The following is a 56467-nucleotide window of genomic DNA, read 5'->3' on the forward strand; positions in this document are numbered from 1 at the left end:
ACCGCGATGCGCAAGAAGGGCTGGGAAATCCCGGCCGAACTGGCCCACATCGAGTCCTCCGGCACCACCCGCCAGGAAGCCTCCACCATCCTGGCCACCCAGAGCTAGACTGCTACCCACACGCCTACAAGGACTTCCAGTGCTCCCCACCCGCGTCGAAATCATCCCTTCCGAGGGAATCGTGGACGCTGTCAGCCAAGTGCTGCCAACTTCCACGGCCATCAGCATCACCTGCCTGCCAAAGCATGGCGTGGGGGCAACCCTTCGAGCTGCTGTCCAGCTCAGGGAACTCGGCTACACCGTGGTTCCGCACCTGGCAGCGAAGGCGTTGGAAAGCCGCGCCCAATTGTCTGCCCTCCTTGGCGACTGCAATGCGGCGGGCATTTCGGAAGTCTTCGCCATCGGTGGTGACGGGCAGTCCACCGGTCCCTACGCCACCGGGGGTGAGCTACTGCGGGACATCGCCCGGATCACGTCCGGCGGAATGGCCGTTGGTGTGGCCGGCTACCCGGAAGGGCATCCGGACATCGCCAGCCTGCAGTTGGTAGATGCGCTGCTGGAAAAACAAGAACACGCCACCAAGATCGTCACGCAGATGTGCTTCTCCGCGGACAAGATCCACGAATATGTGGCGATGCTTCGCCGCGAAGGTGTCACCCTGCCGGTCTGGGCCGGGGTCCCGGGTGCTGTGTCCAAGGCGAAGCTGATCCCGCTCGCCACCAAGATCGGCGTGGGGCCGTCCCTAAAGTTCCTTAGCCGCAAGGGTCCGCTGGCGCGCCGGCTCCTGATCGGGGAACGCTACACGCCCGATGCCCTCATGGAAGGACTCGCGGAACGCCCCGGAATCGAAGGAATCCAGCTGTACAGCTTCAACTCGTTGGACTCGATCCCGCTCAACACGGGGTTGCCGCTGTAGCTTCCTGACCTTCTTTGGGGAGCCCGAGGCAGAAATGCACCCATTGGGGGTTGCCTGATGCCCTCTGGGCTTTCAAAGAAGGTCAGGAACGCTCCGAGGACGCTCGAATTCAAGCGCAGTTTTTGCTCAAGATGGGCACAAAGTTCGCGCAGTGCCGCCAACCCACGCGCTGCTGGCTCCCCCTGAACACGCTGCACTACCCGGACCGATCGTTGGCAAAAGTGAGTACTCGCCACCTGAAGCCCGACGGCGGTACTGAAGTGCCGCCGTCGGGCGCTCACTTCCCTGAGTCGGCGCTGAAGAGAGCCGTTCCCGGCACCCCCGGCAAACGTCAACGGGGTGGCTGAGGGCCACAACGAGCTCCGGTCGAACCAAGTAGTCGCACGCGAAAAACTGAGTACCCGCTATGGCCGAACACGTAGTTTCGAGTCTGCTGCCCGGACGAAAAGTTGGGTACAGCCGAGAGTAGCCATCAGTCTCCTGTTGATTGAACCATTGGGGTCATCGCTTCATCCGCTGAACCCAGCGGATTGCCCATGGGGGGTTGCGCTGCGACTCCCACCCAACCTGACCCAAGGAGTCCTGTCATGCGCAAACTTTCCAAGAAGAGCCGGATCACAGCCGCCGTCGCAGGCGTGGCATTGGTAGCTGTGGGCGGCGGTGCGGCCTACGCCTACTGGACCACCACCGGTTCAGGCAACGGCTCGGCCGCCAACTCCTCCGGTGGCGGAACTGTCACACTGCATGCCACGTTCGATGCCGGACTTGCCCCGGGCAACGCGGTATCCGTGGCCTACACGGCGGACAACGCCACCACTACAGGCACGGTAGTGGGAGCTCTCAGCGCCACAGTTACCACCAGCGACGCAGGATGTCTTCCGGCATGGTTCGACGTCACCGCCGTGACCAGCAACACGCTCGTCGCTGCCAACACCACGGGAACGTCCGTGGGCAGCGGAACGCTGACTTTCAACGACAGCGGCACCGTCAACCAGGACGCCTGCAAGTCCGCAACGGTGACCGTCAACGTCTCCAGCCAGTAAGGACTCAGCGTGCCGGGACCCGCCACTCTGGGAGGGCGGGTCCCGGCAGGCTTTCCACGTTCCCACTGAAACGCGTTCCTTTGGAGAGGGTGCTCTGTGCAGGACAAGCAGCAGGCTCGCATCACGAGGCCATTGCGCCGAACGGGAGCTACCTTCCGTGCGGTGTTTTTTGCGCTCGTGGTGGTTCTGGGAGGCATGGCAGCCCTGGCCGCAAGCGGTCAGCAAGGCGTCGCCGCCAAGGTAAGTAGCGGGATCACCGTCGCGCTCTCGCCATCCAGCCGGAGCCTGGACCAGGGGCAAACGACTACCTTCCAAGTGTCCGCCGTATCCACCGGGGGATTCACGGGCACTGTAACTCTCTCCGCGGCCGGCCTTCCGCCGGGGTCCTCGGCCTCCTGGTCGCCGTCGTCGGTGGTGCTCAGCTCCGGTGGAAGCGCCCAGGTGACCCTCACCGTTTCGACGTCCGCCACCACGCCTGCTGCCAAGACGGACTTCACAGTGACCGGTACCAGCGGCGCCATCAGGTCCAACGCCGCGCCGGGTCAACTGCAGGTCCAAGAGGTCAAACGGACTTTCGGCTTGTCCGGAGCACTTGCCGAGCCGCTGGCTCCAGGAGTTTCCAGGACGCTGGATCTGCAGATTTCCAACGCGAGCGGCAAGAGCATCGCGGTGACCAACCTGACCGTTGCGATCAGCCAGGTGGTTCGAACGCCGGCAGCTGTTGCGGCCAACCTGCCCTGTACGGCCGCCGATTACCAGATCACCCAGTACGCGGGGACGTACCCGCTGACGGTGCCAGCCGGTGCGAGTTCGATGTCCGTATTGGACGTGCCCCAGGCGAAATGGCCGAATGTGAGGATGCTGGACACGCTTCAGCTCCAAGATGGCTGCAAGGGCGCCACCGTCCAACTCACGTACTCCGGGACGGGGCAGGCGAACTGACATGACGAAAACAGTCCGCATTTCGCGCACGGGCCGCCTCGCGAGGGCGGCAGCAACCACTGTTGCCCTCTGCATTCTGGGGGGAGTTGGGTCCGCGTACGCCTATTGGGCCACGATCGGCGCCGGCAGCGGATCGGCGAGCAACGGAACCATGCAGACCGTCACCGTAGACGCACTGGTCCCCGGGGACTCTCCGCAGACCAGCCTTGTGCCCGGCGGTACTGCCGACGTCGTCCTCCGGGTCACCAACCCCAATCCGCACGCCGTCACGGTGTTTGCGGTGAACTCCAACGGTACGGTCACCGCTGACGCAGCCCATGCCGGCTGCACCACCACTGGCGTTACGTTCACGCCACCGTCCGCGCTGCCCGCGACTATCCCCGCAAACACCTCCCTCCTGCTGACGCTGCCAGGCGCGGCCAGCATGGACGTGACGTCAGTTTCTGCCTGTCAGGGCGCGCAATTCCACCTTCCCGTCACACTGGAGGTGCGGAAATGAGCCGGTCTGGAGACTCCTCGACCACCATCTGGGGTCACTGGAACCGTCTGGTGGTGATCATTGTGGGTGCGTTACTGGTTTCCTGGGGCGGCCCTGCTGCCAGCGCGTTTTGGAGTTCCGTCAGCAGCAACCAGGCAGCGGCACAAGCCGATGCCGTTGCTGCCGGAGCCAAGCCCGTCACGGCCGTTTCCGGCAGTAGCGTGACGGTCACTTGGGCGGCGAGCACGACGACGGCGGGCCGGCCTGTGAGCGGGTACAGCATCTCCCGCTACGATTCCGCTTCCGGCGGCATCAAGGTCCCCGCCGCCGGCACGTGCAGCGGAACGATCACGGGTCTTGGCTGCACTGACAGCAATGTCCCCACCGGGACCTGGTACTACGCGGTGACTCCTTCGCTCTCCCTGTGGCAAGGTGCCGAAAGTGCGCGAAGCGCCGCCACGCCGGTCGATGCCACGCCACCGCCAGCTCCCGTACTGACCGTGCCGGCCTACGTCAATCTTGCCAACGTGAACAGTGTTCCCGTCAGTGGCACAGCTGAGGCTGGTTCGTCGGTTGCCTTGACGGTCAGTGATGCCGGAGCGGCCCACAGCCTCACCCAGACCGTCACCGCGAACGGGTCCGGTGCCTGGACGGCTGCCCCGGTGAACCTGGCTGGTTTTGCTGCCGGCGCCATCACCTACTCAGCCCGTGCCACCGACGCCGCCGGCAATATCGGTCCCGCGGGCACCGCGAGCTCCACGAAAGACGTTGCCGTGCCGACCGTTGCAGCGGTCCAGCTCAACAATGGTGGAAGCAGTGCAGGCAAGATCGAAAAGGGCGACACGGTAACCATCACGTTCTCCGAGGCACTTAGCGCAAACACGATCTGCAGCACGTGGACCAGCGACACCATCACGCAAACGCAAAACGGCAACAACGCCAATCAAGTTGTGGTCAACGTCAGCTCAACCAACGTCCTGACAGTCACCGGTGCTGGCTGCCCCACCCTCAGGATCGGCAGTGTGGCTTTGGGAAGCGCGTACACCTCGTCATCGCTGACGTACTCCGGAAACGGCGGCAACGCCTCCATCCTGCAATGGAACCCTGCGACCAAGGCGCTGACCATCACCCTGGGCGCAGGCCCCACCAGCCCTGGTTCGGCAATTTCGACGCCGGCCGCCGCCAGCTACACGCCGGCATCAGGCTTGACGGACATCGCCGGGAACGCACTTGCCACGACTCAGGTGGCCGGCACGCCGTCCCGCTTCTGAGGATCCAATCCAGCGGGCGGCGGCAAATCGGGGGCACTCTGGAGGGAAGCACCGACAACCTCCCGGAGGAGACCAGCGTGGAGACCTACGACGTCAAGAAGGACCGCAAGGACCTCTACGCACCGAAGGCCGGCGACTTCAGGATCATCGACGTACCTGAGCTGCAGTTCCTCATGATCGATGGCCACGGTGATCCAAACACGGCAGCCGCCTACAAAGAGGCCGTCGAAGCGTTGTACACGGCGTCCTACGCTGTTCGCGCTGTGGCAAAGGCTCGGTTGGGCAGGGTCCACACCGTGGCGCCGCTTGAAGGATTGTGGTCAGCCGAAGACATGGAAGTCTTCCGCACCCGAGAGAAAAGCGCGTGGGATTGGACCATGATGATCTCCCAGCCGGCCTGGATCACGCCGGAAATGGTGCAGGAAGCCTTGACCTCCGCACAGAAGAAGAAGCAACTGCCGGCGCTGGGCCTTGTCCGTTTTGAGACCTACAAAGAGGGCCGCAGCGTCCAAATCCTGCATGTCGGTTCCTACGACGACGAGGGTCCTACGCTGGAACGCCTGCATGACAGGTTCCTGCCGGCCAACGGGCTCACCCCTACCGGTCGTCACCACGAGATCTACCTCTCGGATGCCCGCAAGACCGAGCCCGCCAAGCTCAAGACCGTCCTCCGCCAACCGGTTGCCGGCTGAACCGGACACGCTGATGCTTACGGGCTGAACCGGATCCGCTGATTCGAACCAGGGTCGCCAAAAATTCGTGATTGACATCACGGCGCACATCGGCGACTCTTTAAGTGTTCCACAAAAAACAACTGCGTTCCAATATTAGCAACAAGGCGGAAAAGATGGCAGATCCCCGAACCCTCTCAACGGTGCAGCGCACCCTTGAGGTTTTGAAGTCCTTTTCGGCGGATCGTCCCGAGTGGGGAGTGACTGAACTTGCCGAGAAGCTGGGCGTTCACAAATCCCAGGTTCACCGTGCGCTGACAACCCTCAGCGCGGAAGGTTTCCTGGTTCCCAACCCCATCAGCCGCAAGTACCGGCTTGGTCCTGCCCTGGTTCGGCTCGGCATCATTGCCGGGGAGTCCGGCGGGGTTCCGCAACTGGTGCAGCCTGTTCTGGAACGCCTCGCGATGCAAACGGGCGAAACGGTCGTCTTCAACCTCGCGGCAGACGCGGAGTACGTGATGCGTGCGGCCGCGGACGGGCCTGGCGCGATCCGCTTCGCCCTGACTTTGAACCGCAGGTTCCCTTGGTACGGGGGCGCTTGCGGGCATGCCATCTTCGCGCATCGAAGTGAAGATGAAATTGCGTCGCTGCTCAACGGCGGGTTCACTCAGTCGACGCAGAGCGGACCCCACACCCGCGAGGACATCCTGCAACGCCACGCGGCTGTCCGGGAGCACGGATTCGCGGTCTCAGTCGGCGAGTACGACGAGAAAATCATGTCCGTAGCGGTCCCCGTACGGCTCGACTCCGACGTCATCGGATCCGTCGGCGTGGTGGGGGTACCGGCGCTTTTGGCAGGCAGGGAAACCCAGTTGGCTGCCGAGCTCATGGCCGCAACGGACATGTTGGCAGAACAGTTGTCGTCAGGAACCCCACTGCCCGTCGCCTGACGGCAGAGCCCCCAGCAACACTCCCTGCAGCAGTTTGCGCAGCACATCGCCTCGAGGATTAACCGCCTCAAGGATGAGGCGTCCACCCACAGTGACACCGCGCGTCCGTCGCGCATCCCATTTTCATTCCCTTCATAGAAATCAGCAGGAAAATGGCACAGCCCCTCAACGTCAAAGAAGACACCCAAGCACGCCATCCACGGGCCTTTGAGCCCCTCACACTTGTAGTCACCGTCATCCTGAGTGTGCTCGGTGCCGTGATCGGTCTCCACCTGATCACTACGCTCGGAATCTCGGCAAACACGTCTGTCATCGGCGCCCTTATCGCCATGATCATCGGCCGTATCTCGTTCTTCGGCCTCAGCAAGATGCGGGACATCAACCGTCAAAACCTGGCCCAAAGCGCAATCTCCGGGGCAACGTTCGCCGCCGGAAACTCGCTGCTCACCCCCATCGCGGTGCCCTTTGCTTTCGGCCGCGCCGATTTGGTGGGTCCTATGTTGATCGGCGCTTCCATGGGCCTCCTGATCGACGCCTGGATCCTGTACAAGAGCTTCGGCTCCAAGTTCCTGCCCGCGGACGCTGCCTGGCCTCCGGGAGTGGCTGCGGCAGAGACCATCATCGCCGGTGACAAGGGCGGCAAGCGAGCATTGCTGCTGGCTGCAGGCGGGGTGGTTGGCTTCGGCGCCTCCTTCTTTGGCCTGCCCATGTCGGCAGCGGGCGTTGCCCTGATCGGCAACGTTTGGGCGCTGGGAATGTTCGGGATTGGCCTGCTCCTGAGCCAGTACGCCCCTGCCATCCTGGGCTTCACGCTCTCCTCCATCTATGTCCCGCATGGAGTGATGATTGGCGCTGGAATCGTGGCACTGATCCAGGCCATCCGGATCCTGCTCGACAAGAAGTCCAAGAAGGACCGGGAAAAGGAACGCCTGCAGGTTGAGGCACGCGCCGCCGCTCCGGCCGACCCGTCCCTCGCTCCCACGGTCACCGCCTCACGACTGCGCCGGACCTTCGCCTCGGGTTACGTCCTGTACGTCATCGGAGCTTTGGTCCTTGCGGTCCTCGGCGGACTGTGGACAGAGATGTCCTGGCCGGCAGTTATCGGCTGGGTCCTCTTTGCCGCCGTCGCCGCGATTGTGCACGAGATCATTGTTGGCCTTGCGGCCATGCATGCCGGATGGTTCCCAGCCTTCGCTGTGACGCTGATCTTCCTGATCGCCGGACTCTTGATGAACATGCCCGCGGTCCCGCTGGCACTGCTGGTTGGCTACTGCGCTGCCACGGGACCGGCCTTCGCAGACATGGGTTACGACCTCAAAGCAGGCTGGATCCTTCGCCGGGACCGGCGCCCGTACACCGTGTACGAAATCGAAGGACGCCGCCAGCAGCTGCTCTCGGCCATGATCGGCTTCACGGTGGCGATCGGACTCGTGGCCCTGCTCTGGAACAGCTACTTCACCGCGGGCAACCTGCCGCCGGCAGCTGTTGTCTATGCCGACACCATCAAGTCCGGTCTCGCCAACCCGGATGTCATTCGGAACCTCATCATCTGGGCCATCCCCGGGGCTCTCATCCAGCTTCTGGGTGGTTCCAAGCGGCAAATGGGCGTGCTCCTGGCCACCGGTCTCCTGATTGGAACCCCCAATGCAGGGTGGTTGGTCCTGGCAGCCCTCGTGTTCCGCTTCCTGTGGACCAAGTACCGGCCAAACGACGGCGAATCTGAAGTCTCACTCATCGGTGCAGGCCTCATCGCCGGAGATTCGATCTACTCGGTTGGCCGGATCTTCAAGGGCTGACGGCCTGCCCGCACAAATTTCGCCTCAAGACTCACAACTAAAAGACTCAAGACTCAAAGGAAAGAACCATGGAAGTAACCAGCAGGATTGAAGCCCGCAGCGAGTACCTGTCCTTCGAAGCCTCACTCGGAGCCCGCAAGCTGATCGAAGAAGTCATGCTTGTGCGCAAGGGCGAAAGCGTGGTCATCACCGCCGACACCTCCTCCGACCAGCGGGTGGTGGAGCTGACCGCGGCAGCCGCCTACGCCGTCGGCGCCTTCCCCACCATCGTCAGGTACGAAACCCGGACCATGTCCGCACTGGAGCCCTCGCCGCCCGTTGCGGCTGCGGTCGCCGCGGCGGACGTCTGGATTGAGTACCAGCTGGGATACATCATGCATTCGGACGCGTTCCGGACCGCACTGGCGAACGGCGCACGCTACATCAACCTCACAGGCATGGACGTCCAGATGCTCGTGGACACCGTGGCCCGCGTGGACTACCAAGGCGTCACGGAGCTCGGCCACGTATTGGTCGGCCTCTTGGAACAGGCGCAGGACATCCGCATCACGTCCGTCGGCGGGACGGACATCAGCGGCCGCCGTGGCGATCGTCCCATCAACCTCCGCGGCCTGCCAGCTACACAGCCAGGCCAATCCGTGATGCTCTCCGGGCAGATCTCGTTCAACCCTTTGGAGGACACCCAGAATGGCGTCATAGTGTTCGACGGCGGTGCGTGGCCGCCTAACGAAATCGGCATCCTGAGGTCTCCGGTCAGGTTTGAGATCAAGAACGGCGTGGTGGTGGACATCAGCGGAGATGGCCCCGACGCGAAAACCTACTCAGACTGGATGGCTTCGCTCAATGATCCCAACATGTACCGGGTTGCGCACTGGTCGTTGGGCTTCAACCCTGGTGTTCGGAAGGTCACCGGCCGCATCGTCGAGGACGAGCGGGTCTTTGGTTGCGTGGAATTCGGCTTCGGAACCAAGGGCTCCTGGATTGGCGGGGAACATTGGGTTGCCGCAGCACATACCGACGCAAGCCTGATTGCGCCCTCCATTTACGCGGACGGGGAGGCGATCGAGGAAAACGGCCGTTACGTGCACCCGAAGGTCGTCGAAATCTGCCGGCAGATGAACATCGAGGGCTACTGATCGGGATGCTGGACACAGTGAAAAGCACCAACCGGGTTGTTCGCGACGGATTGGTCTTCCTGGAGCACACGTTCACGGTCCCGTTGGACCACCGTGCGGCTTCGACCGGTTCGGTGCCTACCACCGGTGATGCCGGTGATCCGGTTGAGCCAGTTGATCCGGGTGATTCCGGCCACGCGCCAGGAACCATCGAGGTCTTCGCCCGGGAAGTAGTGGAGGAATCCGCGGAGAATAGTGACCGACCATACCTTCTGTGGCTTCAGGGTGGCCCTGGCAACGCGGCGGACCGTCCGGGACTACCGGGCGGCTGGCTGAAGCGGGCCTTGGAGGAGTTCCGTGTGGTCCTGCTCGATCAACGCGGAACAGGCAGGTCTTCCGCGATCACTCACAGGACTCTTCCCGAGGGGACCGTTGAAGAACAGTCGGACTACCTGACCCATTTCCGCGCCGACTCGATCATCAAGGACGCCGAAATCATCCGGAAGCAGCTCGCCGGCGGCACAAAGTGGACCGTTCTTGGGCAAAGCTTTGGCGGCTTCTGCGCTTTGACGTATCTTTCCCAAGCTCCGGAGGGCCTTGAAAGTGTGCTGATCACCGGCGGTATTCCGGACATCGACGCGGATATCCGGGATATCTACCGGGCAAATTACCGGCAGACAGCCCGCCGCAATGACGAATTCTTCACCACCTATCCTCTGGACCGGGAACGAGTCCTGGCCATCAAGAACCATCTGCTTCATCAAGCGGAGTACCTTCCCACCGGTGAGCGGCTCACGGCCGAACGCTTCCTCAGCCTGGGAATTCTCCTTGGCACCAAGAGCGGGTTCGACCAACTGCACTATCTCCTCGAGAATGCCTTCACGCAGGACACGAATCCGGCGTTGACGGCGGCATTCCTTACTGATGCCGGCGCCGCACTGTCGTTCGCCAAGAGGCCGCTCTACGCAGTCCTTCATGAAGCCATTTATGCGGATCATTCCGGCACAGGATGGGCAGCGCACACCGTGCGGCAGGAGTTTCCTGATTTTGCCGACGCTGCTGTCCACTCTGAGGGTGAGGCTCTGCTGACGGGGGAAATGATCTTCCCGTGGCAGTTTGAGCAGGATCCCGCACTGCGTCCCTTGCGAGACGTTGCCCACCACTTGGCACAGCGTGCGGATTGGCCCAGCCTGTACAACTCCGAAGCGTTGGCGGCGAACCAGGTCCCGACTGCCGCCGTGATGTACACCGAGGACATGTTCGTCCCCTATGCAGGATCGACCAAAACCGCAGCCCGGATCGGCAACTTCTCAGCGATCCCGACCAACAAATACCAGCACGACGGAATCCGCCAGGACGGCGCGGAACTCCTGGACCAACTGCTGGCGAAAGTGAGGACATGACATGTCTTGGAGTCACGTCATTGCCGCGTACGACGCACTCGACACGCCGGCGGCCAGTGGCGCCGCCGTCGCGGAGTTGTTGGCACGCTATGGAACCGCCGACGTCACCATCACCCCCGTCCAAGGCGACGACGGGGAAACGGACTTCATCAAGGTGATGATCCCGGGAACCGACGGCAAGAGTGCCGGCGGCAACGCCCCCACGCTGGGAATTATCGGGCGGCTTGGCGGTCTCGGAGCTCGGCCGGCCCAGACAGGTTTTGTGTCCGACGGCGACGGCGCGCTGACCGTTGTGGCCGCGGCGGCCAAGCTCATTGATATGGCGAAACGGGGTGACCGGTTGAGCGGCGATGTCCTCATCACCACGCAGATCGACCCGGACGCGCCAACAGCACCGCACCAACCGGTGCCCTTCATGGGTTCGTCGGTGGCAATGTCCGTTGCCAACCAGCATGAAGTCCTTCAGGAAATGGACGCAGTCCTGTCGGTGGACACCACCAAGGGCAATCGAATCTGCAACCACAACGGATTCGCCATCACGCCCACCATCAAGGACGGCTGGATCCTTCGCGTGTCCGAGGACCTCCTGGACGTCGTCGAGCGGACCAGCGGAATGCTCCCGGTGGTCATGCCCATCACCATGCAGGACATCACGCCCTATGGAAACGGCATCTACCACGTGAATTCGCTGGTTCAACCTGCAGTTGCCACCAGTGCGCCAGTGGTAGGCGTGGCCATCACCACCGTCACCGCTGTTGCGGGTTCGGCCACCGGAGCCACCAACCTTCACAGTGTTGAGTCCACGGTTCGTTTCGTCATCGAGGCCGCAAAGGACTTCACTGCCGGGCGCATCGACTTCATGGACGAGGGCGAGTACCTGCGCCTCGTGGGACTCTACGGGTCCATGAGTGTCCTCGCGGAAGCAGTGCCTGTGCCCGGCGCGTAAACTTCGAAACGGACGCCAGCGCCGTCGTCGTACGTTTGATCCCGCGACGAAAGGCGAGCCGCCCCTTGAAGGCTGTAACGGAAATGTTCACGATGGGTCCGGGAAACAAGGACCACCATCCGGCTCTCCGTTGCGCGGTTGGTGTCTTTGTCCCGCTGATTACGCTGACGTTGATCGGCCGGCTGGACTTGGCTGTGTTTGCGTCTTTCGGTGCGTTTACCGGCATTTACGGCCGCAACGAACCGCACAGTGTTCGATTCCGCAGCCAATTGCGCGCGGGCTGCTTCATGCTTTTGATCATTCTGTGCGCCACGTTGATGGCCCGGATGGCGCAAGCGTGGGGGATCGGCGGAGCGGAATATTCGTGGCTCCTGACCGCTGCCACCACCCTTGTTGCCGGCGGTTGCTCGGTAGTGGTCGCGGCCTGGCGGCTGCGACCAGGCGGCTCGCTGTTTCATATCTTTGCGTTCGCTGCGATCGCGTCAATCGCAGCCCAACCGCCCGTGTGGGAGGCGATGGCGGTCGCCGTCCTGACCACCGGGTTCTGCCTGCTGATTGGCATGTCGTCCCGTGTGCTGAAGAGTCACAGGACGCCTTGGAAGCGGCCGCCGCGCATCCGGCACACGGAGCTGGAACGCCGTGCAATGTGGTTCGAAGGCGGTGGCTACCTTGTGGCCGCGGGCCTCGCCGGGACCATTGCCACGTTGGTGGGGGAACGCCTCGGCTTCGGGCACACGTATTGGGCCATGGTGGCAGCGGTGGTCCCGCTGGTGGGCCACTCGACCCGCCACCGCGTCAGCCGCGGCATCCAAAGAATCGCGGGGACCGTGATTGGTCTCGTGGTCCTGGCTGGCATCCTGTGGTTCAATCCGGCGCCGTGGGCCATGGTCTTGGTCATTGCCGTATGCCAATTCGGCGCGGAAATGTTCATTGCCCGGCAATACCTCGTGGCGCAAATCTTCGTGACACCGCTGGCCCTGATTGCCACGCTGCTGGCGGCCCCCGTTGACCCCGGATTGCTTTTGCGCGACCGCATTATCGAGACGGTGATCGGTGCCGCCGTCGGCGTTGCCGTTGTGGTGACGCCTACCGTGTGGCGGCGGCTTCGGGTACGAGGACCCGGGCAGTAGGAGTCGGGCAGTAGGAGTACGACGTCGGGTGGTTGGGTTTGGGGTGGCGCCCGGCCCTGGTGACCCTGGCTCGCCGATTGACAGAGCGTTCGGGAATTTGGGGCGGGATGTGAGAGACGGTTGGGGAATTTGGGGCGGGACGTGAGAGACGGTTTCGGTCACAAATTGCCGGTATCTCCGCGGCTGTGAGCCTCGCAGTGCGCTCGGTTACGCTGCACGATGACACGCCACACCGCACGCTAAGGGCCACCAATGATGCTCTCTTCAGCCGTCAACGGGACGGCCGCGCGGCGGCCAAAACCGGTGAACGCACTCCCCATCGAACGCAGCGCAACCGGCACGGCCTTGGGAGCGTTCGGCGCTGCGGCCGTCATGGGCGGTATCGCCCTGGTCCTGAACCTGATCGCCGAACATTCTCCCCTGCTTGGACCGGTTTTTGCGGGCTGGTCCGGCGCTGTGGCAGAGTCCCCGTTGGCCGGAATCCGCTGGTTCCTCGGCGACATGACCGAGCCCCAGTTTTACAAGTCTGAACTCGCAGCCATCGGCTTGCTGGCCGGCGCCGCACTGGCTTGGTGGGCCGGGCGACGTGGCAGGAAATGGGCGGGGTCGTTGACGTACGGGACCGGCCTGTGGCCGTGGGTGTTCACCTCGGCATCGTTGAGCCTGTTGTTGTCGAATGTCGCTTTTGGGTGGATGCTCGACGCCGGATGGCAGCCCACGTTCGTGCCTTTTGTTTGCGTCGCTTCGGCCGTGGTCCTCGTCTACGGGGGCGGTTGGACGACGTGCCTGACCGGTGCTGCCTTGGGAGCAGCAACCACCACTCCGCTGGCTTTGCTCCTCATTCCGGTAGTTTCAACACCACTTGGCTTGCCGTCGGTGGTGTCGAACGTTCTCGCGATGTCCATCGGTTCGGTTCTGGCATTCCTCGTGGCCCGAAAGCTGCCGTGGCTCGAGGCACGGCAGGCGGGGCGGCAGGCGGGGCGGCGCTTGGAACTGCGGCAGCCGCCGTCGAACGTTCCGGCAGTGCAAGCCGAACTTCGCCACACGGAACCTCGCCACGCGGCGCCGAACCACACACGCCCGGCCATCCTCAAGGACGCCGTCTGGGCAGGCCGCCGCGTCCTGTCCGACTTCACCGAAACCCAGTTCTTCGCGAACGAGCTCGCCAGCGCGGGCGTGATCCTGGGCGTTGCTGTGGCGTTCGTGCTCAACCCCGCGCTGCCTTCGTACGGCTCAAACCTGGTGCCCCACATCCTGTTCGCCCAGGCGCTGACCTCGGCGGTCGGCGTCGTGCTGTGGCGGAGCTGGTACCGGAACGATGGCTGGGCGGCCACCTATGCGTCCCTGGTATCGGTGGCTCCTGCCGCGGTGCTTGCCTTCAATGGTTCGTGGTTCAGCATGATCGGTGGGGCGGTCCTGGGCGCGGTCATGGCTCCGCCCATCGCAAGGGCTGTTTCCGCGAGGTTGCCCCGCGATTTCCACCCGTCCATCGGTAACACGGTGGCAATGGCGGTCTCGACGGCAGTCACACTCCCGATCCTCCGCTTGGTGCACTGAAAAGTCTTGATGGATTCCTGAGGAATTGCAGCGTCGGTTCTTGAGCCGGACGCGGCAGAGTATTCGTTATCAGCCCGCAACGGCTGCCGAAGATCTGGCCGCGCTGGGTGGCCTAAAACGCTTTTCCATTAGGCTCCGACGGGTCTGGCCAGGCTCCCCCCTGCTTGGCCAGGCTCGCCGGTACACCCGACACATACCTGCCCACAGGTACAGCCAGAAAGCCAGGACGATGAGTGCACCGACTCACTCACGGGGACCCGTTCCCGTACTCGAACTCTGCAAGTTGCAGACATTGGCCGACGAGCTTGGAGATTTCAGGCCGGCTCTCCGATTCCTCACCACGTACATCTCGTTGCTTCCAGCCCGACTCCACCGAATAGTCAGCGGTTTCCAGGATCAAGACGCCGAGGCCAGCTTGGATGCTGTCCTGAGCCTGAGGGTGTCGTCGGCGTATGTGGGTGCTCTTGAGACGGAGGCGCAGTGCCTGACTCTCGAATCGCTGATCCGCGAGGACCGGCTCACCTCCGCCGCGGATGCCCTTTCCGCGCTTCAGCAGCATATTGAATTGTGCAGTGCGGCAGGACCGGATTGGTTGGCGTCCGCCCGTAAATGCTTATGCCCCGAGGTGCTGGATCTGGCTGAGGATTAGGCATGGGGGCTGCCGGCTACCGTTCTCCTGCGGTCACCGTGGCTTTGGACGTCTTGACCTCGTGCGGTACCAGGAACAGTGCAGCCACCGCCAGTACGCCCGCGCCTGCGAAGACATAGAAGCCGGCCGGGTAAGCGATGTTGGCAGCCACCAGCGTTCCGGTCACTGCCGGACCAACAATGGCGCCAAGACGGCCGACACCCGCGGCGAACCCGAGTGCGGTTCCGCGGAGCCGGGCGGGAAACAACTGAGTGACCCACGCGTACACGAGCACCTGGGAGCTGAAGACGAAGATTCCCGTAACAAACACGGCCGCATTCAGCAGGAACTCGCTCTGGATCTTGACGCTCAGGATCGCAAGAAACACCGCCGAAAGCCCGAACCAGAGCAGTACGATCTTCTTGGTCCCATGCCGGTCGGCCAGGATTCCGGCCAGCACCAGCCCGGCTACGGCACCAAGGTTGAGGACCAGCAGCAGCGTCAGTCCTGTGCTCACGGTGTAGCCTGCTGCGGCCATCAGCTGCGGCAGCCACGTGTTCAGCCCGTACACCAACAGCAGACCCATGAACGACGCGATACCAATGCCCACTGCCACCAACGGGTAAGGCTTCTGCAGCAGGTCGCGGAACCCGGTCTTGGGGGCTGCTTCTGCGGCGCGTACGACGTCGGCGCTCGACTTTGCGGCGCCACTTGCCTTTGCGGGGGCTGCCTTTCCTGCGGCTGCTTCCGGCAGGGATTCGGGCAACTTGGCCCACAGGAACGGCAAAAGCACCAGGCCGGCGACACCGCCGATGATGAACATGAGCCGCCAGTTGGGGACAACCAGGATGGCCAGGAAAGCTGTAGCCACGGCGCCCACGTGATAACCGGTCATGGTCCGGGTGGTGGATTTACCGGCCGATCCTGCCGGGGCGTAGTCGTTCATGTACGCCAATGCTGCGGGAAGGCAGGCGCCCAAGCCTAGACCGGCCAGGAGCCTGAAGGCAGAGAACACGGCAACGTTCGGCGCGAAGGCAACGGCGATCGTGAAGAGCGAGAAACCCGCAACGCATGCGATGAGGAGTTTGCGGCGACCGAATTTGTCAGATAGCGGCGCGATGAAGAGAGCTCCGAGGCCGACACCTACCAAGGAAATAGTTGCAGCGAAGGTAGCTCCCACAGCATCGAAGCCGAGGTCTCCGGTCTTGATGAGCGTTGGGATGACGGTGCCCAGGACCACCAGGTCAAAGCCGTCCAGGACCATGGCCAGCCAACACAGCCACACAGGCCATTGGGAGCGGCGGGAAGATGACATCGTTGGCATAGCGTCCTCGGTACTTCTTTGTGAGTGGAACCCGGGTAGGTGGAACCCGGGTAGGTGGAATCCGAATGTGTGGAATCCGGCCATCAGAACGGCCGGTCAGTTATGAGAGTTGTATCACCGCCGGGTGTAATCTGAGGCACGTCGTACCATTGAATGGAAGGCGCGCGTGGTTTCGGTTGCCTCTGCGACCAGGGCGATCCCGGTGCCTCAAGTCTTCGGGTGCCGAACGGGCAGCAAAGGAGCGCATCGTGGCCAACTCATCATCCGGCGATTCCGTCGTGGACCGCGTGGTTCGCGTTATTGAGGCCTTCCCGGAGGGTGTCACGTCACTGCAGCTGACCGACCTCGCGGACAGGTCCGGCCTTCCGCTGTCCTCGGCGCACCGGCTGGTCCGGCAACTTTCCGAGCACGGGCTCTTGGAGCTTGGCGTCGGTGGGAGCGTGCGGCTGGGGCTGCGCTTGTGGGAACTCGTCAACCGAAATTCGCCAACGTTGGCGCTGCGCCAAGCGGCCATGCCGTTCATGGAGGACATCCAGCAGGTCCTGAATCAGAACGTGAACCTGGCTGTGCTGGACGGCTGGGAGGCGCTCTTCGTGGAGCGACTCTCGCGGCGTGGTTCCGTGGCTAACCGAGCCCGGATTGCCGGGCGCATGCCGGTCCATATTTCTTCGGCAGGCCTGGCTCTGATGTCACACCAGTCGCGGGAGCTGCAGGCGGAGTACCTCCAACAGTTCGAAGACCCGGCAGGGAACGTGACCACCGACGTCGTGCGCCATTTGCTGGCTGAAGCCGCCCAGCACGGGTATGCCCAGCTTGCGGGCGTCGTTGACCTGGATACGTGGGGAATTGCCGTCCCGGTGATGAACGGTAAGCGACGTACGGTGGCGGCGCTCGGCGTCGTGGTTCCCTTGGCGGAAATGCGCCTACAGGCACTGGTTCCCGCGCTGCAGACAGCGGCGCGGGGGATCGGGCGACAACTGGGCGACTGAGTTTGAATTCCGTTCAACGGAATTCATGTAACGCCTATCACTCACCGCACGCCACACTGTTTCCAGACTCATCCCGCCCCGAACGGGATCGCAACGAAGCGAGGAACACCATGGCACGTACAAGCATCACCACCCAGGTCGCCATCATGGGCGCGGGCCCCGCCGGTCTCATGCTCTCCCACCTGCTGGCCAAACAGGGCGTCGAGTCGGTGGTGGTCGAGATCCGCAGCCGTAAGGAAATCCAGGAAACTGTCCGCGCCGGCATCCTGGAGCACGGCACCGTAAATCTGCTGGTCGACTCCGGCGTGTCCGACCGCGTTCTGCGCGAAGGTGACCGGCACGACGGTATCGAACTGCGCTTCAACGGCGAAAGCCACCGCATCAACTTCAAGGAACTCGTCGGCGAGTCCGTGTGGCTCTACCCGCAGACTGACGTGTTCATGGACCTCGCCGCTCGCCGGGAGGCCGACGGCGGCGACGTCCGGTACAGCGTCACCGACACCACCGTGCACGACCTCGAGGGTAAGCCGAAGGTCTGGTTCACCGACGCAGATGGTCATGAGTTCGAGATCCAGGCCGACTTCCTCGTTGGTGCAGACGGCTCCCGCAGCCACTGCCGCTTCCAGATTCCCGAGGCCAACCGCAAGTGGTACTTCCACGAATACCCGTTCGCCTGGTTCGGGATCCTGGCCGAAGCTCCACGCAGCGCCGACGAACTGATCTACGCCAACTCCGAGAACGGCTTCGCACTCATCAGCCAGCGCACCGAGAACGTCCAGCGCATGTATTTCCAGTGCGACCCCAAGGAAAACGTGGTCGACTGGGACGACGAGCGTATCTGGTCCGAGTTCCGCAAGCGCGTCACCGGAAACGGCTTTGAGCTGAAGGAGGGACCCGTCTTGGAAAAGATGGTGCTGCCGTTCCGCAGCTTCGTTCACACGCCCATGCGCCACGGCAACCTTTTCCTTGCCGGAGACGCCGCGCACACCGTCCCGCCCACCGGCGCCAAGGGCCTTAACCTCGCTATCCACGACGTCAAAGTGCTCTTCGAAGGCCTCGATTCCTTCTACTCCAACGGCTCCACCGCGCTGCTCGACTCCTACAGCGACCGCGCTCTGGACCGCGTCTGGAAGGCCCAGCATTTCTCCTACTGGATGACGTCGATGCTGCACACTGTGCCCGGCGCCGACGACTTCGATCGTGCCCGCCAGCTCGGCGAGCTGCACTCGGTGGTCTCGTCCGAGCACGCCAAAGCGTACTTGGCGGAGTCCTACACGGGCTGGCCGACGTCCCGCTAAGTCTCGGGGCTGCGCTGATCACAAGCCTTCGACTCACAGTTCCCCTGGCGGTGCGAGGTCGCCCGGCGGCGGGAGGGCGCTTTGTGGTGCGAGGTCGCCATGTTGGGGCGGGAGGTTCCGGACGGGGGAAGTCCTGGACGGCGGAAGGTGGCCCTGTGGCGGGAGATCGCTATGCGTTGGCGCTGGCCTTCGGGCGCATGTTTGGTGATGAGGCGCCGATTTGGGTGTGGGCGATCTGCGCTATGACGGCGTTGGTGGTAGATGGGGTGAATACTTGCGCCCGCTGAATGGTTGTGGGTTGTGGGGTGCGGGTTTCGTTGCCGGTGGGTGTCTCCGCATGGGCGCTCTGCCGGTGGGCGGCGCGCCGCAAGTTGGGCTCCGGCTAGCAGAGACGCGCGCTTCCAAGTCATCCGGCTGCAGGTGCACGCTACGTGAGTGCATCTGGTGCTGGCTGCTGGCTGCTGGCTGCTGGGTGATGGTTGACGGTTACTGGTTTCGTTGCCGGTGGGTGGTCTTCGCGTACGCCCTGCGCTAGCGGCTCGGCGCGCCGCAAACTGGGCGCTGGCTAGCGGCTCGGCGGGCTGCAAGTTGGGCGCGGCGAGCAGAGACGCGGACTTCCACGTCAACCCGCTGCAAGTAGATATGTGCCGCTGTAACCCGTCAAGGCACGACTGGATCACGCCAGCCCCTCAGGTCCTGATGGGTGTGTGGTGGTGGTTGCGTCGGGGTTTTTGGGTGGGGTCGATGTGTGGTGGTGGGGTGAACCAGGGCACGCCGGTTTTCATGTTGATGTGCCATTGTTCTTTGTGGATGACGTGGTGGTGGTGGCTGCAGAGCAGGGTGCCGTTCTCGGTTGAGGTGCCGCCGCCGTGGGACCAGTAGGTGATGTGGTGGGCTTCGCACCAGGGTACGGGCATGGTGCAGTCGGGGAAGGCGCAGCCGCCGTCGCGGGCGGCGATGGCTTTGCGGATGTGGGGTGGGAAGATCCTGGTGGTGCGGCCGATGTCCAGGATGCGGGATTCGCTGCCGAGCAGGACGGGGATGATGTCCGCGTCGCAGGCGATCTTGCGGATGGTGTTGGGGTGGATCGGGCCGCCGAAGGTTGCTGTTCCGGAGCTCAGCGGCGGGTTCGCGGGGGAGCCGGAGGATCCGAAGCGACCGGGACCTCCGAGTACTCCCTCGCGTTCGAGGTGTTCGACGTGTTGGAGGTGTTGGAGGAGGTCGCGGTGGTCGATGGTGACGGTGACTTGGGGGCGGAGGCCTCCGTTGGCGGGCAGGTTCCCGGTGGTCAGGGCGATCCGGCAGGCACCGACGAGCCCGTCGAGTAGTTTCTGGGCCCGGGAGCGCCGGTCCAGGTCCGGGCCTTCGGTGCAGTGCGTGCCGCCTGTTGACCTGCCTTCTTCCTGCCCAGCACCGTTGCCGCCGGTTCCGGTGCTGTTCCCGCTGTTTTCCTGGCCGATGGTGGTTGCGGTGCCTCCGCCGGTCCCGCAACCCACGCCGTTGCTGTTGTTGTTGCTGTTGTTGCGGGCGTTGCTGTTGCTGTTGGCTTCGCTGTTGCTGTTGTCTTCGGTGTGGTCGTTTCCGTTGGGGGTGCTGTTCAGGCGGGGGTTGGCGGCGGTGTTCATGATGGTGGAGAGGGTTTCGTATTGTTCGGCGGTGGCGAAGATTTCGAGGTGGTGCAGTCCGTAGCGGGGTTTGCGGAGGAACACGCCTTGGAGTTGGCGCAGGACTTCTTCGGAAGGTTCGGGGCCGTCTTGGTCGATCGCGTCGGTCCAGCGTTTGGCCATTCGCATCACGAAGTCGGGGTCGGATTCGAGGGCTGTGCGGGTTAGTGCGCGTTCGATGTTCGTGATGGTGTTCTCGTCGGTGAGGTGCCGGATCTTCTCCAGGGCGGTGCTGATGATGGTCGCGGACCGGGAAGGTACCTGTGCCGTTTCGACGGCGTGGGCCAGGACTTCGCGCCGGGCTGGGATCTGTTGCCCGGCCATTCCTGTCTGGGGCAGGATTTCCGGGGCGAGGGCGAGCCTGCGCCGGGCTTCCCCGATGCCGATCCGCAACCTGGCGCGCAGGAATTCTGCGGCGTTCCGGTATCCGTCATCGAGCGGATTCGACGCACCCGCACCGGTGCCCGGCCTGCCCGATGCGCCAGCGCCCTCCGCGGTCCTGCCAGAGCCCCCGAACCCAGACCCCTCGGTAGTCCTCGCGGAAACTCCCGGCGCAGATCCAGCAGCTGCAAACCCAGCCGCAGCAAACCCAGCCGCAGCCGCAGACTCCGCAGACTGCGCGGTAGCCCCGAACCCAGACCCCGCCCCGGCTCCAGACCCCACTCCAGACTCCACTCCAGAACCCGCTTCAGATCCCGGTCCGGCCGCGGGCTGCTCTGCAGTGTCGGTCCAGCCTGACTGCCACCCCGGCGCCGACGAGGCCTGCCCGTGTTGGGCCTGGCTGCGGGTGCGTTCGACTGCCTGCGCGGCGACCACCTGCAGGTACTCGACAACACGGGAGATTTCCTCGACCCGGCCCGCGAAATCCGCGGCCTCGACGAAACCAAACAACCGCGCCTCGGCGGCGACTGAGCGCGAGAGGTGTACTGCGCAGATCGCTGCCTCCACGGACCCGGCCAACGATGTAGAAGCGGGAAAGCCGGGATTTGAATCTTCACCGCCGGCAGGGGGCTGATCCCCACGAGACCGGCCAGCCGCGGCCTCGTGCGAGGATGGCTGGGATTTCCCCTGCATCATGATCGATTCAAGACCGCGAAGCAGCTCAGCGGTCCTCGGGTTATCCGAAGGGGCGAGCATCGACGTCGGGCGCTGGTATGCCTCCGCGAGACGGGCAGGTATGGTCTTGGCCCGACGCGACTTCCCGCGTCCGAGCGCAAAACCCACACCCGACGCTACCGTCCGAGGTGCTGCGACCTGCCCAATGCCTTCCATGAATCAACCATGTCACCAGGCTCTGACATTATTAGCGTCGGTTGAAAAGCGCCCACTTAACAGGGACTACGCCCGGTTCCCTATGGTGTTTCAGGAACTCGAAACCATCCACTAACGGAGTTCCAAACCCGGCTTCGAACGCCCATGATCCCGGTGTTTGCTGGGATAAAAACGCACGACGGCGGCAGGTCGCCTTGCAGGGCGGTCAGTACTCGCCCTTGATCACAAAGTAGGAACCGCGGATGACGCCGGCCAGCTTCGACTTCTGGCGGGCGAACTTAAAGCGTGTGCCTAACTCCTCCGGGATTTCCATGCCGTCCGAAAGCTTGAATCCAACAGCTCGCTTCCCACCGTCCTCGATGCTGTACATGACGTTGATGGCTAGTCCCGATTCGTAAAACACATATGTCATCCGCAAACCGTCGACTTCGAACGTTGTCGCTTCGAGCGGGCGGGACTCGATAACGATGTCGCGCTCCTCCTTGAGGATGCGGCTTACGTAGTCCACCACCTCCGGAACTTCGCTCGCAGGACTCACAGTGAAGTCATGGCCGTACTTGTTCGAGTAGTAGCGGCTCTCGTTAGCGCGCAAGCCGGCCAGCGTCTCGGCGACCGGCGAGGATTCCAAACCACCGGTGGAGACGTTCTTGAAGTCAACGGTGTACGGCAATGCGCTCTCCTCGTCAGATGTGTTGGGACCAACCATAACGTGGTCAAGGCTTCTGCGACTCTGCGGCTGACGGCGCCAGGTCGGCCAGCGTGAGCGGATGCGTCGGGGCGTCCGGGAAGGGGAAGGTGGAAGTCACCGCCAAGTCCGGCCCGACGTGCGCCAGTTCCCCGGATGCCATGGGCCGCCAGTCGGGGTTGTGATCCATGGGCTCGGTAGCGATGAGGACGTGCCGGGAGCGGGAAAGTTCCGTGCTGCGGGAGTGGATCCGGCTGCTTCGGGCGTCCAGGGGTGCGGGCGGGTCCGGAGATTTTGCCGGGTCCCGTTCCAGTATGTGGAGCTCGTGGGTTGCCGGGTACCTGAGGCACCAGACATCTTCAGCGGTAGTAAGGATGAAGTTAAGGCTGAGGACGGGCAGCTCCCGGGCGATCCACGTGATGGCCTGCGTGATGCCTTCTCCGACGTCGCCCTCCGCCCTGCGGGTTTCGGCCGTGACAAGTGCGAAGAGTCGCTCGCTGTCGGTCTGACCGTGCACGAGGTCCATCACGCCAAGCTCGGTCAGGCGCTGATCCAGCCGGGACAGTCCTTGAAGTACGCCGTTGTGGGCAAAGAGTCGGCCGTCCTGTTCGAAGGGGTGCGTGTTGACCAGCGTGAGTGCGCCGGTGCTGGCGTACCGCACGTGGGCCAGGAACGTGGTGCTTTTCAGGTCGCGTGCCTCCCGCGCGAACGCGTGGTCTTCCCATGCGGCGATGGGGTGCTTGGCAACCCGAGGATTCCCGTCACCATCAAACGTTCCTATGCCGGCGCCGTCGGGCTCCTTGCGACTCTGCCGGGAGAGGCTGTCCGGCGCGTCCAAAAGCCAGAACGTGGCGCGGACCGGCAAGGGACCAGCGTGCAGTCCGAAGAGTCGGCACATGGCAAAGCCTTTCGTCGCAACCTCCGTGCTGTTTACGGTACCCGTTGCGGGGCCCGTTCTGCGCCCTAAAACCCAGCAAAAGCACGCACTACGGGCCTCGCAACGCGGCTCCAGGTTCCTCATTAGCCCGGAGCGTGCTCGCCAGCTTCCTTGGGCAACTGATCGGTCCCGTGCTCCGGGTGCTTTGGCCGGCGGAGCGGTGTGTCACTGTCATGGGTTGTGCCGTGGTGCAGTTGCAGCGCGCAGTGGATGAGAGGGAAATGGCTGAAGGCTTGAGGTGTGTTGCCGAGCTGCCGCTGCGTTCGTGGATCCCATTCCTCGCTGAGCAGCCCAACATCGTTGCGCAAGGTAAGCAGCCGTTCGAACAGTGCGGTGGCTTGGCCTGCATGGCCAATGCCCAGCAGCGCGTCCACCAACCAGAAGGAGCATGCAAGGAACACGCCTTCATCGCCGGGGAGGCCATCGTGGCCCGACTCGGTCCTGTAACGCATTACCAGGCCGTCGTCTGTGAGCCGCTCCTGAATCGCTTTCACTGTTCCCGCCACGCGTGCGTGCCGGTGGGGCAGGAATCCGACGCGGGGTATCAACAGCAGGCTCGCATCCAGTTCTTTGCTGCCATAGGCCTGCACGAACGTGTTGAGCTCGTCGTTGAACCCGTGGGTCATGACGTCGGAGTGGATCTGGTCGCGCAGCGCCGCCCAACGGTCCCCGGGGCCGGGAAGGCCGAAGGTCCGAACAGCCTTGACCATCCGGTCCGCGGCCACCCATGCCATGACCTTGGAATGCGTGAAGTGCTGGCGGGGTCCGCGGACTTCCCAGAGCCCGTTGTCCGGCTGGTTCCATGCCCCCTCGAGGTACTCCATCAAGGCCACTTGGATGTCCCATGAGTTGTCAACGGTGCCGGGCGGGGACGCCGCACGCGTCAATGAGAGTCCGTCCAGTACTTCGCCCCACACGTCCAACTGCAGTTGTGGAGCGGCGGCGTTGCCGATGCGCACCGGCTTGGATCCTTCGTAGCCGGCAAGCCAGGGGACCTCGTATTCGGGCAGTCTTCGGGCGCCGTCGAGTCCGTAGACGATCTGCAGCTCAGACGGGTCGCCGGCGACGGCCCGGAGCAGCCAGTCCCGCCACGCCGCTGCTTCTTGGGTGTACCCGGCGGCGAGGAGCGATTGCAGGGTCAGCGTGGCGTCCCGCAGCCAGCAGTAGCGATAGTCCCAGTTACGCGTCCCGCCGATCTGTTCGGGCAAGGACGTTGTGGCGGCAGCGACGATGCCGCCGGTGGGAGCGTAGGTCAGCGCCTTGAGCGTTATCAGGGATCTCTCGACGGGTTCCTTGTACTTGCCTTCCATCTCGCTGCGGGCAATCCATTGCAGCCAGAACGATGTGGTGGCTTCAAGGGCACGTTCGGGCTCGATTCGGCGTGGCTCCCGTTGATGGCTTGGCGCCCAGCGCAGCACGAAGGGGATGCGCTCGCCAGCCCGGACTGTGAATTCACTCAGCGTGCGCCGGTCTTCCCCTCTCAGTGGAGCCGGTGTGGTCAGGTAGGCAGAATCCGGACCGGCCACAGCACTGATTCCGTGCCGGGTATGGCGAACCCAGGGCACCACGCGGCCGTAGTCGAAGCGCAGGACCAGTTCCATGGCCATCGCGACCTCGCCCGCGAGTCCTTCGACAATGCGAACCAGATCCACGGCGTCGTCACGTACCGGCATGAAGTCCGTGACCCGCACAGCCCCGCCGTCCACTTCCCATTCCGTTTCAAGGATGAGCGTGTCCGGCCGGTAGCGGCGTCGCGTGCAATTTTCGACGTCGGCAGGTGCCAGGAGCCAGCGTCCGGCTTCGGCGGTGTCCAGCAGGGCGGCGAAGCAAGCGGGCGAGTCGAAACGAGGCAGGCACATCCAATCAATGGAGCCGTTGCGCGCGACCAAGGCCGCTGTGTTCAAGTCCCCGATGATCGCATAGTCCTCAATTCCGGCCATGAACCCACACCCTTCCGGGACGGCGTCGACTATGCCCTGACCGTACGCTCTTGGCCGTCGCGGCTCAACGGATCAAGAGGTACTACCCAGCGCCCCCGCTCGGAATCGACTTTCCCAGTCCGTCAAGGATGAGTTCCAGGCCGAAGTCGAATTCATCGCCAAAGTCATAGCCGGGTTTGAGGACGTGCTCCATCGCGATTTCCACCAGGTGGGGGTACTCGCCGGTGGAGAAGCGCTCAAGGATCGGGTTGGTGATCTCGGCGGCGGTATCGCGGCCTTCAAACGGCAGGGCTGCTTCTTGAAGGGCGAATCCGTAGATATAGCTGTCCAGCAGGGCATAGGCGTGGGCTGTCACCTGGACGGAGAAGCCCGCTGCCCGCAGCGTTCCGAGCGTTGCATCGTGGTGTCGCAAGGTGGCAGGTCCGGGGGACGTGCGGTTTTCCAGGAGCCCTACAGCCCACGGGTGGCGCCTGAGCGATGCACGGACTGAGTGGGCCCGCCGGTGCATTTCCTCGCGCCAGTCACCTGCAGCGGAGGGCAACTCGATTTCGCTGAAGACCAAGTCCACGATTCCGTCCAGGATCTCGTCCTTGTTGGCCACGTAGTAGTACAGGGACATCGGCTTGGTGCCCATGTTCTGCGCGAGGGAACGGATGGTCAGCGCAGCGAGTCCGGACCTGTCGGCTAGATCCAAGGCGCACTCAAGCACCCTTTCCCGGCTGAGCGGAAGTCGCTGCGGCGTGGTGGTGGACACTGATTCTCCTCGGACTATAGCGGTTTAGTACATTGTACGATACCCTCCCTTTAGTACAGCGTACGAAACGTCGCTGAACCCCCGGACAGTTGTGAAAGGAATGGTCATGACCTCTCGTCAGCAAGCCCAGGAGACCCCTGTTTCCAGCGGCTCATCCACGGAGGAAGTTACGATGCGGGCCATCGTGTTCGAGGCCTACGGCCCGGCGGATGTCCTGCACTTGGCGCAGATTCCCCGGCCGCAGATCGCCGAAAACGAGGTCCTGGTGAAAGTCCACGCTGCAGGGTTGGATCGCGGGACGTGGCATATCACTACCGGCCTGCCCTATGTGCTGCGGTTGGCGTATGGATTCAGGTCCCCCAAGTACCCGGTCCCAGGGCTGGATGTGGCGGGCGCCGTAGAGGCCGTCGGAGCAAAAGTGACCCGCTTCGTTGTCGGAGATCCGGTGTTCGGTGTGGCGAAGGGGCCTTTCGCTGAGTACGCCTCAGCGCGCGAGAACCAGCTCGCCCTGAAGCCGACGAACATCAGTTTTGAGCAAGCCTCGGTGGTGCCAGTGTCTGCCTGCACAGCGCTTCAAGCCCTGCGCGCTGCCGGCTTGAACCCGAATCAGTCTGCAGACCCCGGCCAGACCAACGACACGATTCAGACCATAGGCGCAGACCCAAACACCAAAGACACAGACCCAAACGCCAAAGCCCGCAAGGTCCTGATCCTGGGAGCCTCGGGCGGGGTGGGCAGTTACGCGGTGCAGCTTGCCAAGGCCGCCGGGGCAGAGGTGACCGGTGTTTGCAGTACCTCCAAGATGGACATGGTCCGCTCGCTCGGGGCAGACCATGTCATCGATTACACCCACCAGGACTTCGCCGATGGAAGCGAGCATTACGACGTCATCATCGACATCGCAGGGAATCCGAGCATCAAACGCCTGCGCCGAGCCCTCACGCCCGGCGGCACGGCCGTCCTCACCGGCGGAGAGGAGGGCGGACCGCTGACCGGCGGTTTGGACCGGCAGTTGCGCGCGTTGGCGCTGTCGCCGTTCATCGGCCAGAAGCTGACGATGATCTTTGGTACGGAAGGTTCGGATGACCTCGAATATCTCGCCGGGATCTTGGAGGCTGGATCCCTTGTCCCAGCGATCGACCGTGTTTATCCGCTGGAACAGGTTCCTGACGCCATGCGCTACTTCGATGCCGGCAAAGTCCGTGGGAAAGTCGCGATCACGGTGCATGAGGTCCCCGGGGTCCAAGGGTCTGCGTCATGAGCACGAATCCAGGAGAGAGGTTCTCCTACCCGCCCACTGAGCGGATGAGCCCGGGAAGCATGACGGTCCTGATCCTCGGAGATCTGCTGGCGGCCGGCTCCTTTGCGGTCTTTGCCAACTCCGGCATGGTCCTGGTGGGGCTCGCAATGCTGGTGGTCGGATTGACGTTAATCGTGTTCGGAGCCGCGGGACTTGGCCGCAGGATGCTCATTCCACCCCGGTTGGCCACTAACGGAGCGGCATATCCGGCACGGCTTGAGGGGCAGCTGGATCCGAACCTGTCCCGGTGGATGTGGCTCGTCAAATGGTTCCTGGCCATCCCGCACTACATGGTGCTGGCCTTCCTCGGGTTTGCCTTTGTGGTGGTCACCATCGCTGCGGGCTTCGCGATACTCTTCACCGGCCGCTACCCGGCCTCGCTCTTCCAGTTCACGGTTGGCGTGATGCGCTGGAACTGGCGGGTGGCCTTCTACGCGAACGGTGTGATGGGTACGGATCAGTACCCACCCTTCACGCTTGCCCACACCGACTATCCGGCCACGTTTGAGGTGGATTATCCGGAGAAGCTCTCCCATTGGAAGGTGCTGGTAAAGTCCTGGCTCCTTGCCCTGCCTCACCTGGTGATCGTTGGTCTCATCACGGGAAGCATCTGGAGTTCCTCAACCCAGGGCGGCACCAACGGGTTGTCCTTGTTGGGTGTTCTCGTGTTCATCACCGCCGTGATCCTGCTGTTCACGGGTGTCTACCGCGTGGGATTGTTCAACCTGATCATGGGGATCAACCGGTGGATTTACAGGACCATCACCTACGCGGCCCTCATGCGCGACAACTATCCGCCATTCCGGCTGGACCAAGGACCACTCGATCCACCTGGCCGGCCCGGGGCGTTAGGCTAGTCCCCACCGGAAACTTCGTTGGTAGCAACTAGTTCCAGGAGAAACCATGGCTGGAGAGAAACCGGTCCTCGTAGTCGGCGCCACAGGCTATTTGGGCAGTCAAGTGGTGGATGAGCTCCTCAAGCGCGGCAAGAGCGTCAGGGCGCTGGTGCGGCGGTCGTCGAATGCGGACAAACTCCAAGCCAAGGGCGTCGAGATAGCCCGTGGCGACATGCTGGACGTTGCGTCCCTGATCGCCGCGATGACCGGCGTCGCGGCCGTCATTTCGACGGCGGCCGGCTACACGCGGAACGACAAGAACGCGGAAGCGATCGACACCTTCGGCAACAGCAATCTGGCAGTCGCCGCCAACCATGTAGGCGTGAAGCGGTTCGTGCTCATCAGCATCCTCACTAGTGATCAGACGCCCCAAGTTCCACACTTCTGGCACAAGAAGCTCACCGAGGACAAGCTCCAGGAGCTGGGTGTCCCCTTTGTGGCGTTGCGGCCAGGCGCCTTCTTCGACCAGATCGCGGGGATGGGCGGTGACCCGATAGAGAAGGGTCGAATTATGTGGCTGGGCGACAAAAGCAAGCCTCTCACCTTCGTCCTGACCAGCGACCTCGCGGCGTATTTGGCCCAAGCTGTCGATGCGGACATCGTTGACGGCGAACGCATTGATATCGGCTGGTCCCGCCCTGTCAGCATGCTTGAGGCCGCGGATTTGGCGTCCAAGCACGGGGACAAGCCGATCAAGGTCATGGCCGTCCCCACGGGAGTTCTCCGCGTCATGGGCAAGGTCACGGCGAAATTCGTGCCGCTGGTGAGCGACATGGCGAGTATGGCTGCCTGGTTCGATACCGGCAGATACGTCGCCAACACCAGCCGCCAGGAAGAAGTCTTTGGACCGGCGCCGACCCCGGAAGACGCGATCGCCCGCTTCGCCGGCCGCTTCGGTCACTGACCCAAACGGCGCAGGAACCGCACGACGGCGGCAGGTCGCCGTCGTGCGGTTGTTGCGTTGGGTGCCGTTCAGTTGGCCACGGCAGATACCTCGCTGCGATCGCGGCCGGCGTCGGATTCCTCGCTGATCCATGCCGGGGTCTGGAACTGGGCGCCGCCAAACATGGGGAAGGAAAGTATTCCTTGCTGGTCCTGCAATTGGGCCCATGGCCGGTTGATCCCGTGCGTTCCGTAGCGACGGAGCTGGGTGACGCGGTCCAGGTCCAGCACGGCGAACAGGATCTCTTCCCCGCCCCGGGCATGCTGCATGATGGTTCCTTCCGGGTCCACGATCACGCTTTCGCCTACTCCGGAAGGCGCGGCGCCGTTGACGTTCACCACGTAAACCTGATTGGCGAAAGCGTTGGCCTGCGACATGACGATTTCCATGGACCTGTCGCGGGTGGTGGTCAGCGTCGGTTGGATGATGACCTCGGCACCCAGCCAGGCAAGCTGCCGGGCAACCTCCGGGAAGCTGCCGTCGAAGCAGATGGCCAGTCCAATGCGCCCGCAGCCGGGAATATCGAAGGTGACGAACGAGTCTCCGGGAGTGGTGGTTTCGAACGGCCGCCACGGGAAGAGCTTCCTGTAGCGGGCCACGATTTCGCCCGTCGGGGATACCGCAATGGCCGTGTTGTAGGTGTTCCCGTTCTCCGTCTCCAACAGCGAGCCGGGGACGAGCCATACGTTGAGTTTGCGGGCGAGTGCCGAGATGCGGTCCGTGAGGGGGCTGGGAATCGGCGCTGCCGAGCGGGTTTCGCCCTCCGGATCGGGAATCAGGAACTCGCCGGGGGCGGACAACAGCAACTCGGGGACGACGATGACGTCAACCTCGGGCCCAAGTTTCTTGGCTGACTCGGCCTGCGCGGCGAAGCGGGCCCAGGTTGCTTCGAGATCATGCGGGACGGGGTTGGTTTGAATTGCTGCAATGGACAGGACGCGCATTTATGCCTCGGTTTCGTTGCTGAGAATAGACGGAAGTTCTTGACGGGTGGCGACGTTTCCGCGCGGGATCGTCGTTCCGGAAAAGTAGCGGTGGAACCTGGGCCGGATGGTGGCGGTGACCAGCAGGCCCAGGGCAATGGCGCCGATGCCGATCCAGAAGACGGATCCGATACCCAGCCAGGACAGGCCGACGTACTCAGGTGAGAGCATGTCGACGGCGCTGTACACAAAGGCGCCGATCATCAGCAGGGCGCCGAGGCCCGGGAGGATGCCCTTGAGGAGCAGCGCCGATGCAGATGTGCGCATCTGGGGGAGGAAGTACACCACGGAGGCCAACGCCGTTGCTGCGTAATACGCGGCGATCATCAAGCCCACGGAGAGGATGGCGAGTCCGATGAAGTCGGCGCTGATGGCCGTCAGCACCAGCGTGATGGCCATGGTGATCAGCGCCCACCACAGGATGGAGGTGGTAGGTGTTCCCCTGGTGGGATGCATTTTGGTGGTGGCGCGCGGCAGGGCGCCGTAGGTTCCCATACTCAGCCAGGACCGTGGTGTGCTTACGGCTACTGTCATCAGGGCTGCCAGCGCGGAAAGCCCGACGGCGAGGATGATCACTTGGCCGAAGAGGCCGCCTGTTGCTTGCGGGCCGAGCACGGAGAGTACGTCTGAGACGGTTTCGGGGTTGGTGATGCCGGCGGTTCCGGCGAATCCGACGGCGGCAGTCGCCGTTACGACGTAGAACACCAGGAGGATGACGGTGGTGATGACGACAGCCTTTCCCGGGGTGCCTTTACGGTCTGTCGTTTCCTCATTTACTGCAATCAGCGCGTCCCAGCCCCAGTAGATGAACAGGCAGAGGATCACTCCCGAAACCAATCCGGACATGTCGCCCGAAGCGAAGGGATTGAACCACTCCGGGGTGGGTGGTTCAGCTCCATCGGGCGTGGTGCCGGAGGCCATGGCAACAAAAGCTGCGATGCAGAATCCGCCGAGTGCAACCAATTGAAGGGCGATCAGCGCGTATTGGACCCAGGCTGAGAGTTCGATTCCCCTCGCCGCGATCAACGCGCTGAGGGCGATCAGGCCGCAGGCGATGGCTGCCACGGCGATCGGTTCGGCGGCGATCCATGCGAGCCCAAGGAAGTTCAGCAGGTACGTCGTGGCCACCTCGGCCAAGGCGGCGCTCGCTATGAAGGTGGCCATCTGCGGAACCCAGCCGCCGAGGAACCATCCTGCGGACGGCCCAAAGACGCGGGTGATCCAGACAAACACACCGCCGCAGTCGGGCATTTCCTTGTTGAGATCCCGGAAGGCGAGGGCCGTGAACAGGATCGGCACGAAACCCAGCAGGAACGCGGCGGGCGTGCTCGCTCCAACAGCCAGGACAACGAAGCCAAGCGTGACGGCCAGGCTGTACGCCGGTGCAACTGCGGCCAGTCCAAGAGCAACGGTGGGGCCGATGCCGATGGATCCGGACTTGAGGCCTTTGGAGGTTGGGACTTTGGTGAGCATGGGAGGGGGATGTGACACGGAGACTCCTCGTTGAATCAGTTATTTGAATCACATTCAAATTTGAATGCCATTCAATACCCGTCTAGAGTCAATGTCAACAGGAAGCGCAGAATCCACAGGGGGAGCGGCAGTGCCCAAGGCAGACAAGAAGGAAAACCGGCGCCGGGAGATCGTTGCCGCCGCGCAGGCGGTGGCCGCCCGCGACGGCGCCGAAGGGGCGACCCTCCGCGCGATCGCAGGAGAAGCGGGAATGGCTGCCAACGCGGTGCTCTACTATTTCGGCAGCCACGCAGAAATCATCGCCGCGGCGGTTCAGGCGTCGTCCGTCAGGTTCCTGGAGAAGCTCTCAGAAGCTGTCGACGCAGACATGAACCCAACGGCCCGGCTCGCTGCGGTGATCTGCGCGGGCACCACCGCCGGCTTGGACGACGACGTTTCCCGCATCCTGTACGAATATTGGGCCCACTCGCTGCGGGACTCGGAGCAGCGCCGGATCCAGGAGGAACTCACCGCAGCCCAGCAGCGCGTCTACCGTGACATCATCGACGCCGGAACCCGCTCGGGCGAGTTTTCGCCCGTTCTGGACCCGGACAAGATCGCTCGAACTCTTGTTGCCCAAGAGGACGGCTTGGTGATGGACGTCCTGGCCGGGAGCGCCAGCAGCGAGTACGTGCTGGACCTGATGGGGAGCCTGGCTGCGGCTCTGCTGGGGATCAAAAGCGAAGCATTGATGGAATTGATTGGCGGCCGTCACGCAGCAGCGTAGGCGGTATCCTGCCGCAGGCGCTTGGCTTGGATGATGATGCCGACGGCGGCGAACGCCATGAGGGCAGCAGCGTAGGCCAGGACGGTTGGAACCAATCCCAACAGCGGTGCGAGCTGTCCTGCGATGATGACAGGCAGGCTGAAGGCCAGGTAGGCGGCGGTGTAGATTCCTGCGAAGACGCCGGCGCGTTGCTGCGGTGCGATGTGTGGGGCGATCAACCGAAGCTGCCCTCCGAATGAGCCACCAAAGCCAATGCCGCCAAGTACAGCACCGATCCACATCGCTGGTAGCCACCGTTCGCCGACGCCGAGGAAGACCACGATTATCCCGGCGAAAATGAGGGACAAGCCAACCAGGGTACTGTGCCGGGCGGGGTGTCTCGCGAAGAAGAAGCCGGCCACAGCCGCCGCGAATGGACCCAGGAATGCGGTGAAGCCCGCCACGAGACCTCCGTCCAGGCCAAAGTGCAGTCGGAGAACCACCGGTGAGAGGCCAAGGAAGAACGCCGGGAACATCCAGCCTGCGATGTGCACGGGTATGCCCGCGCCAAACTCACTGCGGATGTGAACGGGAAGGCTCAGGCGGGGAGCGAGGGAACGCAGGGCGCCAGGGACCTTCACGACTGTCTCGCCTGTGAGGCTCACGAAAACGACGGCGAGAACCATGGCGGCCGTGAGTATTGCGAAAATGAGCGTATTGGCGTCAGGGGTGAACTGAACCGCCGCCCCAGTCGCCAGTGCGCCCAGTCCGAGGCCGCCGGCGACCGACGCGCCGGCCACGCCTCCGGCGAGCTTCTTGAGATGTGGGGGTGCATGCTCCGCGATGGCCGCGTTGAAGGCGCTGGTAGCCAGGCCGGTTGCGAGACCTTGGAGGGCGCGTGCAACAATCACCCAGCCGATGGACGGCGCAAGCATGAAGACGACCATGGAAACGAGCTCGCCGCAGAGGGCCATGAGCATGACGGGCCGGCGCCCCATGTGGTCGGAAAGTGATCCGCCCACCAGCAGGGTAGCCAAGAGCCCGATGGCGTAGATGGAGAACGCGACGCTCAGCATCACGGCTGAGAAGCCCCATTCTTGCTGTCGGAGTGAGAGCAGTGGCGTTGGCGCGCCGGCTGCGAAAAAGAACGCCGCGAACACTGCGGCCAGCCCGGCGAACGACTGTTTCGGTGACAAGATGCGGGACACTACAACTCCTTGGACAGGTCTGTCTAATAGCATCCAGTTAGACAGGTCTGTTCAATAAAGTCAAGAAAAATTAGACAGGTCTGTCTGATACGCTGGTGGCATGACGTCCACCAGGATTCCTGCTCGTCAGCGCCTTCTTGATGCAGCAGACAGGCTGTTCTACGCCGAGGGTGTCCACGCCGTGGGGATCGACAGGCTCATTGAGGAAGCAGGCGTTGCCAAGGGCTCGCTCTTCTACAACTTTTCCGGCAAAGAGGAACTTGTGGCCTCGTATTTGGCTGGCCGTGATCAGCAGCGCCGGGACCGGATAGCACGGCACCAGCAGGGGCTGGATGATCCCGTCGGGAAGATGCTGGCTATTTTCGACGCCCTGCAGGAAGCGGTCACTGCGCCGGGCTACAAAGGATGCCCCTTCGCCAATGCAACTGCGGAAGCCCTCCCGGGTGGCGTAGAGGCGAACGCCTTGCGGGTATTCCGTGACTGGCTCGCCGACTCAATCCTCGAGCTCAGCAAAGAAGCGGGCTTTGTCGACCCCGCCGACGTCGCCGCCCGCATCCGTGTGCTCTACGACGGAGCAGTCTTCAACGCGCACTTGGACTCTCAACCGGACGCAGTCCGGTGGGCCAAGGAGCTCGCGGCAACGGTTCTGGCCAGTGCGCCACGAGGCGCCTGACGTCGCGCGGAGTCAGGCCTCGACGTCGGCCGTGACGCGCTCGCCGTTGAAGAACTCGAGCTGCCAGCCATCAACGGGATGGTGGTGCACGAGGTTAAGTTCGGCGTTCTGGACGCTGTCCAAGGTACGGCCAATCGCCTGGCCGAGAGTCAGCCGAATCAACGTTCCGTGCGCGACCACCAACACGCGCTGGCCGGCGAATTCCTGCGCCAGTTCCTCCAGCGCAGTCATACCGCGGCTTGCAGCCTCATGGTCGCTTTCGGCACCGCGGAAGCCACCCGGGATGCGAAGTGCTTCGAGTTCCGGGCCGGCCTGCAGCCCTTCTGCCGGGCCGAAGCTGCGTTCGGTGAGTTCCGGAACACGCCGGGCAACGGTGAGGCTCAAACCATCGGCGATCAGGTCCGCGGTTTCAGCGGCTCGGCTCAGTGGTGAGGACACGATAGCGTCCCATTCGTAGTCCGAAAGGACCTCGACGGCGTCGCGCGCTTGGCCGCGGCCGACGTCGTTCAGTGGAATATCCGTGGCTCCCTGCAACCGGCGCTCCGCGTTCCAGTCGGTCTGGCCATGGCGGACGAGGGCGAAAGTTGTGAGGGTCATGCCCTCCATTCTGCCTTGCCAGCCTGCCGGACTGCAGTTCCGTACGTCACGTGAGGAAGCGTTCGACGGCGGCTGCCCGCCGTCGCGCGGTCAGCGCCGAGTGGAGGTTGCGGTCAGCGCGAGTGGAGGTTGTCGAGAAGTTCTTTGACGGAGGAAGGCTGTTCGACGGCAGCGAAGTGGCCGCACCGCGGGATGGTCACCGCGTGGACCTGCGGAAGCAGGCTGAGCAACTGGCTGTGGTCGGACTCCGGCGTGAAGACGTCGTGGTCCCCTCGAATGGCCACCACGGGGCAGAGGATGGAGTGCCACTGGCCGAGATCGTATCGGGCGGCAGCTCGTGCGGCCGCCGAGAAGCTGGCGGGGCGGGCTTCGTCCGCCAGGAGGCGAGGACCAAGCCACGTGGGAAGCGTCGAGCGCTGCAGCGCAGCCACTCCTGATCGGTACGTGTCCCGCTGGACTTCCGTGGTCACCCGCTGCCCTGCCTTCTGAACTGATTACCTCCGACAGTGATTGCCTCTGATACTGATTCGGAGCAGCGGGTGTTCCGGATCGGCTGGCCGTTAGCTGATCTCGTCGCTTTCGTAGACTGTGCGGCCGCCGAGGACAGTCCGCACCACGCTGGCCTGCAGCAACGAGGCGGGACTGGCTGCTGCGAAAACGTCGGTGTCCAACACCAGGAAGTCCGCGAACAGTCCGGCTGACAACCGGCCGATCTCGTGCTCGGCGCCGCACGTCCACGCTGACTCCCGCGTGGCGTGTTCAAAGGAATCTGCCATAGGGAGGGCGAATCCCGGAATGTTTGTCCCAGCGTTCGGATCCAAGGCAGAAGCCCTGGTGGTGGCAACGTACATGTTGGGAAGGGGTGCATGCGGGGACGTGGGCGAATCCGTGCCGAAGGCCAAGTGCGCTCCGGCTTCCGTTATCCATGGCCAAGCGAAACCGCGGTCCACGCGGTCGTCGTCGAGCTTGGCGCGCCAGTTCTCGCTGATCGCGGGGTCTGCGTGCACCGGCTGCATGCTCGCAGTGATCCCCAAAGAAGCGAGTCGATCGACGTCGGCCCGCTCTACCAGCTCAAGGTGCTCAATGCGGTGACGGCGCTCGCGGGGTCCGTTCTGCGCAACGGCGTGTTCCACGGCGCTGATGGCTATTCCCACGGCTTCGTCCCCGATTGCGTGCATGGCCACCTTCAACCCGGCGGCATCGGCCGAAGCGACAACCGGGGCGAGGTCCTCCAGGCTCCAGATCGGATCGGCGTTCGTCCCGTCGGCATAAGGGGACCTGAGGGTGGCGGTGCAGCCGTCGATGGTTCCATCCACCATGACCTTGATCCCCACCACGCGGAGATAAGGGGACGTGTGGTGAGCGGCGAGCTCGGCCGCCCGCTCGACCTGCGCGATGTTGTCCGCCACCGAACCGGTGTTGTTCACGCGCCAGTACGCCATGAGGCGGCTGGTCAGTTTCCCGGACTTTTCGGCGCGCCGGAACGTGTCGAGATCCGTCTCGTTGAAACCCATATCGCATGCCGTGGTCACGCCGGTTTCACGGTAGGCGCGCTGGACTGCAGCCATGCTGGCATCATGGTCGTTCTGGCTGACGTGGGATTCGAGGAAAGGCATCACCATGTCATAGAAGGCGTTCTCGTCGATGTAGCCGGTGGCGCGCCCACGTGAATCGCGTTTGATGGTGCCGCCCGCAGGGTTCTGTGTTTGGTCTGTGATCCCGAGTTCGGTGAGCGCTGCCGTGTTCACCCAGACCGAATGGAAATCGTAGGCAAAGGCATAGACCGGTTTGTCCGGCACCACGGCGTCGAGCATGGCCGCGTCCGGAACTCCACCGGGGATCGCGCCGTGCAACCATCCGGTCGCAAGAATCCTGGCGGTGTTCGGCCGCTCGTTGTCCCACTCCTTGATCCGTTGTTGAATCTGCTGAACCGACCCTGCGCCCCAAAGGTTGACTTGGCCAAGGGCTTCGCCGGTGCCGATCACATGGGCGTGACCGTCCACGAATCCGGGAACCACCAGGTGGCCGGACAGATCAATGTGCTCGGCGTTCGGTCGGAGACGGTGCGCGGTGTCGGCATCGCCGACGTAGAGGATCCGTTCGCCCTCAACGAGCAGGGCTTCGGCCCATCGCCTGGTGTCGGCCGTGAATATTCGGGCGTTGGTGTAGAGCTGCGTGGTCACGCGGTGTGTTCCTTACTTTTGGGTGCGGTTTCAGGGTTGTCCAAGGCATTGCTCACGTCGAGCAGTAGGTGGTTTTGCTGCTCGTGGAGTTGGCCACTATCCGGTTCAGGCCACGTAGAGAGCTGGACGATGACGGAGTTGGTCCGGGGATCGAGCCACAGGTACTGGCCGTGAATGCCAATTCCCGTGACGTTGCCGCGGCTATTTCCCGTGCACCACCACTGCCGGGTGTAGGAGCCGTGGGGATGGAGGGTGGCGAACGACGAGCCAGCCATGGCTTGCTGATCGCCGCCCTCAAAGACCCTGCGAACCCAGGCTTCCGAGACCACGCGCCCGCCTGGCGCGTTGCCGCCGTCGAGCATCAATTGCCCAACCCTCGCGAGATCGCGGGCGGTGCATGAGACTCCACCGTTCGCGAAGCCGAAACCCGTGGAATCCACCGTGATGGTGGCGTCGCGATCGGCGTCGAGTTTGGACCACAAGTATTTCGACAATGCGTCGGAGTACCGGAGCCCGGTCACTCGTTCGATGATCCAGGCGAGGACGTCGGTGTTCGCCGAGCAGTACTGGAACGTGCCCACTGTGCCGTTGCCGCCGAGCGTAGTGAGGAACGCGTACGTGTCCTCAGGGTCACCCTCTCGACGGACGCGCCAGCCTGCGGCACGATCGTGCCTTTGTACGTCGGCATGCGGGTCGACGTAGTCCTCGCTGTAGTCGATCTGAAGTGTCATATCGAGCACGTGCTGAACCGTTGGGCCGTCATAGACGGAGCCCGCCAGCTCGGGCACATAGTCGGTGACGGGCGCCGCTGGCTGAACGTGGCCGCCGTCGACCAACGCCCCCACCACGAGGCCGCACAAAGACTTGGAAACACTCATGATCAGGTGCCGGTTATCGGGCGCAAAGCCGGGTCGGTAGTACTCGGCGACGGTTTTGCCGTCCCGCAGCACCAGGAACGCGTCTGTGTACGTAGCCTCCAAACGCTGTCTCAGTCCTGGCAACCGGGACGTGAGGATGTCGAGTCGGTCAGTGGCCGCGGACGGGGCCGCCGGGAAGCGGCGTGGGATTGCCGCCGTCGGAACCATCTCACCAAGGTTCGCGAACGCCCATCTGTTGTGGGGAGCATCCTGCCACGTGTCGAGCGTCGGCTCGCCGGCCGGAGCCGAGGCGAAGCGGGCGGGGTGCGTTCCCGTGGTTCCCGGCGTGCCGGGTGCGATGACGCGGCTCATGCGCGGACTCCTTCCTTGATGGTGTCTTCGGTGGCGCGCATTCTCGTCGCAGCCCGGGTCAACGCCGCGTAGATCCCCGAGGCGACGATCATGGAGACCGGAACCGAAAGGTCGATGTTGCCCATGGCTGCTGCGACGGGGCCTGTCCAGACGCTGTTGGTGAGGAACAGCGATGCGGCGGCGCCGCCGAGGATCACGGCGAGCAGTCCGGGGATGTGCCAACCGCCGCTGTACCAGAAGGGGCTGCCGGGTTTTTCGTCGAAGAGGTCGTCCCCGTTGTAGCGGTTGCGGCGGAGAATGACGTCCGTTGCAAAGACCGCCATGGTGGGCCCCGAAATGAGGACCAGCAACTGCAACATGAGGTTGACGGCTTCCAGCAGGCTCGTGGACATGACCAGATAGACGGTGAGCGCGGTGCCGATCGCTCCCACCACCACTGCGGAGGGGATGCGGCGGATGGGGACGCCGACCGATTGGAACGCCATGCTCGCGGTATAGGTGGTCATGCCGTTGAGGGAGATGGTATTGATGATGACACCGATGACCAAGATGGGTCCCAGCCAGGCCGGGAGCAGGCCCAGGAGGGCGGATTCGATGCCTGGATCCATGGCGGCAGCAGTGACGCCCGTGGCCAGGAGCGCGCCTACTGCCGTGAAGAAGAAGCACGGAAGGGCTCCGCCCAGGGCAGTGGCCGCGATGATGTGTGACGGCTTGGTGGACTGCGGGAGGTAGCGGGCCAAGTCCGGGCTGTTGGTGTAGGACAGGGAGTCGAGGCAAGAATCGCGAAGCCGATGGTGACGGCGGCCCACAGTGCGGCACCTTCCAAGGGCTCAGCGGCGGTGTAGCTCCAGTCGACGTGGGGAAGGATGAACGCGCTGACCAGCAGGAAGATTACCAGCAGTACCAAGGCCACGGCCGGGTAGCTCCGGAGGATCAATCCATGGCCGAAGACCGCCACCAGGACGGTGATCGCCGCGACCACGATCGTGACCAGGACCGGGCCTGCGACGGGATCCGTGAAGCCCACCTGGGCGAGCAGTTCCGCGCCCATGAATGAGGACGCGAGCCAATTGAGGGCCAGGAACACGGCAGAAATGAACCAGCCGAAGAAGGCGACAACAACCCTGTTGCCGCGGATTCCATAGATGGCGCGGGTGATGACAGAGCCGGAAGTGCCTGCTGCCGGACCACTGATGGCCACGATCCCCGTGAAGATCCACGGGAGGCTGCCGGCGACGATCACCAGCAGGGCTTGCCAGAGTTCCAGTCCTAGCAGGATCAGGGAGGCGCCCACGGTGAAGTTGAGGACGCTGACGTTCGGTGCCGCCCACACGGGAAAAAGGTCACGGGCTCTGCCGCGTCGTTGGGAGGCCTCGATGAGTTCGATCCCACGGGTTTCGGGGTTGACCAGGGGTTCTGGGTAGCTGACGGTGTCAGGGAGTTGGGGTTGGGACAACGCTGTTCCTCTCGGGCAGGTTCGGTGCACGACGCTGGGAGACCGAACCGTGAGTGCTATTGGTCATTCGACCAATGCGGTATTGGTCACTAATCCAATAGACTGATTGGCATGGTGTCAAGCCCCACTTCGCAACGCGTCCGAAAACTTCCGGACGAACGCCGAGCCGAGATCCTGTCCGAGGCAGCTTCCATTGCGTTAAGTGACGGGCTTGAACGCATCACGCTCCGCGCTGTCGCCGACCGGCTCGGAGTTCGCCCCGGCCTGATCAGCCACTACTACCCGGCCGCGGAAGACCTCGTCATCGCCGCCTTTGTGCGCGCGGTTTCAGAGGAGCGCGAGGAACTGTTTCCGGACGACGGCAACCCTATGGCCCGCATGGCACACCTGATTTCGCGCATCGAAGGAAATGGCGGCTTTGAGCTCACACGACTCTGGCTGAATGCCCGCCACCTGTGCCGATTCACCCCGGCACTGGCCGAGGCGTTGGAGGCACAGGAATACCTGGACCGCACGCGCCTGACGTCACTCATTGAAGACGGGATCGCCTCCGGCGATTTCGTGGTGGACGATCCCTTCGCCGCGTGCATCCGCATCTTTGTCGCGATTGACGGCGTGGGCGCCTACGTGAATAACGTGGGGTCTTTCGAGTACCAGGCTTTCACTCGATTCGTCACGGATGTCGCCGAATGGTCACTTGGCATGCCGGCAGGCGTCTTACGTGCGGCAGTGCATCGGGCGGGCAGCTGAGCCAAGCCTCGACGACGGGTACGGTCGCCTGCCGGGGCCCCAGGCGAGAAACGCACGAATGCGGCAGGCCGCCGTCGTGCGTTATCCCGCGGTGGTCGACGCTAGAGTCCGGCCGGGAAGCTCACCGCAACAGTGGTCCCGCCGCCCGGCGTTTCGGAGAGGCTGAGGTCGCCACCATGTGCCTTGGCGATGCTGCTGCATGTAGCCAGGCCAAGGCCGGTACCCGGACCATCGCCTTGGCGGCGCAGGCGAACCAGTGGTTCCAGCACTTTGGCCCGGTCTTCGGGATCGATGCCCTTGCCGTTGTCTGCCACGTGGATCGTGGCGCCGTGGTAGTTCGAGACTCCGCTGATCCGGATGCGAAGGTCTCGCTCGGGGCTCCGGTAGTTCATGGCGTTGGTGAGGAGATTCTGCAGCAACGTGCGGAGTTGGCCTTTGTCTGCACGGAGCGTCACGTCGAACGTCTCCACGATGTCGTCGTTTTCGATTCCGAGGTCCCTCGCAACCTCCTCGGCGACATCGCGGAGTGACACTTGGGACGGGTTGATGCCGCCCCCAACCCGGGAGTAGCTGAGGACATCCTCCAACATGGCGAGCATGCGGCGGCCACTGGCACCAATCCGGTGCAAGTATTGCGCAGCCGTGCCATCGGACTGTACGTCGGGATCGTCCTCCACCAGTTCCACGTACCCCAGGATGGTGGTCAGCGGGATGCGGAGATCGTGGCTGACCCGGCCGGCGAAGCCAGCGAGCTTGGCGTTGCTGTTCCTGAGCTCTGCGTAGGTCCGGTCAAGCTGGACCGTGCGGTGCTGCAACTCCAGCAGTTCCACCACCTGCTTGGCCAGGACCTCCAGCATGCCCACTTGCTCCGGAGACAGCTCCCTGGCACTGTCCGAAAACACGCACAAGGTTCCGGGTACGAATCCTGTTTCTGTTTGCAACGGAACCGAGGCATAAAAGCGGACTTTGCCGATTTCGCCCGTGACGAAGGGGTTATCGGCAAAACGGGGATCCCGTGAAGCGTCGGGGACCACTGTTTTCTCGCGGGAAAGGAAGACTTTGGCGCACATGGAGTCTTCGCGCGAGCACACACCCGGCTCAACACCCCACGCTCCGATCTGGTGCTGATACTCCGCGCTGATGATGTTGACCACGCCAAACGGAGCTCCGCATAGCTCCGTGGCCAGACGCACCAGGTTCTGCAGCGCGTTCAACACCGCGGCGTTGGGCAACAGGGCGGAATCCGTGCCGGGGTCGAGCCCGTATTCCCGCAGTTCAACGTCTCGGCCAGCATCGTCAGTGAAGGCCAGCTGCCCCTGAGCTCGCGTCATTAAGTCATTCCCCCAAGCTTCTTTAGGATTCCCTGCAGATACTACCGGGAGGGTGCGCGGCGGGCTTGTCACAGGGGCCGGGTCCTACGCCGTGAACGCCAGGTCCTCCACTCGCACCCGGAATTGCAGCGCCTCCCCACGCGCAATGCGCAGCGCCTCACCCACCGCGCTGGCCGCCATCCGCTCGAGTTCGTTGCCCAAAGATCCCGCAACATGCGGCGTCAGCAGGACGTTCGGATGCGAATAGAACCGGGACTCGGCAGGGAGCACCCACGGGGTGGTCACGTCCAGGACTGCATACAGGTCTCCCCGTTCGACCCGCGCCAGGAGTGCGTCCTGGTCCACCAGCTCACCGCGCGCGGTGTTGATGAAGGTGGCGCCGGGCTGGAGCCGCTCGATCAGCCCTTCGTGGACCATGTTGCGGGTCGATGGTAGCGACGGCGCGTGGAGGGACACTACATCGCTGCTCGCCACCAGCTCCTCCAGGGTGACACGTTCGACGCCGAGCACAGCCGCCTCATCAGCGGACAAGTACGGGTCCGAGACCACGACGTCGAGATCGTAGGGAGCGAGCAGCCGGATAACGTGCCTGCCGATTTTCGAGGCCCCGATAATGCCAACACGCTTACGGTAGTTGCCCATGTCCGGGAACAGCTGCTCTGCCAAGACGTCCGTGCGGGTGCTGTGCAGGGCGCGGGCGATCTGGAGGATCCGCTTATTGGCAAGGACGATCATGGCCACGGTGTATTCGGCCACGGGGATGGCGTTGGCGTCCGCGGCTGAGCTGATCTGGATGTCCCGTTCCCAGCAGGCATCTCCGATGTGGTGTTTCACGCTTCCGGCGGCGTGCAGGACGTGGCGCAGGCGGGGTGCTGCATCAAGGATGGCTTCGTCGATGAGTGGGCAGCCCCAGCCCGTGATGAGGATGTCCGCCTGTTCAAGGAGCGCACGGCCCTCGGGAGAGTGGAAGTCCTGGATGGGCTCGCGGCTGAGCAGGTTCAGCGCAGGTTCCAGCGGATCGAGGCTTCGGGCCGGGAACACTGCCCGCGCGGTGTGTGCCGGCATGGCCAGCGCGACGTTCAGTTTGGTGTGGCTCATTTGACGCTCCCTGCGGTCAGGCCGGACTTCCAGAACCGCTGAAGCATCACGAATGCGAGCAGCAACGGGATGATCGACAGGAGTGATCCGGTGATGACCATCGGCGTGAACTCAGGCTGTGGAACGGCATAGCCCTGCCAGATGGAGATGCCCACGCTGACGGGCAGCAACTGCTGGTCTTGAAGCATCACCAGCGGCAGCATGAAGTTGTTCCACACTCCGACGAACTGGAAGAGGGCGATGGTGATGTATCCCGGCATCATCATGGGCAAGCCCAGCGAGAAGAACGATCTGATGGGCCCGGCACCGTCAACACGGGCAGCCTCCAGGGTCTCGGCTGGAATGTAGGCTGCCGAGTACACGCGCGCCAAGTACACGCCAAACGGGTTGCAGAGCACCGGGACCAGGATGGCCCAGATGGTGTTGGTGATGCCGAAAACGGAGGCCAGCAGGTACATCGGCAGCACTGTTGCGGTATTGGGGATCAGGACACCCACCAGCACGATTCCGAAGAACGAATCCTTCCCACGGAACTGGAACTTGTCGAAGGCATAGCCGGCCATGACGGAAATGAGCCCGCCCAAGACTGCACCGAACGCGGCGTAGAACATGGAGTTCGCCATCCAACGGAGGAAGACCCCGCCGTCCTGGCCGAGCACAGTGCCGATGTTCTCAAACAGGGAAGGCTGTCCGAACGCATAGGCAGCCGTTCCGTAGAGATCGGCCGTGTTCTTGGTGGCGGCGAAAAACAGCCACACCACGGGAAGGACCATGTAGGCGCAGCCAAGAATCAGCAGTGCGTTCACGGTGAAGGTGCTGGCGAAGCCGCCACTGCGGGCATCACGACGCCGCTTGGGCGTAGGAGCAGGCAAGGCCCGGGGCCGGGACAACGTAGGGGTGCTCATGCTTTGTTCATCCTTGAGCTGAAGCGGGTGACGGCCCAGGACAGCACAGCCGCCATGAGCGCAATGATGATGGAGGCCGCCGCGGCCTGGTTGAGGTTGTGCCGGTTGAACGCAGCATCGTAGGCCCACATGTTCGGAACCCATGTGCTGGTCACCGACGCCGTGGCCTTGGAAATGATGGACGGCTCGGTGAATAGTTGGAGCGTGCCGATCACGGTGAACAGCATGATGACGCTGAGTGCGGGGAGGATCAGGGGCAGCTTGATGCTGATGGCTGCGCGGATTTCGCCGGCACCGTCCACGCGGGCGGCTTCCAGGATTTCCCGCGGAACAGCCTGCAGGGCAGTGAAGAGCACGATCACGTTGTAGCCCGTCCACTCCCACACGGCGATGTTGACGATGGATGGAAGGATCAGGTGGCTGTCCAGGAAGTTCAGCGAGATACCCCCGGATTCCAGGACCGAGACGATGGGGCTGACGCCCGGAGTGTAGAGATAGGCCCAGATCAAGGCGGCGATGACTCCGGGCACTGCGTGGGGCAGGAAGACCAGGAGCTGGAATAGCTTTCGGGCACGCGCGACGGCGGCATCCAGCAGGAGGGCGAACGCCAACGCACCACCCACCATGCAAGGGATGTAGAGCAGGCAGTACACGATGAGCCGGCCGATGCCGCCCACGAAGGACTCCGATTGCAGGACCTGCAGGTAATTCTCAAGACCCACGAACGAGGTCTTTGCCGCGCCGAAACCCAGCCCGGATTTCTGCTGGGCGAACAAGCTCAGCACGATCGAGTAGATGACGGGTGCCACCATCGCAAGGGTGAAGACTGCGAAGAAGGGGGTCAGGAACAGGGCAGCGGTCCGGCCGCCGGTTCCGGACATGGTGCGTACTTTGTGGGATTTCAGGGGGCTGGGATGTCTGGATGTCTGGTTTAGCATGGCTAATCTCCTCGCTGGCGGGGCGGCCCTCGTCCGGGCCACCCCGCCGTGCGGGCCTACTCCTTGACGGAGAGACCGTTCTGCTTGAGTCCGGCCACGGTTGCGGTCTGGGCAGTTTCAACGGCCTCCGGCACCTTGCCGCCCGTGGTCAACTTGCCATAGGCGTCCTTGAGGGCGGTGTTGGTGATGTCCCAGTTGGGGCCCCACTGCCAACCGGGGGTGATCGAGGAATAGGCCTTCTCGAAGACTGAGTAGATGTCGTTGCCGAAGTAGCTGGCATCGAAGGCCTTCTGTGCAACGGGAGTCAGGCCGGGGAACGCCAGGAAAGCGGAGCCGGTGTTGCCTCGGGCCTTGATGGCTTCCTCACTGGTAGCGAGGAATTCAATGAACTTGGCGGCTGCGGCCGGGTTCTTGCTGCTCTTGGTGATGTTGAAGCTGGACCCGCCGTAGAACGCGTCTGCAGGGGTGCCCCAGTTCGGCACCTCAGCCGCGATCCACTGCCCCTTCTGGCCGCTGGCTTCCGTGCGCTTCTGGATCCCGGTTGCGCTCCAGTTCGCACCAAGAACACCCACGACGGCGCCACTCGCCAGATCTGCGGACCATTCGTCGCTGAAGGACTGCTGGACCTTGACGATCTTCTGGTCGATCAGCTTCTGCCAGAACGTGGCCACCTTCTGCGTGGCGGCGTCGTTGACGCCCACCTTCCAGCTGTCGCCCTCGGTGCCGAACCACTTGGCACCAGCCTGCCAGGACAGGGCGGCAGTCAGCGCAGCTTCGTTGGGGTTGAAGCTGGCCAGGTGGGCTTCGGGCGCTACGGCCTTGAGCTTCCTTCCCGCCTCTTCGAACTCCTCCCAGGTCTTGGGTGTCCCGACGCCGGCCTTGTCCAGCATGTCTTTGCGGTACCACATGATCATCGGGGCGGCATCGTAGGGGAGGGCGTAGGTTTGGTCGCCGAACTGGACCAGGGCCTTGGTTTCGTCCGAGAGCTTGTCCACGGTTTCGGCCTTGTTGATCAGGCCATCGAGCGGCTGGAGTTGGCCGTTGCTGACGAATTGGGGGAGCTGCGGGTACTCGATGGTGGCCACGTCCGGGCCGTTGCCTGCCGTGATGGCGGTGGACAGCTTGGCGTAGCCGCCGCTGGCGCCGTTGGGTACGGTCTCGAAGTTGACCTTGATCTTGCCCTGGCTGGCGTTGAAGGCGGCTGCGACCTTGTCCATGCCGGCCATGGATGACCAGAAGGTGATGGTGCCGCTGGGGTCTTCGGTGGCAGTAGGCGTTGGCGTGGCGGCCGGGGTACTGCCACAGCCGGTGATGAGGGCGGTGCTGGCCATGAGGCTGACGGCTCCAAGCAGAAGCTGGCGACGCTTCATTCTGTTCTCCTTTGAAGTTCACGATGCGAAGTCGTGGTGTGCTCTGGGGCACCTTTGACTAGCTCTCATGAAATCCACAAAAGTGAACACGATCAACAAAGTGAACAGAAGTAAACAAGCTCAGGTCGGATTGCTACAGCTGCGTCGAGTCCCTGACCACCAGCGTGGGGGACAGGCTCACCCGTTGCAGCGCTGAATTGCTGCGCCGCGCACCGATCCGGTTCAGGCACATCACCAATGCCTGGTGGCCGACGTCGAACTTGGGCGGTGCCACGGCGGTAAGGGGAGTTGCCCCGAGAGCTGCTATTTCGTCGTCGTACGCAATGATCGCGAAGTCTTCGGGCACCCTGATCCGCCGCTCCTGGCACGCGCTGGCGAACTGCAACGCGTCCTCGTCGGTGTGAACAATCGCGGCTGTCACCCGGGATTCGGTGCACCAGTCCAGGATCCCGTCCACCACCAGGCGGTGAGCCTGTGGATCGTTCTGGGCGCGGGACATACTGCGGACCATGGCGTCGTTGTGCGACTGTCCGGCTCGCTGCATCGCCAAGTGGTAGCCATCGATGAGCTGTGACGCCGTGGGGCTGCTCTCGCGGAGGCACAGTGCGATCTTCCGGTGACCCAGGCCCAGGAGGTGGTTGACTGCGATCTCCGCGCCACGGACATGGTCGCTGCGCACGGATTCGAGTGGACCGTGGTCCAGTGCGTTGTCGATGGATCGCTCCACGACTACCACCGGCACCGCAGCTTCGGCGAGTAATTCAAGGGTCTCGGTTCCGGCCAAGGACGGCTCGCTGGGCGTCACCAGGATTCCGTCCACGCCATGCTCGTACAGGCGCCGGAGCTGGCGCCGCTCCTCGGCGCCCGAGTAGTTCGAAACGCCCAGCACCAAGCGGACGCCGGCCTCTTGGGCGGCCGCCTCGGCCCCGCGGATCACACCGGGGAAGTAGTACGACGCCGACGGCACGATCATGCCGATCGTCGCCAATGGCCGCCTCCCGCCGGGCCGCCACGACGCACCTTCCGGGGCGCCCCTTCCGGCCGGCGCGTTGCCCGATGCGCCCGTGTTGACTGCTGCGGGAACAGCACCGCCGTGAACCCGTTCGATGAGTCCCCGCTTTGCGAGCACCGCGAGATCGCGCCGGACAGTCATCCCCGATGTTCCGAGCTTGGCAGCGAATTCGGCCGCGTTGAGGGACCCGTGGAGGGCCAGTTCCCTCAGGATGAGCTGTTGACGATCCTCGGACAGCATGCAGGTCTCCGCCTATCAAGTTCACTTGTGTTCAGTTTGGTTCATTATGAACTACATCCATCGGACATCCGCACCTTCAAGATGAACTTGCCGGTGTTCAGTTCTGTTCATTACGCACTGTTTCGCCTCGCGACGCACTACGGTGGTGGACGACCCTTCCCCATCCCAGCCGCCAGGAGACCCATGGCCACCGGCTTCACCATGCCTGCCCCGGACTTCGAATTGAGCCCCATCACGGGGTGGACGCGGCAACACTGGGTGGCGTTCGCGGACCACCAGCTTCTCGCGGTGCGTCCGTATGTGTCCCCCCGGAAAGCGCTGATCGCGCTCAGCGGCCGCCCGTCGTCGTCGGGGGTTCTGTCGGACGGCATGGAGGGTTTTGCCCGAACGTTCATGCTCGCCGCATTCCGCGTGGCCGGTGAGAAGGGCGACGACCCGCACGGACACCTGGCGCTGTACCGTGCGGGGCTTCTTGAGGGAACCCGCCCCGGCAGCCCGGAGGCCTGGCTTCCCATCACCGACAGCTCCCAGCCGATAGTGGAGGCAGCTTCGGTGGTCCTCGCTTTGCAGTTGACCAAACCCTGGCTGTGGGACACGCTGTCCGGCGATGAGCAGGCACAGGTTGCCGACTGGCTGCAGGGTTCCTCGCGAAGCACCTGCGGCGACAACAACTGGGTGCTTTTCCAGGTCCTGATTGCCGAGTTCCTGGCTGGAGCCGGCTTTGAGTACAACGCGGGGCAGATCGACCACGGCCTGAGCCGCCTGGAGGACTGGTACGCCGGCGGTGGCTGGTACCGCGATGGCGATAACGGTGGCACCGGGGACTTCTTCGACTATTACTGCGGTTGGGCGCTGCATCTGTACCCGGTTCTGTGGTCAGAGTTCGCCCAGGGCCGTCACCCTCAAGCCCAAGCGAAAGCCGAAGTATTCAGGACACGGCTCGCCGCGTTCCTGGAAGACCATGTGCGGTTCTTCGCAGCAAACGGTGCCCCGGTCTTCCAAGGCCGCTCGCTGATCTATCGTTTTGCAGCGGTCGCGCCGCTCTTCCTGGGCGAGGCCATTTGCGCAACGCACCTCAACCCCGGCCAGACGCGGCGCATCGCCAGCGGCGCGGCCAAATACTTCCTTGACGGCGGCGCGTACGACGGCGGCGTGCCGACACTTGGGTGGTTCGGCGCTTTTGAACCGATGACCCAGGCATACTCCGGCCCTGCATCGCCATACTGGACGTCCAAAGCCTTCGTTGGACTGCTGCTGCCCGCAGATCACCCGGTGTGGACCGCGGTCGAAGAAGCGTCACCAGTGGAAACCGCCGACAGCGTCCGCCACGCTGAAGGTCCCAATTACCTGCTGCACTCCACAGCCGGCGACGGGATTGCCCGCGTGCTCAACCACGGCAGCGACAAATACTACGCACCAGGTCCGGACGATCCCCAATACAGCCGTCTCGCCTACTCCAGCCACACCACCCCGTTGTTCACCGAAGTTCCGGTGGACAACCACTTCGCCGTCCTCAACACCGCAGGAACGCCCAGCCGCCGCTCCAGAATTCACCGGCTGGTAGCAGGCCGCGGGCAAGCTGCCAGCTGGTACGGACCCGTGTGGAACGACTCCGAGGACCCTGCGGACTCGCCGTGGCGTGTGGCAACCGGAACCGCCGCGGCGGGCGGCTACGAACTGCGCGTCCACGTTGTTGATGCCCCGGGGGGAACCGGCTCTGCCGTGCGCGACGCAGGGTATGCGCTCGCGGGTCCTCATCCGGTGGAGGATCATGAAGGCGTACTCCGGGTGGACGGACTTCATACGGCGATCTGGCCGTTGCATGGGTATTCGGGCGGTGCAACCTTCCGGGCAGAAGGCGTCTCGCCCTTGGGTCGGCATGCGGCATGCGCGTATTTGGAAGGTGAGCTGACCGGGGAGCGGAGCTGTTTCGCCTCGCTGGTGTACCTCGGTGGTGAGGCGCCCGGTACGGTGACGTCCGGCGTCGAGCCTTCCGCCGCCGTCGAAATCCACGACGACGGCCACCGGGTCAGTGCGCGCGTTGCCTTGGCTTCCGGTGAGGTGCTGGAAGTGGGCTTCTCTTTCTGAACCGGGTCGCTCTGCGAAAGGCGCCGAGGCCCGAAAAACTTGCGCGAATCTTGAGGAATACCCTGCGTGTTTCTTGAGGGCGCCGTCCGATGGTTGAACCAGTTAGCCGATTGAAGCTGACGGGAACTTCCAGAAAGGACGACCGAAATGCCTGACCAGATCTCTGACCAGTCCTTCAACGCCGGCACTGCCTCCTTGACGTCCGACGCACTTGCGGGCGACGTAGTCCGCCGTGCGGCCGAGGCCCTGAGCCAGACGCGTTCCGTCGTCGCCGTTCGGGAACAGTTCAACCCCATGGCAGTTGGCCTCCGGAGCATTTGGCCGGCATCAGTCGCCGGCTTCTAAGCCGTTTCAACAACTGCGGGTGGGCGCATCAGCGGCTGCCCGCTTTTGACCTTAACTTGTGGTGATTCCAGTGGCACGATGGACAGCAGGCCGTCGATGACCAGGAGGCCAGCATTAAAGACGAAATGAAGAAGGCCGCAGGCGCGGTCGAGGACGTGTCCAACTCAAAGGCCCTGCAGATCGCTGCGCGTGCCGGATATGCAGTAAGCGGCGTCCTGCACGCGCTGATAGGCGTCATTGGGCTTCAGCTCGCATCGGGCCGGGGCGGAGAAGCAGACGTTAGTGGTGCCGTGGCCCAGCTGGCAGCGCAACCCACGGGTCCGCTGCTTTTGTGGGCCTGTTTCGGCGCGTGTGCCGCTCTTTCGTTGTGGCAAGTGGGGAACGCGATCCTCGGGTACCGGCTCGACTCGGACAACAAACTCACCAAGCGGTTGTCGGCAATCGGCCAGGCCGTGGTCTTCGCCGGCCTGGCGGCCACGATCCTCTCGTTCGTCCGGGGCAGCGGCCAGAGCAATCGGGAGTCCACGAGCGACTGGACACTGACGCTCCTGAAAGCGCCGTTCGGGCAGGCCCTGCTGCTGGCCATTGGTGCGGGCATCATGATCACCGGAATTGTCTTTGCCGTGCGGGGATTCATGCGGACGTTCGCCAAGGACCTCTCGCTCTCCTCGTCGAGGCCGGTTCGTCGCTTCCAAGTGGGCGTGGGTGTGGTGGGTTACATCGCCAAAGGCATCGCGCTGCTGCTCTTCGGCCTCCTCGTCGTCATCGCCACCATCCGCGTGCAACCCGAGCAGTCCACCGGCCTGGACGGGAGCTTGAAGGCCCTCAGGGAACAGCCCTATGGCCCGTATCTGCTTGCTGCGGTAGCCATTGGACTCATCGCGTACGGGCTGTTTCTCATGGTCAAGGCCAAGGCGCTTCGCACCTAGGCCGTTCGGCCAGCCGGACGGCGAGATCAGCGAATCCGACATCTGAGAAGAGGCAGGAACATGACGCAAGCCATTCCCCACCAGCCTGATCCGCAGCGGGGACACCGGCTGACCTCCGCGCCCAAAGATCCCAGAAGCGGGTATTACTCCGGGAAATTTCCCCAACAAGAGCAGGAGCAGCCCGGCCTGACCGGGCCGCTCCTGCCCCAGCCGGATCATGGGGAGGCCAGCTACGTCGGACACGGGAGACTGCGGGGGAAGACCGCGCTGATAACAGGGGGCGACTCCGGCATCGGTGCCGCCGTCGCGATTGCCTACGCTCGCGAAGGCGCCAACGTCGCGTTGAGCTACCTTCCGGAGGAAGAAGAAGACGCCCGTTCGACGGCGGAATGGATCCGTGAATGCGGGGCGCACGCACTCCTGCTTCCTGGGGATGCGAGGGACGAGGGCTTCGCCGGCGAGATTGTGGAACGGACCGTGCAGGAGTTCGGCAGCCTGAACGTTGTGGTCCTGAACGCGGCCTATCAAAGGAACCGCGAAGGACTTGAATCCATCCCCACAGAGGAATTCGACCGCGTCTTCAAGACCAATCTGTACTCACTCATGTGGACGGCGCGTGCCGCGATTCCGCACCTGCGACCCGGAGCATCGATCATCGTCACAGCTTCCATCCAGGCCTTCAACCCTTCGCCCCGGCTCATCGACTACGCCATGACCAAGGCCGCTCAAGTCGCCTTCACCAAAGCTCTCGCCCAGGAACTCGGCCCCCAAGGCATCCGGGTGAACGCTGTGGCCCCCGGACCGATCTGGACCCCGCTCATTCCTGCCACGGAATGGCCGGACAAGCTGCCGACTTTCGGACAGGACACACCTTTGGGCCGGGCGGGCCAGCCCGCCGAGCTGGCCCCGGCCTACGTGCTGCTCGCCTCGGACGAAGGCTCGTATATCTCAGGCGCTGTGCTGCCCGTGACCGGTGGCAAGGGCCTCTGAGGGTGGGACGCTGGTAGTTAGGCTCTTCCAAGCTGCTGCAGGAAGGCAAACGAAAACCCGGAAGGCTGACAGGACAGCCTTCCGGGTTCGCTGGATGTGCGGCTTGCCTTGTGCCTACGGTCGCACTGTGCCGGAAGCTTCGTCGTCGGGCTCCGAAGAGAACGGCCGATCGCTTGGTGTGTCCTCCGTGTTGCTTTCGTCGAGTTCGGCGTCAGCAGAAGGTACGGTGTTCCCGGCGTAGTCGCCTTCGGTGTAGTCCCCGCCGGCGTCGTCCTTGAGGGTCTCGGGCGAGGCTCCAGCGTCGCCGTAATCTCCTTCTACGTACTGACCGTCCAGTTCGTCTTCGTGGGCGCCCGACGCTTCAGGGTCACCCATGATGTGTCCTCCGGTTTGTCACCAGCCCATAGACCAGCAGCACGATGACAGAGCCGCCGATGGCCAGGAGCCACGTTCGGATTGCGAAGAACTGTGTTAGTCCCTCGCCGAAGATCAGGCCACCGATCCAGCCACCCAGCAGCGCGCCGACGACGCCCAGCAGAAGTGTGATGAACCAGCCGCCGCCTTGGCGTCCGGGAAGAATGAGCTTTGCGATTGCGCCGGCCAGAAGGCCGAGCAGAAGAAAACCGAAGAAACCCATGGTGCTCCTACTTTCTTAGTAACAGATGGCGCTGCCCCTGTAGGGGTTTTGACCGTCCGTTGATCCCGGCAAGGGTCGTACTGGATTGCCGGGCCAATAGTTGAGGAATGCTCGTACTACGTCGGCAACGCTAGCCGGTCCCGGAAGCTGTAGCAAGGGACCTTACTAGTTTGGTGGCCCCGGAAACCGGCTGTGCGTTGCAGCTTATTTCCGAACTACTTGTCGTCGAAAACGTCCTTGGCGGCGTCTTTTACCTTCTCGCCGGCCTGCTTGACGTTGGCTTTCGCCTGGTCCGCGGCACCTTCGGCCTGCAGATCCCTGTCGCCGGTCGCTTCGCCGGTCTTTTCCTTGATCTTGCCGCCTGCTTCTTCGGCAGCGTTCTTGATCTTGTCATCCAGTCCCATGGTTTTTCTCCTCGGGTTGTGATGCATTTTTACCAGCGGGCTTCTTCACCGGTAGGTCATTAAGCCTACCCACGCCTCCCGATTCGGCAAATGTTCACTAACTGTGGGCGCGTCGCCCATCGCGTGACAGAGCTTGTTTGTAAGGCTACTGTCGAATCACAACCTCGGAAAGGAGTGCATCACTGTGAAAGGGAAAGCATTGTTCGCCGTAGGCGTGGCGGTTGGCTACGTGTGGGGCTCGAAGTCCTGGCCTGAGGTATACCGGCGCATCCGCAACGGAGGCCAAAAGGTGTGGCATAACCCTAACGTTCAGGAAAATGTCCATCATGCCGCCGAGACTGTGGAAGAAACCGTCCCGGACATTCTGGACAACCTCTACGCTGCCGGAAAGAAGCTGATAGAGAAAGCCGAGACCATGTTTCCGGGCATCATCGAGCCGCGGCCGGCTCAACAGGGCACACGCGCTCAGCACGGCGCGACTGCTCAAGACGGGGCACCCCCTCGCCGGAATGACGTAGTGTCCGATCCCGCACTCGATGACCAGACAGGCAGCGACTGGACGGATGAAGGCGGCGCTGCCCCGGAAGGACCGGCCACCACCACGCCGCCCCGCGCCTAAACCCGGGCTTGCGCCCAGCCGCGCCCGGGTGAGTCCCGGCGTCGAGCGCTATTCGGCGGATTTGACCGCAGCCAGAATTGCTTCACCCAGTTCGGCCGGTTTGGTGAATTGCGGCCAGTGTCCCGTGGGCAGGTCGATGTAGTCCACCGTGCGGATCCTGGCCAGTTCTGCCGTGAACGGGTGCCCGGCGTCGATCCATTCGACCAGCAATGACGACGGGAACTGGCAGGCGATGATGGTGGCCGGGACTTCATAGCGGCGGACGTCGTGGAGGTGTTGCTGTTCGAAGGCGACTCCCTTCGGCTCCGGAATGGCCCGTGCCCGGAATGCTTCGCGCAGATCGTCAGTGAGGTCGATGAGGTCGGCGTCTTCGAAGCCCTCCCAAGGCGGCAGCGGGATGTCGTCGCCGTCGTCGGGCAGTTCATCGTTGATGACCCCGCCCTCGCCGAGCGGACCGCTGTCCACGTAGACGGCGCGGGCCACGCGGTCCGGGCGGGCGTCCACGACGCCATGGATCACCGCGCCGCCGCCAGAGTGACCCACCAGGATCACCTTGCCGTCAAGGGAATCGACTTTCTCCACAACGGCGTCGATGTGGGTGCGGAGACCGATGCCTGCTCGTGGAGCGTCAACCGACTCCAGGCCCGGCAGGGTGAGCGGGTGAACCGTGTGCCCGGCGGCCACGAGGGGAGGCGTCACCTCCTCCCACGATGAAGCGTCCAACCAGAAACCAGGTACGAGGATGATGTCCATGCCGGTACCCTACGGGACCCCACCGACAAGATGCACTCCCTTTTGCTGGATCATTCGGTCAGCGCTGCGCTCCACCCGCGCCAGGGCGTGGAATACGCCTGTGTGGCGCGGAATGATCCAGCAAACTATTCGCGGCCGGCCAAGCGATCCAGTGCTTTTGCAAGAAGTTTTGCCCGCGACTCCTGAGTTCTGGCCTTGAGGAGCTGCAGGATCACCAGGTATCTGTCCGTTTTGCCGAGGCGTTCGAAGGCTTCGCTGGCCGCGGGCTCCCCGGCCAGAGCTGCAGCAAGGTCCGCCGGGACTTCTGCGTTTGCCTGCGAAACGTACGCCGCTTCCCAGCGCCCATCAGCTTTGGCCGCGTCTATTTCCGCGAACCCGGCCGGTCGCATGCGTCCGGCCTCGATCAGTGCCTCGGCCTTGGCCACGTTCACTTGCGACCACGAACTCCGGGCCCGGCGACGAGAGTAGCGCTGCAGAAAAGTGTGCTCGTCATATCCTCTGCGCTGGCCGTCGATCCAACCGAAACAGAGCGCGCCGTCCAAAGCGTCCTGGATTTCAATGAGTCCGATGCCCGAGTTTTTCTTCCCGATCACAAGCCAGGCCTCGGTCTGTTCTTCGTGGTTGGCGGCGAGCCACGACACCCACTCTCCGCCATTCGAAAACCTCAGTAACTGCGGCTCTCTCGTCTTCTCCATGCCAACCCCTCCCGCTGGTGTCCACCCCAGTAATAGCAGTACGAGCCGTTTCGGGGCTCAAAACGGCCCTTGCTGCTACTTGATTGGGTTTGAAAAAGGGGTTGACGGGCGCTGGTTCAAAGGCCATAGTTATCGTATACGATTTCGTACTTGATAAGTGTTCGATCAGGAGGAGGCGCCGTGACACTGGAGTTCCGGACCCAGGAAGTCAGCCAGGACATGCTGGCCCGGACGCGCAAAGTCATTGCCGTCCACATCAACTACCCCAGCCGGGCTGCCCAGCGTGGCCGCACTCCCGAGCAGCCGTCGTACTTCCTGAAGCCGTCTTCGTCGCTGGCACTCGGCTCTGCGGATGCTCCCGGAACGGTTGAGCGTCCCGTTGGTTGCGAGCTGCTGGGTTACGAGGGCGAGGTCGCGTTGGTGATCGGCAAGTCGGCTCGTCGCGTTGGGCTCGAGGATGCATGGAGCCACGTCGAGTGGGTCACCGCTTCCAACGACCTCGGTGTCTACGACCTCCGTTACGCGGACAAAGGCTCCAATGTCCGGTCCAAGGGCGGCGACGGCTTCACTCCCGTCGGTCCCGCGCTGATCCCGGCCGACGCCGTTGACCCCGCCCAGCTGCGGATCCGCACGTGGCATAACGGCGAACTCGTCCAGGACGACACCACCGAGGACCTGCTCTTCCCCTTCGCGCGGCTCGTCGCCGACCTCTCCCAGCTGCTCACCCTCGAAGAGGGCGACATCATCCTCACGGGAACCCCGGCCGGCGCCTCGGTCGCCAAGCCGGGCGACGTCGTCGAGGTTGAGGTCAGTGGCGGTAGCTTCAGCAGCGGCCGTCTGGCCACCCAGGTAACGGAAGGCACGACGGCGTTCGCTGACTTTGGTGCCCAGCCCAAGACGGATGACACCCAGCGGGAAGAGGCGTACGGATCGCGGGAGGCAGCGGGCTTGGCCCCTGCCGCGCCTGATGCTTACACCGCGAGTGTGCTGCCTCCGGAGCTGAAGGCGAAGCTGGAAAGCGTCGCAACGGCCACCCTTTCATCCCAGCTCCGTAAGCGCGGACTGAACAACGTGAGCATCGACGGTTTGCAGGCCACCCGCCCGGACCGCAAAGTGGTGGGCCTGGCCCGGACCCTGCGCTACGTTCCCAACCGCGAGGATCTGTTCAAGACCCATGGCGGTGGGTTCAACGCCCAGAAACGCGCGATCGATTCCGTGAACGAGGGCGAAATCCTGGTCATGGAAGCCCGCGGGGAGAAGGGCACCGGGACGGTAGGTGACATCCTGGCGCTGCGGGCCCAGGTGCGCGGGGCTGCGGCGATCATTACCGACGGCGGCGTCCGCGACTACTCGGCCGTGGCAGAGCTCGAGATGCCAACGTACTTCGCGAACCCGCACCCGGCAGTACTGGGCCGCCGGCACATTCCGTGGGACACGGACATCACCATCGCGTGCGGCGGCGCTACGGTTCAACCGGGGGACATCATCGTCGCCGACTCGGACGGCATCCTGGTGATCCCACCGGCCATCGCCGAGGAACTCGTGGAGGACTGCATCCAGCAGGAAAAGGAAGAGTCGTTCATCTTCCAGATGGTCCAGGAGGGCAACAGTGTTGACGGCCTGTATCCGATGAACAAGGAATGGCAGGCTCGCTACGAGAACTGGGTCGCAGCTGAATGGCAGAGCCGGCAAGTCCCGGAAGGAGCCCAAGGTGACTGAAACCGCCGTCGGAACTACCGCCGTCGAAAGTGCCGCCACCCAAAGCAAGTCACAGCAGGCGTACGCCGCCGTCAAGGCGCGCATCGTGGAAGGCACGTACACGCCGGGCTACCGGCTGGTGCTCGCGAAGATTGCCGAGGACCTGGGCTTCAGCGTCGTGCCCGTGCGGGAAGCGATTCGCCGCCTGGAAGCCGAGGGGCTGGTGAAATTCGAGCGGAACGTGGGCGCCACGGTCTCGGGCATCGACCC

53 protein-coding genes and 2 pseudogenes (1 of these 55 cut by a window edge) are annotated in these 56467 nt (G+C 63.5%); 30 read left to right on the forward strand and 25 right to left on the reverse strand.

The window, feature by feature from the left end; translation table 11 throughout:
- The 15 genes and pseudogenes from ACIQC5_RS17225 to ACIQC5_RS17295 all read left to right on the forward strand — a co-directional run.
- Nucleotides 1-108 (forward strand): annotated as a pseudogene (locus tag ACIQC5_RS17225) (lipoyl synthase); the annotation flags it as partial.
- A gap of 31 nt (nucleotides 109-139) precedes the next feature.
- Nucleotides 140-916 (forward strand): methylenetetrahydrofolate reductase, encoded by a 777-nt coding sequence (locus tag ACIQC5_RS17230; RefSeq protein ID WP_400284991.1) that lies wholly within the window; start codon nucleotides 140-142, stop codon nucleotides 914-916.
- A gap of 587 nt (nucleotides 917-1503) precedes the next feature.
- Nucleotides 1504-1959, forward strand: coding sequence for a hypothetical protein (locus ACIQC5_RS17235; protein ID WP_400284993.1), 456 nt, complete (start codon nucleotides 1504-1506; stop codon nucleotides 1957-1959).
- A 162-nt stretch (nucleotides 1960-2121) separates the two neighbouring features.
- Entirely contained in the window at nucleotides 2122-2901 is a 780-nt protein-coding gene (locus ACIQC5_RS17240) for a hypothetical protein (protein ID WP_400284996.1), read from the forward strand.
- Nucleotide 2902: 1 nt separating this feature from the next.
- The gene (locus ACIQC5_RS17245; RefSeq protein WP_400284999.1) at nucleotides 2903-3400 is read left to right on the forward strand and encodes a hypothetical protein; all 498 of its coding nucleotides are present in this window, start codon (nucleotides 2903-2905) and stop codon (nucleotides 3398-3400) included.
- Nucleotides 3397-4650, forward strand: coding sequence for a hypothetical protein (locus tag ACIQC5_RS17250; protein WP_400285002.1), 1254 nt, complete (start codon nucleotides 3397-3399; stop codon nucleotides 4648-4650). Before ACIQC5_RS17245 ends, ACIQC5_RS17250 begins: the two co-directional genes overlap by 4 nt.
- A 77-nt stretch (nucleotides 4651-4727) precedes the next feature.
- On the forward strand, nucleotides 4728-5342 hold the full coding sequence (locus tag ACIQC5_RS17255; protein WP_400285004.1) for a GyrI-like domain-containing protein: 615 nt from the start codon (nucleotides 4728-4730) through the stop codon (nucleotides 5340-5342).
- Nucleotides 5343-5497: 155 nt separating this feature from the next.
- A complete protein-coding gene (locus ACIQC5_RS17260) occupies nucleotides 5498-6271 on the forward strand; it encodes an IclR family transcriptional regulator (RefSeq protein ID WP_400285007.1) in 774 nt (257 codons plus the stop codon).
- A gap of 152 nt (nucleotides 6272-6423) precedes the next feature.
- The gene (locus ACIQC5_RS17265; protein WP_400285010.1) at nucleotides 6424-8067 is read left to right on the forward strand and encodes an OPT/YSL family transporter; all 1644 of its coding nucleotides are present in this window, start codon (nucleotides 6424-6426) and stop codon (nucleotides 8065-8067) included.
- A 68-nt stretch (nucleotides 8068-8135) separates the two neighbouring features.
- Complete coding sequence (locus ACIQC5_RS17270) at nucleotides 8136-9203, forward strand: hypothetical protein (protein WP_400285012.1); 1068 nt, start codon at nucleotides 8136-8138, stop codon at nucleotides 9201-9203.
- Nucleotides 9204-9220: 17 nt separating this feature from the next.
- Nucleotides 9221-10585, forward strand: a complete 1365-nt coding sequence (locus ACIQC5_RS17275) for an alpha/beta fold hydrolase (protein WP_400285015.1) — start codon at nucleotides 9221-9223, stop codon at nucleotides 10583-10585.
- A gap of 1 nt (nucleotide 10586) precedes the next feature.
- The gene (locus tag ACIQC5_RS17280) at nucleotides 10587-11531 is read left to right on the forward strand and encodes a DUF1177 domain-containing protein (protein ID WP_400285018.1); all 945 of its coding nucleotides are present in this window, start codon (nucleotides 10587-10589) and stop codon (nucleotides 11529-11531) included.
- Nucleotides 11532-11596: 65 nt separating this feature from the next.
- Nucleotides 11597-12661 carry an FUSC family protein gene (locus tag ACIQC5_RS17285; RefSeq protein WP_400285020.1) on the forward strand — a complete coding sequence of 355 codons (1065 nt, stop codon included), beginning with the start codon at nucleotides 11597-11599 and terminating at the stop codon, nucleotides 12659-12661.
- Nucleotides 12662-12913: 252 nt separating this feature from the next.
- Nucleotides 12914-14218 (forward strand): hypothetical protein, encoded by a 1305-nt coding sequence (locus ACIQC5_RS17290; RefSeq protein ID WP_400285023.1) that lies wholly within the window; start codon nucleotides 12914-12916, stop codon nucleotides 14216-14218.
- Between the two features lie 229 nt (nucleotides 14219-14447).
- Nucleotides 14448-14867, forward strand: a complete 420-nt coding sequence (locus ACIQC5_RS17295; RefSeq protein ID WP_400285026.1) for an Hpt domain-containing protein — start codon at nucleotides 14448-14450, stop codon at nucleotides 14865-14867.
- A 16-nt stretch (nucleotides 14868-14883) separates the two neighbouring features.
- Here the strand turns inward: ACIQC5_RS17295 and ACIQC5_RS17300 are convergent, their stop codons facing one another.
- Nucleotides 14884-16170, reverse strand: a complete 1287-nt coding sequence (locus ACIQC5_RS17300) for an MFS transporter (protein ID WP_400285029.1) — start codon at nucleotides 16168-16170, stop codon at nucleotides 14884-14886.
- Nucleotides 16171-16418: 248 nt separating this feature from the next.
- Between ACIQC5_RS17300 and ACIQC5_RS17305 the strand changes: the two genes are divergently transcribed.
- Nucleotides 16419-17159, forward strand: a complete 741-nt coding sequence (locus ACIQC5_RS17305) for an IclR family transcriptional regulator (RefSeq protein WP_400285032.1) — start codon at nucleotides 16419-16421, stop codon at nucleotides 17157-17159.
- A gap of 110 nt (nucleotides 17160-17269) precedes the next feature.
- Complete coding sequence (locus ACIQC5_RS17310; protein ID WP_400285035.1) at nucleotides 17270-18457, forward strand: 4-hydroxybenzoate 3-monooxygenase; 1188 nt, start codon at nucleotides 17270-17272, stop codon at nucleotides 18455-18457.
- Between the two features lie 689 nt (nucleotides 18458-19146).
- On the opposite strand, the gene ACIQC5_RS17315 is transcribed toward ACIQC5_RS17310, so the two are convergent.
- The 5 genes from ACIQC5_RS17315 to ACIQC5_RS17335 form a co-directional block, all read right to left on the reverse strand.
- Nucleotides 19147-21393, reverse strand: coding sequence for a DUF222 domain-containing protein (locus tag ACIQC5_RS17315; protein ID WP_400285038.1), 2247 nt, complete (start codon nucleotides 21391-21393; stop codon nucleotides 19147-19149).
- A gap of 205 nt (nucleotides 21394-21598) precedes the next feature.
- The gene (locus ACIQC5_RS17320; RefSeq protein WP_400285040.1) at nucleotides 21599-22063 is read right to left on the reverse strand and encodes a phage tail protein; all 465 of its coding nucleotides are present in this window, start codon (nucleotides 22061-22063) and stop codon (nucleotides 21599-21601) included.
- 43 nt (nucleotides 22064-22106) lie between these two features.
- On the reverse strand, nucleotides 22107-22976 hold the full coding sequence (locus ACIQC5_RS17325) for a class II glutamine amidotransferase (protein ID WP_400285043.1): 870 nt from the start codon (nucleotides 22974-22976) through the stop codon (nucleotides 22107-22109).
- 122 nt (nucleotides 22977-23098) lie between these two features.
- The gene (locus ACIQC5_RS17330) at nucleotides 23099-24955 is read right to left on the reverse strand and encodes a glycoside hydrolase family 15 protein (protein WP_400285045.1); all 1857 of its coding nucleotides are present in this window, start codon (nucleotides 24953-24955) and stop codon (nucleotides 23099-23101) included.
- Nucleotides 24956-25037: 82 nt separating this feature from the next.
- Nucleotides 25038-25709 carry a TetR/AcrR family transcriptional regulator gene (locus ACIQC5_RS17335; protein WP_400285048.1) on the reverse strand — a complete coding sequence of 224 codons (672 nt, stop codon included), beginning with the start codon at nucleotides 25707-25709 and terminating at the stop codon, nucleotides 25038-25040.
- Between the two features lie 106 nt (nucleotides 25710-25815).
- Between ACIQC5_RS17335 and ACIQC5_RS17340 the strand changes: the two genes are divergently transcribed.
- Genes ACIQC5_RS17340 through ACIQC5_RS17350 form a run of 3 tightly spaced genes read left to right on the forward strand, consistent with a single transcriptional unit; the run spans nucleotide 25816 to nucleotide 28809 of the window.
- A complete protein-coding gene (locus ACIQC5_RS17340) occupies nucleotides 25816-26970 on the forward strand; it encodes an NAD(P)-dependent alcohol dehydrogenase (RefSeq protein WP_400285050.1) in 1155 nt (384 codons plus the stop codon).
- Nucleotides 26967-27866 (forward strand): DUF4389 domain-containing protein, encoded by a 900-nt coding sequence (locus ACIQC5_RS17345; RefSeq protein WP_400285052.1) that lies wholly within the window; start codon nucleotides 26967-26969, stop codon nucleotides 27864-27866. The genes ACIQC5_RS17340 and ACIQC5_RS17345 overlap by 4 nt, the downstream gene beginning before the upstream one ends.
- Before the next feature lie 46 nt (nucleotides 27867-27912).
- Nucleotides 27913-28809 carry an SDR family oxidoreductase gene (locus ACIQC5_RS17350; RefSeq protein WP_400285054.1) on the forward strand — a complete coding sequence of 299 codons (897 nt, stop codon included), beginning with the start codon at nucleotides 27913-27915 and terminating at the stop codon, nucleotides 28807-28809.
- Nucleotides 28810-28877: 68 nt separating this feature from the next.
- Here the strand turns inward: ACIQC5_RS17350 and ACIQC5_RS17355 are convergent, their stop codons facing one another.
- Nucleotides 28878-29792 carry a carbon-nitrogen hydrolase family protein gene (locus ACIQC5_RS17355; protein ID WP_400285056.1) on the reverse strand — a complete coding sequence of 305 codons (915 nt, stop codon included), beginning with the start codon at nucleotides 29790-29792 and terminating at the stop codon, nucleotides 28878-28880.
- Nucleotides 29793-31322 carry an APC family permease gene (locus ACIQC5_RS17360; RefSeq protein WP_400285058.1) on the reverse strand — a complete coding sequence of 510 codons (1530 nt, stop codon included), beginning with the start codon at nucleotides 31320-31322 and terminating at the stop codon, nucleotides 29793-29795.
- A gap of 112 nt (nucleotides 31323-31434) precedes the next feature.
- Here ACIQC5_RS17360 and ACIQC5_RS17365 point away from each other — a divergent pair, with 112 nt between their 5' ends.
- The gene (locus tag ACIQC5_RS17365; RefSeq protein WP_400285060.1) at nucleotides 31435-32070 is read left to right on the forward strand and encodes a TetR/AcrR family transcriptional regulator; all 636 of its coding nucleotides are present in this window, start codon (nucleotides 31435-31437) and stop codon (nucleotides 32068-32070) included.
- On the opposite strand, the gene ACIQC5_RS17370 is transcribed toward ACIQC5_RS17365, so the two are convergent.
- Nucleotides 32055-33257, reverse strand: a complete 1203-nt coding sequence (locus ACIQC5_RS17370; protein WP_400285062.1) for an MFS transporter — start codon at nucleotides 33255-33257, stop codon at nucleotides 32055-32057. The genes ACIQC5_RS17365 and ACIQC5_RS17370 overlap by 16 nt on opposite strands.
- A 100-nt stretch (nucleotides 33258-33357) precedes the next feature.
- Between ACIQC5_RS17370 and ACIQC5_RS17375 the strand changes: the two genes are divergently transcribed.
- Entirely contained in the window at nucleotides 33358-33930 is a 573-nt protein-coding gene (locus tag ACIQC5_RS17375) for a TetR/AcrR family transcriptional regulator (RefSeq protein WP_400285065.1), read from the forward strand.
- Nucleotides 33931-33942: 12 nt separating this feature from the next.
- Here ACIQC5_RS17375 and ACIQC5_RS17380 read toward each other — a convergent pair whose 3' ends face one another.
- The 5 genes and pseudogenes from ACIQC5_RS17380 to ACIQC5_RS17400 all read right to left on the reverse strand — a co-directional run bounded on the left by ACIQC5_RS17380 (nucleotide 33943) and on the right by ACIQC5_RS17400 (nucleotide 39395).
- Nucleotides 33943-34536, reverse strand: coding sequence for a histidine phosphatase family protein (locus ACIQC5_RS17380; RefSeq protein WP_400285067.1), 594 nt, complete (start codon nucleotides 34534-34536; stop codon nucleotides 33943-33945).
- 104 nt (nucleotides 34537-34640) lie between these two features.
- Nucleotides 34641-34997, reverse strand: coding sequence for an alpha/beta fold hydrolase (locus ACIQC5_RS17385; RefSeq protein ID WP_400285070.1), 357 nt, complete (start codon nucleotides 34995-34997; stop codon nucleotides 34641-34643).
- Between the two features lie 90 nt (nucleotides 34998-35087).
- Nucleotides 35088-36710, reverse strand: a complete 1623-nt coding sequence (locus ACIQC5_RS17390) for an amidohydrolase (protein WP_400285073.1) — start codon at nucleotides 36708-36710, stop codon at nucleotides 35088-35090.
- On the reverse strand, nucleotides 36707-37939 hold the full coding sequence (locus ACIQC5_RS17395) for a serine hydrolase domain-containing protein (RefSeq protein WP_400285076.1): 1233 nt from the start codon (nucleotides 37937-37939) through the stop codon (nucleotides 36707-36709). The genes ACIQC5_RS17390 and ACIQC5_RS17395 overlap by 4 nt, the downstream gene beginning before the upstream one ends.
- A pseudogene (locus tag ACIQC5_RS17400) lies at nucleotides 37936-39395 on the reverse strand (purine-cytosine permease family protein). The gene ACIQC5_RS17395 and the pseudogene ACIQC5_RS17400 overlap by 4 nt, the downstream one beginning before the upstream one ends.
- Before the next feature lie 111 nt (nucleotides 39396-39506).
- Between ACIQC5_RS17400 and ACIQC5_RS17405 the strand changes: the two are divergent.
- Nucleotides 39507-40145: a TetR/AcrR family transcriptional regulator gene (locus ACIQC5_RS17405; protein WP_400285079.1), complete on the forward strand. Its 639-nt coding sequence runs from the start codon at nucleotides 39507-39509 to the stop codon at nucleotides 40143-40145.
- A 101-nt stretch (nucleotides 40146-40246) separates the two neighbouring features.
- On the opposite strand, the gene ACIQC5_RS17410 is transcribed toward ACIQC5_RS17405, so the two are convergent.
- From ACIQC5_RS17410 to ACIQC5_RS17435, 6 genes are all read right to left on the reverse strand, one after another.
- Nucleotides 40247-41476, reverse strand: a complete 1230-nt coding sequence (locus ACIQC5_RS17410) for an ATP-binding protein (protein ID WP_400285081.1) — start codon at nucleotides 41474-41476, stop codon at nucleotides 40247-40249.
- Between the two features lie 84 nt (nucleotides 41477-41560).
- The gene (locus ACIQC5_RS17415; RefSeq protein ID WP_400285084.1) at nucleotides 41561-42574 is read right to left on the reverse strand and encodes a hydroxyacid dehydrogenase; all 1014 of its coding nucleotides are present in this window, start codon (nucleotides 42572-42574) and stop codon (nucleotides 41561-41563) included.
- Nucleotides 42571-43479, reverse strand: a complete 909-nt coding sequence (locus ACIQC5_RS17420) for a carbohydrate ABC transporter permease (protein WP_400285087.1) — start codon at nucleotides 43477-43479, stop codon at nucleotides 42571-42573. The genes ACIQC5_RS17415 and ACIQC5_RS17420 overlap by 4 nt, the downstream gene beginning before the upstream one ends.
- Complete coding sequence (locus ACIQC5_RS17425) at nucleotides 43476-44360, reverse strand: carbohydrate ABC transporter permease (protein ID WP_400285090.1); 885 nt, start codon at nucleotides 44358-44360, stop codon at nucleotides 43476-43478. The genes ACIQC5_RS17420 and ACIQC5_RS17425 overlap by 4 nt, the downstream gene beginning before the upstream one ends.
- A gap of 113 nt (nucleotides 44361-44473) precedes the next feature.
- Nucleotides 44474-45787, reverse strand: coding sequence for an ABC transporter substrate-binding protein (locus ACIQC5_RS17430; RefSeq protein ID WP_400285093.1), 1314 nt, complete (start codon nucleotides 45785-45787; stop codon nucleotides 44474-44476).
- A 133-nt stretch (nucleotides 45788-45920) separates the two neighbouring features.
- Nucleotides 45921-47039, reverse strand: coding sequence for a substrate-binding domain-containing protein (locus ACIQC5_RS17435; RefSeq protein WP_400285095.1), 1119 nt, complete (start codon nucleotides 47037-47039; stop codon nucleotides 45921-45923).
- A gap of 183 nt (nucleotides 47040-47222) precedes the next feature.
- Here ACIQC5_RS17435 and ACIQC5_RS17440 point away from each other — a divergent pair, with 183 nt between their 5' ends.
- The 4 genes from ACIQC5_RS17440 to ACIQC5_RS17455 all read left to right on the forward strand — a co-directional run bounded on the left by ACIQC5_RS17440 (nucleotide 47223) and on the right by ACIQC5_RS17455 (nucleotide 51391).
- Nucleotides 47223-49127, forward strand: a complete 1905-nt coding sequence (locus tag ACIQC5_RS17440; protein WP_400285098.1) for a DUF2264 domain-containing protein — start codon at nucleotides 47223-47225, stop codon at nucleotides 49125-49127.
- Nucleotides 49128-49274: 147 nt separating this feature from the next.
- On the forward strand, nucleotides 49275-49472 hold the full coding sequence (locus ACIQC5_RS17445) for a hypothetical protein (protein ID WP_400285101.1): 198 nt from the start codon (nucleotides 49275-49277) through the stop codon (nucleotides 49470-49472).
- 125 nt (nucleotides 49473-49597) lie between these two features.
- Nucleotides 49598-50401: a DUF1206 domain-containing protein gene (locus tag ACIQC5_RS17450; protein ID WP_400285103.1), complete on the forward strand. Its 804-nt coding sequence runs from the start codon at nucleotides 49598-49600 to the stop codon at nucleotides 50399-50401.
- Between the two features lie 60 nt (nucleotides 50402-50461).
- Nucleotides 50462-51391 (forward strand): SDR family oxidoreductase, encoded by a 930-nt coding sequence (locus tag ACIQC5_RS17455; protein ID WP_400285106.1) that lies wholly within the window; start codon nucleotides 50462-50464, stop codon nucleotides 51389-51391.
- A 114-nt stretch (nucleotides 51392-51505) separates the two neighbouring features.
- Here the strand turns inward: ACIQC5_RS17455 and ACIQC5_RS17460 are convergent, their stop codons facing one another.
- From ACIQC5_RS17460 to ACIQC5_RS17470, 3 genes are all read right to left on the reverse strand, one after another.
- Nucleotides 51506-51766, reverse strand: coding sequence for a hypothetical protein (locus ACIQC5_RS17460; RefSeq protein WP_400285109.1), 261 nt, complete (start codon nucleotides 51764-51766; stop codon nucleotides 51506-51508).
- On the reverse strand, nucleotides 51759-52028 hold the full coding sequence (locus tag ACIQC5_RS17465) for a GlsB/YeaQ/YmgE family stress response membrane protein (protein WP_400285112.1): 270 nt from the start codon (nucleotides 52026-52028) through the stop codon (nucleotides 51759-51761). The genes ACIQC5_RS17460 and ACIQC5_RS17465 overlap by 8 nt, the downstream gene beginning before the upstream one ends.
- A 215-nt stretch (nucleotides 52029-52243) precedes the next feature.
- The gene (locus tag ACIQC5_RS17470) at nucleotides 52244-52432 is read right to left on the reverse strand and encodes a CsbD family protein (protein ID WP_400285114.1); all 189 of its coding nucleotides are present in this window, start codon (nucleotides 52430-52432) and stop codon (nucleotides 52244-52246) included.
- A 184-nt stretch (nucleotides 52433-52616) separates the two neighbouring features.
- Between ACIQC5_RS17470 and ACIQC5_RS17475 the strand changes: the two genes are divergently transcribed.
- Nucleotides 52617-53051 (forward strand): hypothetical protein, encoded by a 435-nt coding sequence (locus ACIQC5_RS17475; protein ID WP_400285117.1) that lies wholly within the window; start codon nucleotides 52617-52619, stop codon nucleotides 53049-53051.
- Between the two features lie 48 nt (nucleotides 53052-53099).
- Here the strand turns inward: ACIQC5_RS17475 and ACIQC5_RS17480 are convergent, their stop codons facing one another.
- Nucleotides 53100-53804, reverse strand: coding sequence for an alpha/beta fold hydrolase (locus tag ACIQC5_RS17480; RefSeq protein WP_400285119.1), 705 nt, complete (start codon nucleotides 53802-53804; stop codon nucleotides 53100-53102).
- 125 nt (nucleotides 53805-53929) lie between these two features.
- Nucleotides 53930-54499 (reverse strand): YdeI family protein, encoded by a 570-nt coding sequence (locus ACIQC5_RS17485; RefSeq protein WP_400285121.1) that lies wholly within the window; start codon nucleotides 54497-54499, stop codon nucleotides 53930-53932.
- 219 nt (nucleotides 54500-54718) lie between these two features.
- On the opposite strand from ACIQC5_RS17485, the gene ACIQC5_RS17490 reads away from it, so the two are divergent.
- Both ACIQC5_RS17490 and ACIQC5_RS17495 read left to right on the forward strand, forming a co-directional pair.
- On the forward strand, nucleotides 54719-56218 hold the full coding sequence (locus ACIQC5_RS17490) for a fumarylacetoacetate hydrolase family protein (RefSeq protein WP_400285425.1): 1500 nt from the start codon (nucleotides 54719-54721) through the stop codon (nucleotides 56216-56218).
- A protein-coding gene (locus ACIQC5_RS17495; protein WP_400285123.1) for a GntR family transcriptional regulator crosses the window boundary here: on the forward strand, nucleotides 56211-56467 show its start. The gene runs 427 nt beyond the window's last position; the window shows 257 of its 684 coding nt (coding positions 1-257); it begins with the start codon at nucleotides 56211-56213; its stop codon lies beyond the right edge, outside the window. Before ACIQC5_RS17490 ends, ACIQC5_RS17495 begins: the two co-directional genes overlap by 8 nt.

The organism is Paenarthrobacter sp. NPDC092416 (assembly GCF_044755025.1).
Lineage (GTDB): Bacteria > Actinomycetota > Actinomycetes > Actinomycetales > Micrococcaceae > Arthrobacter.

Coding starts and splice junctions, on each gene's coding strand:
- ACIQC5_RS17310 (WP_400285035.1), top strand. CDS start 17,270: ATGGCACGTACAAGCATCACCACCCAGGTCGCCATCATGGGCGCGGGC.
- ACIQC5_RS17395 (WP_400285076.1), bottom strand. CDS start 37,939: ATGAGCCGCGTCATCGCACCCGGCACGCCGGGAACCACGGGAACGCAC.
- ACIQC5_RS17490 (WP_400285425.1), top strand. CDS start 54,719: ATGCTGGCCCGGACGCGCAAAGTCATTGCCGTCCACATCAACTACCCC.
- ACIQC5_RS17345 (WP_400285052.1), top strand. CDS start 26,967: ATGAGCACGAATCCAGGAGAGAGGTTCTCCTACCCGCCCACTGAGCGG.
- ACIQC5_RS17290 (WP_400285023.1), top strand. CDS start 12,914: ATGATGCTCTCTTCAGCCGTCAACGGGACGGCCGCGCGGCGGCCAAAA.
- ACIQC5_RS17485 (WP_400285121.1), bottom strand. CDS start 54,499: ATGGAGAAGACGAGAGAGCCGCAGTTACTGAGGTTTTCGAATGGCGGA.
- ACIQC5_RS17470 (WP_400285114.1), bottom strand. CDS start 52,432: ATGGGACTGGATGACAAGATCAAGAACGCTGCCGAAGAAGCAGGCGGC.
- ACIQC5_RS17350 (WP_400285054.1), top strand. CDS start 27,913: ATGGCTGGAGAGAAACCGGTCCTCGTAGTCGGCGCCACAGGCTATTTG.
- ACIQC5_RS17435 (WP_400285095.1), bottom strand. CDS start 47,039: ATGCTGTCCGAGGATCGTCAACAGCTCATCCTGAGGGAACTGGCCCTC.
- ACIQC5_RS17315 (WP_400285038.1), bottom strand. CDS start 21,393: ATGGAAGGCATTGGGCAGGTCGCAGCACCTCGGACGGTAGCGTCGGGT.
- ACIQC5_RS17450 (WP_400285103.1), top strand. CDS start 49,598: ATGAAGAAGGCCGCAGGCGCGGTCGAGGACGTGTCCAACTCAAAGGCC.
- ACIQC5_RS17405 (WP_400285079.1), top strand. CDS start 39,507: ATGGTGTCAAGCCCCACTTCGCAACGCGTCCGAAAACTTCCGGACGAA.
- ACIQC5_RS17245 (WP_400284999.1), top strand. CDS start 2,903: ATGACGAAAACAGTCCGCATTTCGCGCACGGGCCGCCTCGCGAGGGCG.
- ACIQC5_RS17380 (WP_400285067.1), bottom strand. CDS start 34,536: ATGGAGGGCATGACCCTCACAACTTTCGCCCTCGTCCGCCATGGCCAG.
- ACIQC5_RS17480 (WP_400285119.1), bottom strand. CDS start 53,804: ATGGACATCATCCTCGTACCTGGTTTCTGGTTGGACGCTTCATCGTGG.
- ACIQC5_RS17355 (WP_400285056.1), bottom strand. CDS start 29,792: ATGCGCGTCCTGTCCATTGCAGCAATTCAAACCAACCCCGTCCCGCAT.
- ACIQC5_RS17445 (WP_400285101.1), top strand. CDS start 49,275: ATGCCTGACCAGATCTCTGACCAGTCCTTCAACGCCGGCACTGCCTCC.
- ACIQC5_RS17375 (WP_400285065.1), top strand. CDS start 33,358: ATGACGTCCACCAGGATTCCTGCTCGTCAGCGCCTTCTTGATGCAGCA.
- ACIQC5_RS17415 (WP_400285084.1), bottom strand. CDS start 42,574: ATGAGCCACACCAAACTGAACGTCGCGCTGGCCATGCCGGCACACACC.
- ACIQC5_RS17325 (WP_400285043.1), bottom strand. CDS start 22,976: ATGTGCCGACTCTTCGGACTGCACGCTGGTCCCTTGCCGGTCCGCGCC.
- ACIQC5_RS17465 (WP_400285112.1), bottom strand. CDS start 52,028: ATGGGTTTCTTCGGTTTTCTTCTGCTCGGCCTTCTGGCCGGCGCAATC.
- ACIQC5_RS17250 (WP_400285002.1), top strand. CDS start 3,397: ATGAGCCGGTCTGGAGACTCCTCGACCACCATCTGGGGTCACTGGAAC.
- ACIQC5_RS17300 (WP_400285029.1), bottom strand. CDS start 16,170: ATGCCAACGATGTCATCTTCCCGCCGCTCCCAATGGCCTGTGTGGCTG.
- ACIQC5_RS17455 (WP_400285106.1), top strand. CDS start 50,462: ATGACGCAAGCCATTCCCCACCAGCCTGATCCGCAGCGGGGACACCGG.
- ACIQC5_RS17420 (WP_400285087.1), bottom strand. CDS start 43,479: ATGAGCACCCCTACGTTGTCCCGGCCCCGGGCCTTGCCTGCTCCTACG.
- ACIQC5_RS17260 (WP_400285007.1), top strand. CDS start 5,498: ATGGCAGATCCCCGAACCCTCTCAACGGTGCAGCGCACCCTTGAGGTT.
- ACIQC5_RS17440 (WP_400285098.1), top strand. CDS start 47,223: ATGGCCACCGGCTTCACCATGCCTGCCCCGGACTTCGAATTGAGCCCC.
- ACIQC5_RS17460 (WP_400285109.1), bottom strand. CDS start 51,766: ATGGGTGACCCTGAAGCGTCGGGCGCCCACGAAGACGAACTGGACGGT.
- ACIQC5_RS17340 (WP_400285050.1), top strand. CDS start 25,816: ATGACCTCTCGTCAGCAAGCCCAGGAGACCCCTGTTTCCAGCGGCTCA.
- ACIQC5_RS17235 (WP_400284993.1), top strand. CDS start 1,504: ATGCGCAAACTTTCCAAGAAGAGCCGGATCACAGCCGCCGTCGCAGGC.
- ACIQC5_RS17410 (WP_400285081.1), bottom strand. CDS start 41,476: ATGACGCGAGCTCAGGGGCAGCTGGCCTTCACTGACGATGCTGGCCGA.
- ACIQC5_RS17425 (WP_400285090.1), bottom strand. CDS start 44,360: ATGTCCGGAACCGGCGGCCGGACCGCTGCCCTGTTCCTGACCCCCTTC.
- ACIQC5_RS17280 (WP_400285018.1), top strand. CDS start 10,587: ATGTCTTGGAGTCACGTCATTGCCGCGTACGACGCACTCGACACGCCG.
- ACIQC5_RS17430 (WP_400285093.1), bottom strand. CDS start 45,787: ATGAAGCGTCGCCAGCTTCTGCTTGGAGCCGTCAGCCTCATGGCCAGC.
- ACIQC5_RS17330 (WP_400285045.1), bottom strand. CDS start 24,955: ATGGCCGGAATTGAGGACTATGCGATCATCGGGGACTTGAACACAGCG.
- ACIQC5_RS17295 (WP_400285026.1), top strand. CDS start 14,448: ATGAGTGCACCGACTCACTCACGGGGACCCGTTCCCGTACTCGAACTC.
- ACIQC5_RS17265 (WP_400285010.1), top strand. CDS start 6,424: ATGGCACAGCCCCTCAACGTCAAAGAAGACACCCAAGCACGCCATCCA.
- ACIQC5_RS17270 (WP_400285012.1), top strand. CDS start 8,136: ATGGAAGTAACCAGCAGGATTGAAGCCCGCAGCGAGTACCTGTCCTTC.